Source organism: Bradyrhizobium sp. SBR1B (assembly GCF_014198205.1).
Taxonomy (GTDB): Bacteria; Pseudomonadota; Alphaproteobacteria; order Rhizobiales; family Xanthobacteraceae; genus Bradyrhizobium.
In genome coordinates, this window is sequence record NZ_JACIHC010000007.1 from 278,619 (window position 1) to 332,879 (window position 54,261).

Genomic DNA, 54,261 nt, shown 5'->3' on the forward strand with positions numbered 1-54,261 from the left:
AGTAGTTCGCATGGTAATGCGGGCGGATGCCGGGCGGGCCGTTGTCGCGGCCGCCGGCCGCGATGGCCGCCGTGTAGAACGCGTCGACGGTGGCGCGGTCCCTGGCTGCGATCGCGACATGCACCGGCTTGTTCATGGCGCCTTCGCCGCCGATCCAGAAATCCGGCTTGCCGTTGGCACCGAAGCCTGCGGCGGCAGCGTGGCCGGTCTGCTCCGCCGTGACCTCCATGATCAGGCCGTAGCCGAGCGGAGCCAGCGCCTTGGCGTAGAACGCCTTGGCGCGCTCATAGTCGGAGACGGAGAAACCCAGATGGTCGATCATCGTAACCTCCTTCGTCCTTGTCAGCGTGAGAGGAACGTATTGCTTCGCGTCTTGCGCATGATCGCGAATCCACGCGCGACCATGTCGGCAATACAATCCTGCTGCCATTCGTTTTGTGACAGATGCTCGATGACGACCGCGCGCGGCCATAGCGAGGGCGGCGCATCGCGGAAGAAGCCGATCAGCACGCGGTCCTCAAAACCCTCGACGTCGATCTTCAGCGAATCGACTTGGCGGACGCCGGCCTCGTCGAGAATGCGTGTCAGCCGCAGTGACGGCACCTTGATGGCCTCGGCGGTCGCCGTGCCGGTGACGACGTGCGTGGCGCCAAGATTGCCGCCGCCGCTCTCGATCATCAGCTCGCCGTCGCTGTCGCCGGCCGCGGCCTGCACCAGGCGCACTTGCGCCGTCTTCGACGCGGCGTGGTTGAAGGAAAGCCGTCCAAACGTCAGCGGATGTGGCTCGATCGCGACCACCTTGCCTGAGCTGCCGACCTGCTGCGCCATCACCAGCGCAAACGTGCCGACATTGGCGCCGACGTCGACGAAGGTGCCGCCCGCAGGGGTGTGCTGGCGCAGGAAGTCGAGCTCGTCGAGATTGTAATCGGGATTGAACAGCGCGCCGCGCTCGGTCGCGCTGCCCTGGTGATAGAAGCGGAACGATGCGCCCTGATATTGCACGTCGACCGGGCCGCCGCGCAGCAGGTTGACCAGCCGTGACATCCAGGGTCGGAATGCGCCGCGCTTCAGCCCCGACTGCTGTGCGAGGCGAATGATCGCAGCTTGCGCCGCATTGGGCGCGAACGCGCCGAACGGCGCGGACGAAGGGGTGTTGTCGGTCGTCAAGCAGGCGATCCTCGTTGCAAGCGGCGCATGCATAGCCGGTTTTGCGCGGGACTCCAACGCTCGATGCGAGCCACAATCTCGCTGTCGTCCCCGCGAACGCGGGGACCCATAACCCCAGTGAGGAGTCTGACGCGAGATGCCCACTCCGAGTCGTCGCCAAACTCCTCCCTGGGTATGGGTCCCGGATCTGCACGCAGCTCTAGGCAACGCTTCGCGTTACCTAGAGCTGCGCTTGTCCGGGACGACGGAGAGAATGCGTTTACAACGCTTTCCTCACGCCGCCTTCTTCGGTGCCTTGCGCTGCCGCAGGAAGCGGCCGAGCAGCCTGCGCTTGCCCTTGCGCGGGATCAGCTCGATGTCGCTGACGAGCTTGGCGCCGCCCTTGCGGCGCTCCAGCACGATCTTGCGGCTGTGGAAGGCTTCCAGCTCGGCGCGATGCGCGACGCTGACGATGGTCGCCTTCGGTAGCGCGTCGGTGACCGTCTTCATCATCTTGTCCTGGCTCTTCTCGTCGAGCGCCGAGGTCGCCTCATCCAGCACGACGATATCGGGGTTGTGCAGCAGCAGCCGCGCGAAGGCGAGACGCTGTTTCTCGCCGCCTGACAGCGTCTGGTCCCACGGGCCCTCTTCCTCGATCTTCTCCTTGAGATGATCGAGCCCGACCTTGTGCAAGGCTTCGCCGATCTCCTCCACGGTCCAGTGGTCGGCGGCGCCCGGATAGGCGACCGCGCGGCGCAAGGATCCGGAAGGCACGTAGGGCCGCTGCGGCAGCATGAACAGGCGCCGGTCGGGATGGAAATTCACGCTGCCGCCGCCCCAGGGCCACAGGCCCGCGATGGCGCGCACCAGCGTGCTCTTGCCGGTGCCGGATTCGCCGGCGACCAGCAGCCGTTCGCCGGGCTCGATCACCACCTCGGTCTCGCCGACCACGGCCGTGCCGTCGTCGAGCGTGACCGAGAGGTCGTTCAGCTCCAGCATGGCGTCGTTGCGGGTCTCGCCGCGCTTGATGCGGCCGAGGCCATCGCCTTGCTCGGCGCGTTCGAGGCCGTCGAGCGACATCATCAACGAGGCGATGCGGCGCGCGCAGGCATTCCAGTCGGCGAGCCGCGGATAATTGTCGACCAGCCAGCCGAACGCGCTCTGCACGATGGTGAAGGCGGAGGCCGCCTGCATCACTTGTCCCAGCGTCATGCTGCCGTCGAGGAATTTTGGTGCGCAAAGCAAAAGCGGCACGACGGGCGCAACCAGGCTCGATCCCTGCGACACCAGCGTGGTGCGCATGTGTTGGCCGGCGAGCCGCGCCCATTGCCTGAGCACGCTCGTGAAATTGCGGTCGATGCCGTCGCGCTCTTCCTCCTCGCCGCCGAGCAGCGCGATGCTCTCGCCGTTCTCGCGCACGCGTGTCAGCGTATAGCGGAAATCGGCCTCGGCCTGGTTCTTGCTCTCGGAGACCTGGACGAACTGATGGCCGATCACCAGGATCGAGCCGGACGCGATCGCGGCGTAGAGCATCGCGGCGATCACGAGGAAGCCGGGAATGGTGATGCTCGACCCGCCGAGCGTAACGGTGAGCGCGCCGCCGATGGTCCAGAGCACGACGATGAAGGTCGCGGCCGAGAGCAGCGCCGAGGTGACGCCCGCGAGGAAATCGACCGGCGAATCGGTCGCGATGCGCAGATCCTCCGCAATCCGGTATTCCGGATTCTCGTGGTCGCCGCGGACGAGGTTGAGCTGGTAATAGCGCCCGTTCTTGAGCCATCGTGTCAGCACGCTTGCAGTCAACCAGGCCCGCCAGCGCCGCTGGATGCCCATGCGCGCGAACACCTGGATGACGCCGAGCACGATGCTGCCGATCGCAAGCGGGAAGAACAAAGCGGTGAGATGGAAGACGGCGGTCGCATCGCGTTTCTCGATCGCGTCGAAGATCGCCCGGTTCCAGACATTGATGCCGTACTGGAAGCCGACGGTCAGGACGATCAGCGCGCCGAGGCCGAGCGAGAACGGCCAGGCGAGGCGATCGCCGTTGCGGCCCCAGAAGCCGCGCGCGCTGATCCAGAACCGCGTCAGCAGATAATCCTTGCGGGCCTGCTCGGCTTCCTCGGGCGTTAGCTCCGGGTCAGGCTCGAGCAATTCCGGCGGTGGCGCGGCGACCTCGTCGCCATTCTCCCCCTTGATCCCGACGATGGGCGGCTTTGGGTCTTGTTCGCGCTTCGCGGCCGGCTTGTGCATGAGCGGACAACGCGAAGGAAATCAATCGGTTCCCTCAGGTTCCGCGTGGAGCCTCACTCGGCCGCGCCGTCCCGGACGCGCCGGATCCGGGCCGCCCGGTGGAGAACGCGCGACAATTCCTCGATCGAATAAGGCTTCTGCACGAGTTCGAAACCGGTCACGCCCTCTTGCGACAGGGCCTGGCTGTAGCCCGTGGTCAGCACGACCGGCACGTCGATGCCGCGGTCGCGGATCGCCTGTGCCAGATCGAGCCCGGTCATCCCAGGCATCACCACGTCCGTGAACACGACGTCGAAGCGATCCGCGTCCATGACGAGCTCGGCGAGCGCATCGGTGGCGTTGTCGACCAGCGTGATGCTGTAGCCGAGCTCGGTGAGGCCGTCGGCGGCAAAATTGGCCAGCTCGATATTGTCCTCGACCAGCAGCACCGACATGCCGCTGCCGGCCACCGCCGGCGCTGTGTTCGGCGCCTGCCGCTGCGGCAGCAGGTCCGGCGGCACGCGCGGCAGGTAGAGCGAGAAGGTGCTGCCGCGACCGACCTCGCTCGCAACCGTCACCTCGCCGCCGGATTGCCGGGCGAAGCCGAACACCTGGGACAGGCCGAGGCCGGTGCCATGGCCGACCTGCTTGGTGGTGAAGAACGGTTCGAAGATGCGCTCCAGTCGTGCGGCAGGAATGCCGATGCCGGTGTCGCTGACGGTCACGCTGATGAAGCCGCGGTTTGCCAAGTTCTGGTTTGCCAAGCTCTGGCTTCCCAAATTCTGGCTTACCAAGTTCTGGCTGCCTGGGACATGGGCCAGCGTGTCCGGAACGGTCGTCGCGGTCTCGACCGTGAAAACGATCCTGCCCTTGCCCTGCATGGCATCGCGCGCGTTGGTCGCCATGTTGATCAGCGCCGTCTCGAACTGGCCGGCATCGGCGTGGACGAGACAGGGCTCGGTGGGCAGGCGCATGGTGATCTCGATGGCCGGCCCCAGCAGCGGCGCCAGCATGTCGTGCAGCGCCTGCATCCGCTCGCCGACGTCGAACACTTCCGGCTTCAGAGTTTGACGCCGCGCAAAGGCGAGCAGCTGCGAGGTCAGCTTGGCCGCGCGCGCCACCGCGTCCGCAATGGCCGTGATGTAGCGCTGCCGCCGCTCCTCCGTCAGTTGCGGCCGGTTCAACAGGTCGACAGAGGCGCGGATCACGGTCAGCAGATTGTTGAAATCATGCGCGACGCCGCCGGTGAGCTGTCCGAGCGCCTCCAGGCGCTGGCTGTGCTTGAGCGCCTCCTCGGCCTCACGCCGCTTGGCGGCTTCGGCCTGAAGGTGCTGGGTGCGCCGCAACGCCAGCGCCAACAGCAGAAACAGGAGTGCGGTGGCGGGAATGCCGAACACCAGATGCTGGCCCATGGTGGCGAGCCAGCGCGCGCGGATCGCCGAGGTCTCGAGCCCGGCGCTGACATAGATCGGATACTCGGCGACGCGCCGATAGCCAATGCGGCGCTCGATCCCGTCCGACGGCCAGGCGACGGTGATGAGGCCGTGCGCGGGCCGCGTCGCGATTTCCCGGCCGACCGGTCCAGTCGGATCGAGCCGAAGGTCGCGCTCGAGCCGCGGGAACTGCGCGAGCAGCACGCCGTCGGCGCGGCCCATCGCGAAGAAGCTGCCGGCATCGGAGCCGATCCGCGCATAGAAACTCTCGAAATATTCGGGCAGGACGGAGGCCTGGATCACCCCGATGAAGCTGCCGTCGTCGGAGTCGCGGCGGCGGCTCATCCCGAAGAAGCGTGCGCCCTGATAGGGCGGACGGGGTGTCAGGGCCGTGCCGATGAAGCTGCCGATGGTCTGGTCGACATGAGCGTAAAAATAGTCGCGGTCTGCAAAGCGGAGCTCCGGCGGCGGCGAGGCGAGGCTGTTGACCTGCGCTCTTCCGTCCGCGTCGAAGATCCAGGCCGATTTGAGCTGCGGCAGCGAATCGGTCAGCCGCTTCAGGCGGCGGTGCAGCGCCGGCTCGCGCGCGCGGATGACGTCGTCGGGAAGGCCGCGCACGACCTCGTTGAGCTCGGCCAGGCTGCGATCGATGGTCTCGAACACCTTGAGCGCGTGCTCATGCACGACATCAAGCGTGCGCTCGATTTCCCGGTCGGCGATGTCCCTGGTCGAGGTGTAGGAGATCGCGGAGGTGATGATGAACAGCGCAACCGGCAGCGCCAGGGATGCCGCCATCATCCACTGCAACAGCCTCAGCGAATTGCGTTGCGCCCTCTGCACAGTCGCTCCGTCCCTGACGGGAGCTTAACTGAATCTCGCGCGAGGAAGGAAGCAACTTGTGCCGGAACCGCTGGTTGTGCGCCTGGAACTTACGCCCACCGCGGGTCGGAGAAAATTCTACTCGAATTGACTGCGATCTCGGAATGTCCCGGCCGGACTGGCCGGGACAGGAAGCATGAAGCCGCCTTTAGATCTGGCGCTCGACCATCTTGAGCTTGAGCTCGGCAATGGCTTCCGCCGGGTTCAGTCCCTTCGGGCAGGCCTTGGCACAATTCATGATGGTGTGGCAGCGGTAGAGGCGGAATGGATCCTCGAGATTGTCGAGCCGCTCGCCGGTCGCCTCGTCGCGCGAATCGGACACCCAGCGGTTGGCCTGGAGCAGAGCGGCGGGGCCGAGATAACGTTCGCTATTCCACCAATAGCTCGGGCACGAGGTCGAGCAGCAGGCGCACAGGATGCACTCGTAGAGGCCGTCGAGCTTCTCGCGATCCTCGTGGGTCTGGCGCCATTCCTTCTGCGGCGTCGGCGAGGTGGTCTTCAGCCAGGGCTCGACCGATGCGTACTGGGCGTAGAAATTGGTGAGGTCGGGGACGAGGTCCTTCACCACCGGCTGGTGCGGCAGCGGATTGATCTTCACCGCGCCGTCCTTCACGTCGTGCATCGAGCGGGTGCAGGCGAGCGTATTCTGGCCGTCGATGTTCATGGCGCAGGAGCCGCAGACGCCTTCGCGGCAGGAGCGGCGGAAGGTCAGCGACGGGTCGATGTGGTTCTTGATCCAGATCAGGCCGTCCAGCACCATCGGACCGCAATCATTGGTGTCGACGTAATAGGTGTCGACGCTCGGATTCTTGCCGTCGTCCGGATTCCAGCGATAGACGCGAAACTCGCGTGTCTCGGTCGCGCCCGCGGGCTTCGGCCAGGTCTTGCCGCCAGTGATCTTGGAGTTCTTCGGAAGTGCGAATTCAACCATCTCGATAAGGCCTTCGCTGTTCGCTCAGTACACACGCGCTTTCGGCGGGATGTACTGCACGTCGTTGGTCATGGTGTAGTCGTGAACCGGGCGGTACTCGATCTTGACCTTGCCGGCATCGTCCAGCCAGGCCAGCGTGTGCTTCATCCAGTTCTTGTCGTCGCGTTCGGAGAAATCCTCGCGCGCATGCGCGCCACGGCTCTCGGTGCGGTTGGCGGCCGAATTCATCGTCACCACCGCCTGCGAGATCAGATTGTCGAACTCGAGCGTCTCGACGAGGTCCGAATTCCACACCAGCGAGCGGTCGGACACGGCGATGTCGGTGATGCCGCTGTGGACCTTCTCGATCAGGTTCTGGCCCTCGCTGAGGACTTCGCCGGTGCGGAACACCGCGCAATTGCTCTGCATCACGTGCTGCATGCCTTCGCGCAGTTTTGCGGTCGGCGTGCCGCCGGAGGCGTAGCGGTAATGGTCGAGCCGGCCGAGCGCGAGCTCGGACGAGTTCGCCGGCAGCTCCGGCTGCTTGGCATTGGGCGTCAGCTTCTCGGCGAGGCGGAGCGCTGCGGCGCGGCCGAACACGACGAGGTCGATCAGCGAGTTGGAGCCGAGGCGGTTGGCGCCGTGCACGGAGACGCAGGCGGCTTCGCCGATCGCCATCAGGCCGGGGATGATGGCGTTGTCGTCGCCGTCCTTCTTGGTCAGGACTTCGCCGTGATAGTTGGTGGGGATGCCGCCCATGTTGTAGTGCACCGTCGGCACGATCGGGATCGGCTCGCGCGTCACGTCGACATTGGCGAAGATCTTTGCGGATTCCGAGATGCCCGGCAGCCGCTCGGCCAGCACCGCGGGATCGAGATGGTCCAGATGCAGGAAGATGTGGTCCTTCTTCTTGCCGACGCCGCGACCTTCGCGGATCTCGATGGTCATCGCGCGCGAGACGACGTCGCGCGAGGCGAGGTCCTTGGCCGAGGGCGCATAGCGCTCCATGAAGCGCTCGCCTTCCGAGTTGACGAGATAGCCGCCTTCGCCGCGGGCGCCTTCGGTGACGAGACAGCCCGAGCCGTAGATGCCGGTCGGGTGGAACTGCACGAACTCCATGTCCTGCATCGGCAGGCCGGCGCGCAGCACCATGCCGCCGCCGTCACCGGTGCAGGTGTGCGCCGAGGTACAGGAGGCATAGGCACGGCCGTAGCCGCCGGTCGCGAGGATCACGGTCTGGGCGCGGAAGCGGTGCAGCGTGCCGTCGTCGAGCTTGAGCGCGATGACGCCGCGGCAGGTGCCCTGGTCGTCCATGATCAGGTCGATGGCGAAGAACTCGATGAAGAACTCGGCAGCGTGGCGCAGCGACTGGCCGTACATCGTGTGCAGCATGGCGTGGCCGGTGCGGTCGGCGGCGGCGCAGGTGCGCTGCGCCTGGCCCTTGCCGTAGTCCATGGTCATGCCGCCGAACGGACGCTGATAGATCTTGCCGTCCTCGGTGCGCGAGAACGGAACGCCCCAATGCTCGAGCTCGTAGACCGCGTCGGGCGCGTTGCGCACCATGTATTCGATCGCGTCCTGATCGCCGAGCCAGTCCGACCCCTTCACGGTGTCGTACATGTGCCAGCGCCAGTCGTCCTTGTGCATGTTGCCGAGCGAGGCGGAGATGCCGCCCTGCGCCGCCACCGTGTGCGAGCGGGTCGGAAACACCTTGGTGATGCAGGCCGTGCGCAGGCCGGCTTCGCTGCAGCCGACCACGGCGCGCAGGCCCGCGCCGCCAGCGCCGACCACGACGACGTCATAGGTGTGGTCTTCGATCGGATAGGCTTTGCCGTTGGTGGCGGGAGCGCCGTTGCCCGTGCCATTCGTTGTGGTGGCCATGGGTTACACTCCGGAGGACAGTTTCAGGATCGCGTAGGTCGAGGCGAGCGCCACGGCGACCGAGAAGAAATTGTTGAGCATGATCGAGACGAGCTTCAGCTTCTCGTTATGGACGTAGTCCTCGATCACCACCTGCATGCCGATCTTCATGTGCCAGGCGCTGGCGAAGATGAAGAGGAGCAGGATCACCGCGACGGGAATGGAGCTCAGGGTCTGCGCAGCGTAGACCTGATTGCGGCCGAGCAGCATCACGATGATCACCAGCGCCGGGATCATCAGCAGCGTCATGGCGACGCCGGTGATGCGCTGGCGCCAGAAATCGGACGTGCCGGAATGCGCGGCGCCGAGATTGCGGACGCGGCCGAGCGGGGTGCGCAGGCTGCGCTTCGGCGTATCGGATGCGCTCATCGTCCACCTCCGTTCGCATAGGCGATGATCCAGATCAGCACCGTCAGCGCGATGCCGCCGATCAGGGCGCCCCAGGTCAGCGCTTCCCGCTCATTGGCCTTGAAGCCGTAGCCGAGGTCCCACACGAAATGCCGGATGCCGCTGAGCATATGGTGCATCAGCGCCCAGGTGTAGCCGAACACGATCAGCCGCCCGATGATGCTGCCGGCGAAGGCCTGGACGTGCGCGTAAGCGGCCGGGCCGGAAGCCGCGGCAACCAGCCACCAGACCAGCAGCAGGGTTCCGAAATAGAGGGCAATACCGGTGGCGCGATGGATGATGGACAGAGCCATCGTCAGCGTCCAGCGGTAGACTTGCATGTGCGGCGAGAGGGGTCGTTCGATCCGTGCGGTCATGGGCTTTGATGTTTTATGGCGGCCCTGCAGGGGGCGCGCGGGGATCGGAAAGGTCGGCTCTATTTACGGAGTCGATTTGGCCTGCGCAATCTCCAAATTGCCATAAATCGAACCATGGTTCAGCTCTAGAGCCTTGATGAAACAAGGCCAATCAGGGGCTTGGTATACCAGGACATCGGTCCGCCAACCAAATTAAGAACCTAGATTCGCTACTTCGCAGCCTGTGCGAGGCGCATTGAAATCGCTATTGGAACGCCTCTAACCCACTGCCCCGCCGCTTGCCGCTCGCAGCAATCGGTCCGTGTCGGCCGTAGCCGCCCCGTCAGGGCCAGGGCGACTCGGCCCACCGTACGCTGGGCCCGTTTCGCTGGGACCGCGGATATGCGCAGCCCGCATTCCACCCCAGCCGGCACGTCCGGTGCGTCGACCACGCAACCCGGATCGCCTAAAGCTGGGACCGCAGCCGTCTGCGGCTGACGTCGGGAGAGGTTGCGACCAGTCGCCGGGGCAGGTCTGGGGTGATTGCAGGACTTGATATCAAGGACATCGTCGAGCTCGCGCTGCTGCTGATCGCAACCGGCGCGCTTTCGGGATTTTTGGCCGGCGTGCTCGGCATCGGCGGGGGCGCGATTCTCGTGCCGGTGTTCTACGAATGCTTTCGCATCGCCGGCGTGCCGCTGCAGGTGCGCATGCCGCTCTGCATCGGCACCTCGCTCGCGGTAATCATCCCGACCTCGATCCGTTCGTTCCAGGCGCATTACAAGCGCGGCGCCGTCGATATGGCCATCTTGCGGGTGTGGTGGCTGCCGATCGTGATCGGCGTGGTCGCCGGCAGCGTGGTCGCGCGCTATGCGCCGGAGCGGCTGTTCAAGATCGTGTTCGTCTGTGTCGCCTGGTCGGCGGCGGCACGCCTCATCTTCGCGCGTGAAGGCTGGAAGTTGGGCGAAGATCTGCCGAAGGGTCCCTTGATGCGCGTCTACGGCTTTTGCGTCGGTATTCTTTCGACGCTGATGGGCATCGGCGGCGGCCTGTTCTCGAACCTGCTGATGACTTTCTACAGCCGTCCGATCCATCAGGCGGTGGCGACGTCATCCGCACTCGCGGTGCTGATCTCGATCCCCGGCGCGCTCGGCTACATCTATGCGGGCTGGCCTGCGGCGGCGAACTATCCGGCCGTCGCAGCCCTGCAGATCCCGTTCGCGCTCGGTTACGTCTCGCTGATCGGCGCCGTGCTGGTGATGCCGATGAGCCTCGTCACCGCGCCGCTAGGCGTGAGAGCCGCGCATGCGATGTCGAAGCGGTCGCTGGAAGTCGCGTTCGGATGTTATCTGTTGATCGTCGGCAGCCGGTTCGTGATGAGTCTGGTCGGCGGACTGTGAGTGGCGTGCGCCATAACGCTTACCACACACTCCGCTGTCATCGCCCGACTTGATCGGGCGATCCAGTATTCCAGAGACGGCGGTGCTTGCCTCGAAAGGCTGCGGCGTACTGGATACCCCGGTCAAGCCGGGCATGATAGCGCGTTTTGTGGATGCTCCTCGTCGCAACCTGCGACGAGTCCCCTCACTTCTTCGCGTAGATATCCTTGTACGTATCCCGCAGGATATTCTTCTGCACCTTGCCCATGGTGTTTCGCGGCAGCTCGTCGACGACGAAGACGCGTTTGGGCATCTTGAACTTCGCAAGCCGCCCGTCGAGCGCCTTCAGTACCGAGGCCTCGCTCACGTCCGCGCCCTTGTTGCAGACCAGAACCGCCGTGACGCCCTCGCCGAAATCGGCGTGCGGCACGCCGATCACAGCGGATTCGATCACGCCCGGCATGGCGTCAATCTCGCTCTCGATCTCTTTCGGATAGACGTTGAAGCCGCCGGAGATCACGAGATCCTTGCCGCGGCCGAGGATGTGGACGTAGCCCTTGGTGTCGATCTTGCCGAGATCGCCGGTGATGAAGAAGCCGTCGTCGCGGAATTCGGACTTAGTCTTCTCCGGCATGCGCCAATAGCCCTTGAAGACGTTCGGGCCCTTGACCTCGATCATGCCGATCTCCTCGTGCGGCAGCTCCTTGCCCGTCTCGGGCTCGGTGACGCGCACGGAGACGCCGGGGAGGGGGAAGCCGACCGCGCCGGGCACGCGCTCGCCGTCATAGGGGTTCGACGTGTTCATGTTGGTCTCGGTCATTCCGTAGCGCTCGAGCACGGCGTGCCCCGTGCGCGCCGACCATTCGCGATGGGTCTCCGCCAGCAGCGGCGCCGAGCCCGAGATGAACAGCCGCATATGCTTGGTCGTCTCCTTCGACAGCGCAGGGTTCTGGAGCAAGCGCGTATAGAAGGTCGGCACGCCCATCAGCACCGTGGCGCGCGCCATCAGCTTGATCATCAAATCCGGATCGAGCTTCGGCAAGAAGATCATCGACGCCCGCGCGAACAGCGTCACGTTGGTCGCCACGAACAGGCCGTGGGTATGATAGATCGGCAGTGCGTGGATCAGCACGTCCTTGTCGGTGAAGCGCCAATAGCCGACGAGCGAGAGCGAGTTCGACGCCAGATTATCATGCGTTAGCATCGCGCCCTTGGAGCGCCCCGTGGTGCCCGAGGTGTAGAGGATGGCGGCGAGATCGTCGTTCGCCCGCGCGACGGTCGTGAATTCGCTGCCGGCCTTGTCGGCGGCTTCCGTCAGCGAGCCCTTGCCGTCAGCTCCGAGCGTCTCGATCTTGGCCTTTACCTTGGCGGCGATCGGGGCGAGGCCCTCCGCCTTGGAGGGATCGCAGACCACCAGCGACGGCTCGGCGTCGCCGATGAAGTAGTCAAGCTCGTTCAGCGTATAGGCGGTGTTGAGCGGAAGGTAGACCGCGCCGGCCCTGACAGTGCCGAGATACAGCACGATATTGGCGACGGATTTCTCGACCTGTACCGCAACGCGGTCGCCCGGCTTCACGCCGCGCGCGACCAGCACATTTGCCATCTGCCCGGCCCGCGCGATCAACTCGCCATAGCTGATATGGCCGCCGTCATGCGTCTCGATCGCGAGGCGCTTCGGATCGTCCAGGCCGTCGAACAGGCGGGAGAACAAATTGGCGTTGGCAGCTGGGTTCATGCAACATTCCTCGCCGGCGAAGGCCGGTCAAACCGAGGGCTGGATTAGCAAAAACCGCCCCAATGAAGCAACGGAGACAGTTTGCATGACAAAAGGTGGGAAACGCGTGGCCTGGGTCACGGGTGGAGGCAGCGGGATCGGCGAGGCCGGCGCCGAGGCGCTGGCGGCCGACGGCTGGACGGTGGTGGTGTCGGGCCGGCGGAAGGACGTCCTGGATACCGTGGTTGCCAAAATCGCCAAGACGGGCGGGGCGGCCGAGGCCATCGCGCTGGACGTGGCCAATGCTGCGGAAGCCCAGAAAGCCGCCGATCAGATCGTCGCCAGGCACGGCCGCATCGACCTCCTGGTCAACAATGCCGGCATCAATGTTCCCAAGCGCAGCTGGAAGGACATGGAACTGGAGGGCTGGGACAGACTGGTCCAGGTCAATCTCAACGGCGTGCTCTATTGCATGCGCGCGGTGCTGCCGACGATGCGCAAGCAGCAGGACGGCGCGATCATCAACGTCTCGTCCTGGGCCGGCCGCCACGTCTCGAAGATGCCGGGGCCGGCCTACACCACGACCAAGCATGCGGTGCTGGCGCTGACCCATTCCTTCAACATGGACGAATGCGTCAACGGCCTGCGCGCCTGCTGTCTGATGCCGGGCGAGGTAGCAACGCCGATCCTTAAGCTGCGCCCGGTGGTGCCGAGCGAGGACGAGCAGGCGAAGATGCTGCAATCCGAAGATCTCGGCCGCACCATCGCGTTCATCGCGAGCATGCCGCCGCGCGTCTGCATCAACGAGCTGCTGATCAGCCCGACGCATAATCGCGGATTCATTCAGACGCCGAACAACAGGGATTAGTGCGGGCACAACTACTGCAACGGGCGCACTGTCGTAGGGTGGGCAAAGGCGCAAAGCGCCGTGCCCACCACCTCTCTCCATTTGCGGTTGGTGGGCACGCTGCGCTTTGCCCACCCTACGGCACCGTCCGCTTGGCGTGCTCGCGCATCACACGGACACGCCGCTCCATAGTTTCACGCATCACAAAGAATTTTTCTCCGAAACCGCAACCCGAACCCTCCCGTAGTTCGGTCCAACGACGGCGCTGCTGCTTCACGCCAACAGGTCGCAGTCGCCGTTGTTGCCCCAACCCAACACCGGCCATCGCCGGGACCAATTCAATCGGGAGACTTTCCATGTCGAAGCGCATTGCCTATCTCGCCGCCGCCGCCTTCAGCGCCCTGGCCATCACCGCGACCGTCGTCGCGCCTGTCCGCGCCGAGGAGAAGACCGTCATGGTCGGCGGCGCCGCGATGTTCCCGTCCAAGAACATCGTCCAGAACGCGGTCAATTCGAAGGACCACACCACGCTGGTCGCGGCGGTGAAGGCGGCCGGCCTGGTGCCGACGCTGGAAGGCAAGGGTCCGTTCACGGTGTTCGCGCCGACCAACGCGGCCTTCGGCAAGCTGCCGGCCGGCACCGTCGACAATCTGGTCAAGCCCGAGAACAAGGCGACGCTGACCAAGATCCTCACCTACCACGTCGTGCCCGGCAAGCTCGAGGCCTCCGACCTCACCGAGGGCAAGAAGCTGAAGACCGCCGAAGGCGAGGAACTGACGGTCAAGAAGATGGACGGTAAGACCTGGATCGTCGATGCCAAGGGCGGCACCTCGATGGTCACGATCTCCAACGTCAACCAGTCCAACGGCGTGATCCATGTGGTCGACACCGTGCTGATGCCGGCGACGTAACACCGCGCGATCCTGTTTCATCCCCGAACAGGATGCGACGAAACGGCGAGCCGGGGGCACCCGGCTCGCTTTATTGTGACCGCTATAGCCCGACGCTATCGATTCGATGGCGGACAGGGCGTAACGAAAGCGGGCGCATCGGCGTATAATCGGTGTCACACGACATTCAGGACGGAACCATCATGTCGAGCCTCACAGTCACCGACGAGCAGGTCAGCGCCGCCCCGGCCAAAGTGATCCAGCCGGCCTGGGTCCGCGTCATGCACTGGGTCAATGCGCTGGCCATGATCCTGATGATCCTGTCGGGCTGGCAGATCTACAACGCCTCGCCGCTGTTCGGCTTCAGTTTTCCGCGCGAGTACACGCTCGGCGGCTGGCTCGGCGGCGGCCTGCTCTGGCACTTTGCCGCGATGTGGCTGTTGATGATCAACGGCCTCGCCTATCTCATCACGGGCTTTGCCACCGGCCGCTTCCGCAAGAAACTGTTGCCGATCACACCTTCGGGCGTGCTCCACGACGTCAGGGCTGCGCTGACCTTCAAGCTCGGCCATGACGACCTCACCGTCTACAATTACGTACAGCGCCTGCTCTATGCCGGCATCATCGTGGTCGGCGTGCTGATCGTGCTCACGGGCTTGGGGATGTGGAAGCCGGTGCAGCTCTACTATCTCGTCGCCCTGTTCGGCGACTACCCGACCGCGCGCTACATCCATTTCTTCTGCATGGCCGCGATCTGCGCGTTCCTCGTCGTTCACGTCCTGCTCGCGCTGCTCGTGCCGAAGAGCCTGCGCGCCATGATCATCGGTCGCTAGAGCATGATCCGGAAAAGTGTAAAGCGGTTTTCCGACAAGATCATGCTCAATATAGATATGTGAGGAGAGCATGGCCAAGCGTTCATTCCTGATCCCCGGCGTCGACAAGCGGCTCCTGATCAAGGACTCCATCAAGACGATGCCCGACGTCAGCCGCCGCCGCTTCATCGCGGGCGGCGCCAGCCTGGGCGCGCTGACGCTGCTCACCGGCTGCGATGTGATCGACTCGTCCTCGGCGGAGGAGATGCTGAAGCAGGTCTCGAAATTCAACGACGCGGTGCAGGCCTTCATCTTCAATCCCGACGCGCTGGCGCCGACTTTTCCCGAGAGCGCGATCACGAAGCCGTTTCCGTTCAATGCCTATTACGATCTCGACGACGCACCCGACGTCGCTGGCGCCGACTGGAAGCTCGAGGTTCGCGGTCTGGTCGACAATAAGAAGTCGTGGACACTGGACGAGCTCTACAAGCTGCCTGAGGTCACGCAGATCACGCGTCACATCTGCGTCGAGGGCTGGAGCGCGATCGGCAGCTGGACCGGCACGCCCTTGCGCGATTTCCTCAAGCTGATTGGCGCCGACACACGCGCCAAATACGTCTGGTTCCAGTGCGCCGACAAGGACGGCTACAATTCGCCGCTCGACATGCGCAGCGCGCTGCATCCGCAGACCCAGATGACGTTCAAATACGCGAACGAGATCCTGCCGCGCGCCTATGGTTTTCCCATGAAGATCCGCGTGCCGACAAAACTCGGCTTCAAGAACCCGAAATACGTGGTCTCGATGGAAGTCACCAACGACTACAAGGGCGGCTATTGGGAAGACCAGGGGTACAATTCGTTTAGCGGGAGCTGATCGCCGTTCCGGCGAAGCTGCCGTAGGGTGGGCAAAGCGAAGCGTGCCCACCATTCCATCCATCATGAATAAAACCGTGGGCACGGCGCTACGCGCCTTTGCCCACCCTACGGCGCCGATTCCTTGGCTGGCCCCACCTTCCGCTGACATAGCGACGCGACCGCCCCCAGCGCCAGCAGCGCCGCCGACACGTTGAGCGCGTAGCTCAAGCTCCCCAGCGCGTCCGTGATGGCGCCGACCACGATCGGCCCCAGCGTTTGCCCGACGCCGAACGAAATCGTCATCGCCGCGATCGCGGTCGGCCACATCGCCGGCGGATAGTTGAAGCGCACGAAGGCAGTGGTCGAGCCGACCACGGCGAAGAAGGCGACGCCGAACACCACGGCGGAGACCGCGAGCCACGCCGGCGAATGCCCGAGCATCGGCAGGGCCGCACCGAGTGCATTGGTGCCGAGGATGATGGCGGTCGCCAATCCGCCGCGGTCGAGCGCCAGCACGCCGCGCCAGGCCCAGGGTGTGACGAAGGCGGACAGGCCGATCAGGCCCCAGAACGCCGCTTGTGCTGCGGCCCCGCCGCCGCCGTCGCGTACATAGGCGATCATGAAGGTCATGTAGGCGATGTAGCCCGCGCCGAACAGGAAGTAGCCGGCGAGGTAGATCAGCACGGGACGAATCGCGAAGGCGGCGTGGCTGCCTTCGGAGAAACGGGCGCCGCTCTCGATGCGGATCAGGAACAGCGGCACGGTCATCGCGGCCGAGAGCAGTGTCAGCGCCCACCACACCATCCACCACGAGCCCGGCCCGAAATATTGCAGCGTGAACGGCGCGATCAGCCCCGAGGACAGAATGCCGATGCCGGGCCCGGCATAGAACAGGCTGAGCAGGAAATTGGCCCGCTCCGGGCGCGACTGGGCGATGGTCGCAGCGAGCGCGCCGCCGGCGACGAAGCCCGCCGCGGCTCCGAGACCGAGTACGAGGCGCGCCAGGCTCAGCGCGACGAAATTCCCCGTCAGCGCGCAAATGGCGAGCGCGGCGACGCAGGCCACAGTTCCGCCGCGGATCGCGGCTGCCCAGCCGACGCGCTGGATCAGGCGCGAGGCCACAAGCGCGCCGACGAGATAGCCGACGGCGTTGATGGTGTTCATGAATCCGGCCGCCGAGTAAGACCAGCCGAGGGCCTCCCGCATGTCGGGCAGCACCAGCGCATAGGCAAAGCGGCCGATGCCGAGCCCGACCGTCGCCGCCAGCGACAGGGTCAGGATCAGCCGCGCGGGATGCGCGTAGGGCGGGTGGCGGTCTTTAGTAAAGCAGTCTTGGGCGTGCAAGGGGTTCTCCGGCCCACCCAGTGTGGCAGGCCCCGTCCGCCTTGCACAGCCGCACCCCGGCAATGGTGTCTTGCCAAGCGCGCAACGCCGCTCTAGCACTCCGGCCGAAATCGATCTCAGAGGAAACGACCATGGCGACCCACAAATTGCTGCTGCTTCCCGGCGACGGTATCGGCCCCGAGGTGATGGGCGAGGTGAAGCGGCTGATCGACTGGCTCAATTCGGCCGGGATCGCCAAGTTCGAGACGGATACCGGCCTCGTCGGCGGCTCCGCCTATGACGCGCACAAGGTGTCGATCTCCGAGGGCGACATGGCCAAGGCGCTTGCGGCCGACGCCATCATCTTCGGCGCGGTCGGCGGTCCGAAGTGGGACGCGGTGCCCTATGAGGTGCGCCCCGAAGCCGGTCTGCTGCGTCTGCGCAAGGATCTGGCCTTGTTCGCCAACCTCCGTCCCGCGGTGTGCTACCCGGCGCTGGCCGATGCATCGAGCCTGAAGCGCGAGGCCGTCGAAGGCCTCGACATCGTCATCGTGCGCGAGCTCACCGGCGGCGTCTATTTCGGCGAGCCCAAGACCATCACCGACCTCGGCAATGGCCAGAAGCGCGCCGTCGATACCCAGGTCTACGACACCTATGAGATCGAGCGCATCGGCCGCGTCGCCTTCGAGCTTGCCAGGAAGCGCAAGAACAAAGTGACGTCGATGGAAAAGCGCAACGTCATGAAATCGGGCGTGCTCTGGAACGAGGTCATGACCCAGGTCCACAAGCGCGAATACCCTGATGTCACGCTCGAGCACCAGCTCGCCGATTCCGGCGGCATGATGCTGGTGAAATGGCCGAAGCAGTTCGACGTCATCGTCACCGACAATCTGTTCGGCGACATGCTGTCCGACATCGCGGCGATGCTGACGGGATCGCTCGGCATGCTGCCCTCGGCCTCGCTCGGCGAGGTCGACGTCAAGACCAAGAAGCGCAAGGCGCTGTACGAGCCCGTGCACGGCTCGGCGCCTGATATCGCAGGCCAGGGCCTCGCCAATCCCATCGCGATGATCTCGTCGTTCGGCATGGCGCTGCGCTATTCCTTCGACATGGGCGCGCTCGCCGACAAGGTCGACGCCGCGATCGCCGCGGTGCTCGCCAGCGGCCTGCGCACCGCCGACATCAAGTCGGAAGGCACCACGGCCGCCTCGACCACGCAGATGGGCGAAGCGATCCTGAAGGAACTGCAGAAGCTGCACGCGTAAGCGGGCGCAGCTCTGGTAGGGTGGGCAAAGCGAAGCGTGCCCACGTTCTGAGTGCGCTTAGAAAGATGGTGGGCACGGCGCTTTCAGCGCCGTTGCCCACCCTACGGCACCTGCTCTCGGAGCTGATTCATGGATGCTTCACCCCGCCCCAAGATCGCGGAAACCATCATCCATGACACGGTGCGCCAGCGCGAGGCGCAGATTGGCCGCCGCTGCGAGGTCCTTTCCAACACCCGCATCGAATATGCCTCGCTCGGCGACTACTCCTATCTCGGCGAGAACTGCGAGGTCGCCGACGCCGCCATCGGAAAGTTCACGGCCATCGCCAATTCGGTGCGGATCGGTGCGCCCAATCATCCGATGGGCCGGCCGTCGCAGCATCGCTTCACCTATTGCCCTGAATATTACGAGGCGGGCGTGACGCGCGACCTCGACTTCTTCGCGGACCGCCGCGGCGACCGGGTGATTGTCGGCAATGATGTCTGGATCGGGCACGCCGCCATCCTGCTGCCCGGCGTGAACGTTGGTGACGGCGCGGTGATCGCTGCGGGCGCGGTGGTCAGCCGCGATGTCGAGCCCTACACGATCGTCGGCGGCGTTCCCGCGCGTCCGATCCGCAAGCGCTTTCCTGATTCCGTTGCGGACAGCCTGCGCCGCATCGCCTGGTGGGATTGGCCGGATGAGCTCATCTTCGAGCGCCTCGCCGATTTCCGCTCCGAAGCGATCGAGGAGTTTTGCAGGCGCTATGATCCGGCTGCGAACGCGTGAGGCGCACGCATCTCACCCAAGCAACAGGAATCGTAGGGTGGGCAAAGCGAAGCGTGCCCACGCATTTTTCGTGACCGAGAGAGATCGTGGGCACGGCGCTTTCAGCGCCTTTGCCCACCCTACGCACCTTCCAAAACAAAAAGGCCGGGCGAAAGCCCGGCCTTTTGATTCGGATCGCCGTCCGCTCAGTACAGCGGGAAATTCTGCGGATAGCCGCCGACGTCCTGCGGCGGCGAAAGCGGCTGGCGGTCGATCGGGCGGTTGAGATTCTCGCGGGCGAAGGACGGATATCCGACCGCCGGCGGGAAGGCGTAGTCGGAGAACTTGCGGTCGCCCGGATTGACCTCGGTGCCGCCGTCGAGCCAGGAGCGCTTGCTCACATAGATGCGGGTGCGGCCCTGCTGGTAGACGGCGTTGGGTCCGCTCGGGCCGTAATAGTGCCGGCCACGCTCGTCATAGCGCTTGGTCTTGGTGTCGGCCGAGGCCGGCGTCGCCACAATGGCAGACGACATGGCAATCACGGCGCCCGCTGCAAGCAAGGTCGCCAATTTGGCAGAGAATTTCGAGCTCATCACGTCCCCTTCAGGCGGCAGGCCGCCAGTCGATTTCACCCCCATACTAGCCCGGCCGGGGTGAGTGCAACTAGGTCTATTGGGTCACACCAGCTCGGAATAATCGTGCGCGCCGGCAAAAGTTGCATCAATACCAGCCACTTGACCTTGATGCCGGTCAAAGCGCCCCGCGCAATTGCGCGTTGGCCGCGCCCAGCAGCCAGTCCGGCGAGCCCGCGAGGTCGCAACCACGGCGCTTCAGCTCGGCATGGGCGAACAATTCCGCCAGCTTCGGCTCGTTGCCGGAGGTCAACAGCGTCAGCCGGTTCAGCGTGCAGGCGATCGCCGCGCGCCGGGCGGGCAGGGTATCGCCCTGGCAGGAGAAGCCGGAGATCTGCAAGGCCGGCTCCTCGTTGCGCTTGAGGTAGCCGAGGCAGGCCGGCGTCCCCTTGTCCGTGCCGATCGGCCGGAACAGTGCGACGGGGCCGAATTTCGTCTCGATCAGGCCGGCTTGCTCGAGCGGGGTCGCCGCCCCGAGGCCCATCTGGACGGCGAGGTCCATCGCGACAGGACGGGTCACATCGAATTCGCCACCTTCCCGATAGATTTCGAGCTCGGCCACCGGCTGGTCCGCCGCGCTCGCCCAGCGCATCACGTCTTTGCGGCCGCCTTCGGGATGCCGAAGGATGGTGTAAGAGGCTGTTTTCTCTGATGAATCGATCCGGCTCAGGGCGAAGGCCGGGTGCGAGCGATCGGCCGTGCTCCAGCCCGGCTTGTCTGCGGGATCATCGCCGCGTAGCTCGGGGAGCTGGCCGAGCGCCGCGAGGGCGAGGATGGCAAACAGCGCGAGCGCCCCCACATAGGCGACCAGATGCGCCAGCGTGCCGACGACCTCGTCGGCGATAGCCAAGAGAGTCAGGTGGATCTGGGTAGGGCTAACGGCCGTGCTGGCCTCAGGCGAGTGCATCCACGTCCCTAAGGCATGGTCCAACGTTGTCTTGAGGCCGGTTCTCGCATAGAAGCGCTGCTCTTCCCGTTTAAGCGTCAGCTTCGGGAACGGGCTTTTTCATCGGAGAGTGAACGATGGGTTACAAAGTCGCAGTCGTCGGCGCGACCGGCAATGTCGGACGGGAAATGCTCAACATTCTCGACGAGCGCAAATTCCCCGCGGACGAGGTCGTGGCGCTGGCGTCACGCCGCAGCGTCGGCGTCGAGGTCTCCTATGGCGACCGCACCCTGAAGTGCAAGGCGCTCGAGCATTACGACTTCTCCGACGTCGACATCTGCCTGATGTCGGCCGGCGGCGAGGTATCGAAGGAATGGTCGCCGAAGATCGGCGCCGCCGGCGCCGTCGTGATCGACAACTCGTCGGCCTGGCGCATGGATCCGGACGTGCCGCTGATCGTGCCGGAGGTGAACGCAGGCGCGACCGAAGGCTTCAAGAAGAAGAACATCATCGCCAACCCGAACTGCTCGACCGCGCAGCTCGTGGTCGCGCTCAAGCCCTTGCACGAGAAGGCGACCATCAAGCGCGTCGTGGTCTCGACCTATCAATCGGTGTCGGGCGCCGGCAAGGACGGGATGGACGAGCTGTTCTCGCAGACCAAGGCCGTCTACACCAATGACAAGCTGGTCGCGAAGAAATTCCCCAAGCGCATCGCCTTCAACGTCATCCCCCACATCGACGTCTTCATGGAGGACGGCTACACCAAGGAAGAGTGGAAGATGATGGCGGAGACCAAGAAGATTCTTGATCCCAAGATCAAGCTCTCCGCCACCTGCGTGCGCGTGCCGGTGTTCGTCGGCCACTCCGAGGCCGTCAACATCGAGTTCGAGAATCCGATCAGTGCGGATGAGGCGCGCGACATCCTGCGCAGGGCGCCCGGCTGTCTCGTCATCGACAAGCAGGAGCCCGGCGGCTACGCGACGCCCTATGAAGCGGCCGGCGAGGACGCGACTTACATCAGCCGCATCCGCGAGGACGCGACGGTTGAGAACGGCCTCGTGCTGTGGTGCGTGTCCGACAACCTCCGCAAGGGCGCCGCGCTCAACGCGATCCAGATCGCGGAAGTGCTGATCAACCGCAAGCTGATCAGCGCGAAGAAGCAGGCGGCGTAAGGCACGTCAACGCTGCCGTAGGGTGGGCAAAGGCGCAAAGCGCCGTGCCCACCATTCTTTCCGATTGCGACAGATGGTGGGCACGCTTCGCTTTGCCCACCCTACGAGAGCGGTGGCCTACGCCACGCCCCGCGCGTTCTTGAATTCCTTCGCAACCTTGTCCAGCACGAACAGCGATCCCTCCGCGACGCCGAAATAGGCGCCGTGGGTCTGCATCTGGCCGCTGTCGACTGCCTTCTGCACGAATGGGAACGTCATCAGGTTTTCCAGGCTGCGGAACACCGCGGCCTTCTCGATGCGCTCGACGAATTGCGCCATGCTCTCATGGTCGCGTTGCTCGACCACTTCACCCGGCTTGATGAACATCTGCATCCATTTGCCGATGAAGTCGCCGGGCGTGAGCGGCTCGATCTTGTCGACGAAGGCGCGGATGCCGCCGCATTGGGCGTGGCCGAGCACCACGATGTGCTTCACCTTCAGCACCGTCACCGCATATTCCAGCGCGGCCGAGACGCCATGCGCGTTGCCGTCGGGCTGATACACGGGCACCAGATTGGCGATGTTGCGGACCACGAACAATTCGCCCGGGCCGACGTCGAAGATCACTTCCGGCGAGACGCGGCTGTCGCAGCAGCCAATCACCATCACTTCCGGCGATTGCCCCTTCACCGACAGGTCGCGGTAGCGGGTCTGCTCGGTCGGCAGCCGCTGGGTGGCGAAGGCCCTGTAGCCTTCCAGCAAATGCTCTGGGAATGTCATCATACCTATGCCTAATCATAGACCGCAGGGGCGAACAAGCCTTTCGAATAGGCAGGCCAGGTGCTATCGGCTTCGATCAAGAGCCCGCTTGAGGAAACCGGAAGGAACGCTCGCATGACCCGCCCGCGCCGCAGCCATCTGTTCATGCCCGGCTCCAACCCCCGTGCGCTGGAAAAGGCGCGCAATCTCGCCGCCGACGGCCTGATCCTGGATCTGGAAGATTCCGTCGCGCCGGATGCCAAAGCGGTGGCCCGTGATGGGATCGCCGCCGCGATCGCAGCCAAGGGCTTTGGCAAGCGCGAGATCCTGATCCGGACCAACGGTCTCGACACGCCCTGGTGGGCCGACGATCTCGCCATGGCCGCCAAGGCCTCGCCCGACGGCATCCTGGTTCCAAAAGTTTCAAGTGTCGAAGATCTGGATACGATCGGCCTCCGTCTTACCGAGCTTGGCGCGGCGCCGACGGTGAAGGTCTGGGCCATGATCGAGACCGCGCGCGCCGTGCTGCACGCGGAGGAGCTGGCCGAGGCGGGGCGCGATCGATCGCGGCGTCTCTCCGGCTTTGTGTTCGGCCCGAACGACATCTCACGCGAAACGCGCATCAAGATGCTGCCCGGCCGCGCCGCGATGATCCCGATGATCACGCACTGCATCCTCGCGACGCGCGCCCACGGCCTCGAAATCCTCGACGGCCCCTACAGCGACATCGCCAATTCCGATGGATTCGCCACCGAATGCGCGCAGGGCCGCGATCTCGGCTTCGACGGCAAGACGCTGATCCATCCCTCGCAGATCGATGCCTGCAACGCGATCTTCACGCCGCCCGAGGAGGAGGTCGCGCGCGCGCGAAAAATCATCGCGGCGTTCGAGCTGCCGGAGAACGTCTCGCGCGGCGCGATCCGGTTGGATGGTGCGATGGTGGAGCGGCTGCACGCCGACATGGCACAGCGCACGATCGCAATCGCGGATGCTATTGCCGCGATGAGCAAGGGCTGAAGCGTCAACTCGAATAAGCGATACCCGCTTTTCCGCGACAAACCGCCATCTTCTGTTCGCCAAGAGCAGAGGACGGCGCGGCCAATTCCTCGCAATACATCCGATCGATGTTGCGCTGCATGAGCCTATAACAATCGCATGCGACCTTCTCGAGCCGCGCCCGATCGATCTCTACAAACCCGCGCCCGTCGGACGGGACCGCGCCGGCCTCGCGTAGCTTGCTCATCGTCAGGGTTACTGTCGTCCGTCGCACCCCAAGCAGTTGCGCAAGCGCCTCTTGCGTCACCGGAAGCCGGTCGTCGGGCACGCGGTCGTGAAGCTGCAGGAGCCACCGCGCCATGCGGCCATCCACCCGGTGCAGCGCGTTGCAAGCGGCTACGTGCTGGAGCTGCAATAACACCGCGCGGGCGTGGACCTGCACGACGTTCCTGATGGCTGTGCTTTGCGCAAAGGCGGCGCGAAATTTGGCGGCGGAAATCAGCGATGCTGTGCCGGCTATGCGAGTAACCGCGGTCACGGATGAAAGCGACGGGCCGAGCACGGAGAACGAGGCCAAAGCGCCTTCCCGTCCCATCAAGGTGGTTGCGACAGTTTGCCCGTCCGGCATATCGAGCATGAAGGCGATTGCGCCGCTATGGGGAAAATAAACCGGGTCGAGCTCATCGCCCGACCGCACCAGGACGGCATCGGGTTCGAACGAGACCTTCTGGAAGTAGGGCGTGAGCAAGCCGAGATCCGCCGGCGGCAACGCCGCCAGCAGCCGATTCCCGATGCCCGCGCGGTGGACGGTCACGATGCTTTCTTGTGAACGAGCACCCAATGAACGACGGGATCGATCTACTTCATTTGCCATGATTATCCGAAATACGAATTGCCCGAAGCGAAACTATCCAAACAGAGCCATTCGTCGAGATCAAGCACGGATAATTGCGGTGGCCTCGCCGGCATCCTCCTCGCGAAAACGGAATCTTGCATACATCATACTATTCGCGATCTTTTGCCGCTCGGCGAGGTGCACCACGTGCTGATCGACCAGTGATGGTTGCGCGCGAGTTTAACCCTGACCCGGCGCGGATCTCTGGGGAGATCTGCCATACCCCGCTATCAGCGGCACAGCAGACATCCTTCCGCCGATCCAAGGTAGGGATTGATGAGTGTGCGGCGAGCGAATCTCCTGCGCCGCTCACCGCGGCGCGACATCGGCGCGATCGAGCGATTCCAGCGTCGCGGCGTTGCCGCAGTAGCCGTGATAGTTCTCCGCGGCAGTGCCGTCGGCCAGATCGCGGTCGCATTGTCCCTTGTTATTGCAGAGCGAGCAGACCCGCTCCATGTCGCGGAGAAGGAGTGGCTGTGCGCGGCCGAGGCCTTCGGCGCTGATGCCGAGTTGCTGCAGCATCATTGGCAGCTCGTCGGCAGAATGCTTGCCGTGGCGGACCAGTTCCTCGAGATCGTCAGGCGCGATCCTCAAGTCGCTCGCGATCCGGTCGAAATCGGCGCGATCGAGCTGCCGCATCTCGTTCAACTCGCGGCGATGCTTCAGCCAGCTCGCAAAGGAGTCGATGAGGTCCTGGACGATGGGATATGGCCTGCTTGCGGTGCTCATGGAAAGCTCCCTTCGGACAGCGGAATTGGAGCGAATTAAGCACAATGATGCAGAGGCGCGTTGCGCTGGATCAAACTGGATCGAGCGGGGAAAATTGCTCTCGTGCCCGGACGCGGCGCAGCGCTTCTTCAGCGGTGCGTTGCAGAGCCGGGGCCCACAGGTAGCTGGGTCCCGGCTCTGCGGGGCAGCGTTGCACGCTGCACCGCGTCCGGGACACGCGAGAGGGCTACGAAAACCGCTCCGCCGCCCAGGCGTACAGGCTGCCCGGAATCGGCTTTTCGCCGCCGCGCCCCTTGGGCGAGATGTGCAGGCCGATGATCTCGGGGTTGGTGACGAGGCCGAGATAGCTCGAGGGATCGAAGAACAGTTTTGGTTCCGCATGCACGGCATAGAACGATTGCTTCGGCAGCGCGTTTTGCAACTCACCGGTGCGGCGCGCGAGCGCGGTGAGTGCCGCGGGGCCGAAGATCGCGACGCGGATATCGGAGAGGCGGTTCGAGCCGCCGCGCAGGCGGCGCATCATGAAGGTGATTCGATGGCGGACCGACAGCCAGTTCGGCGTCAGCTCCTCCTGCTCCATCAGTTCCTCGAAGGCGGCAACGATGCCGTGCCCGGGCGGCAGGTAGATCACGGAATTGCCGAGCTGGCGTGGCCGCTCCCAGGCGAAGTAGGGCTTTGCCGGATCGATCTCGACCGGCTTCAAGAGCAGCACATCGGCATCGAGCCAGAGGCCGAGATTCTTCGCCATCAGCTTCATGCGGAAGAAATCGCTGAACTGCAGCGTGGTCCAGTCGCGCCAGCTTCCATCCGGTTGCGGTGGCCGCAAGCGTTCGGAGAACGCATGCGGCAGGATCGCTTCGGCATCCGCGTTGGCGACGCCGGCGGGCAGGCCGGGAATGGTGTCGAAGCTGTAGACCGTGACCTTGTGGCCGGCCGCCAGCTGCGAGCGCAGACAGGTCTGGCGCAGGGCGTCCATCGGGCCGTGCCAGAAGGTGACGATGTCGGGCAGCATGCGCGGAAGCTATAATATTCAGGACAAAGAAAAAGCCCCGGCGCTGACAGCACCGGGGCTCGAATGAAATCCTACGATCAGGCCCAGGCGCGTTCGCGCTTGAGCTTGTCCTCATAGGTGTCGATCGAGGACTTCTTCTCCATCGTCAGGCCGATGTCGTCGAGGCCGTTGATCAGGCAGTGCTTGCGGAACGGATCGATCTCGAACTTGACCTTGCCGCCGTCGGGGCCGCGGATCTCCTGGTTCGGCAGGTCGATCGTCAGCGTCGCGTTGGCGCCGCGCTCGGCATCGTCGAACAGCTTGTCGAGGTCTTCCTGGCTGACGCGGATCGGCAGAATGCCGTTCTTGAAGCAGTTGTTGTAGAAGATGTCGCCGAACGAGGTCGAGATCACGCAGCGGATGCCGAAGTCGAGCAGCGCCCAGGGCGCATGCTCGCGGCTCGATCCGCAGCCGAAATTGTCGCCGGCGACCAGCACCTTGGCATTGCGATAGGCGGACTGGTTGAGGACGAAGTCCGGATTCTCGCTGCCGTCATCCTTGTAGCGCTGCTCGGAGAAGAGTCCCTTGCCAAGGCCGGTGCGCTTGATGGTCTTGAGGTACTGCTTCGGAATGATCATGTCGGTGTCGACATTGATGATCTTCAGCGGCGCCGCGACGCCTTCCAGCGTGGTGAACTTGTCCATGGTTGCGCTTTCCCGGGGTGGTTCAGGGAAGGCGTGTTTATCGTGTCCGGGGCCTGAATCCTAGGCCGAATTCGGCAGGTCTCGTCTGCTTGGCTGGTTTGAGGCAGAGCTGGTGCGGCGTCGGGACTTCACCTCTCCCGCTTGCGGGGAGGTCGACGCGCGAAGCGCGGCGGGTGGGGGCTCTCGCCTCTAGGGGACTGTCCCGCTGCGGAGAGACCCTCTCCCCAGCCCTCTCAGCGCGAGGGAAGCTCGTCGCGGCCCGCAAGCGGGGGAGGGGGCTCATCTCACGCCGGCGCCTCCTACTCCGCCTTAGCCTCAATCGCCGCCATATCGTCGTCCGACAGGCCAAAATGGTGGCCAATCTCGTGGATCAGGACGTGGCGGACGATATGGCCAAGGCTCTCGTCGTGCTCGGCCCAGTAATCCAGGATCGGCCGGCGGTAGAGCCAGACCATGTTGGGCAGCCGCGCCACGTCGCCAAGGCTCTGCTGCGGTAGGCCGACGCCCTGGAACAGGCCGAGCAGGTCGAACTCGCTCTCGCATTCCATCTCGTCCAGGACCTCCTCGGTCGGGAAGTCGTCGACGCGGAGGATCACGCCCTCGCACAGGCTACGAAATTCCGCCGGCAGGCGCTCGAAGATGTCGTGTGCCGTCGCTTCCATCTCGGCCAGCGAGGGCGCTTTCAATTCCGTCCACATGGGGTTGTTCTAAAGCGTTTTCGAGCGAAGTGGATACCGGTTCGCGTGAAGAAAACGCGTCAAAGTAAGAATCTGGAGCCGGTTTCAATTCCATTGAAACGGGCTCCAGCGCGGGTTTCCCGCTGATGCATCCCGCTTTATAAAGCGCGGCGAGGTTGACGGGCGCCGCCAAAACAGGGAGCGTGGGCCTCGAACGGGACGTTTCAGGTGGGCGGAAAAATGCGAGCGAAAACAGCGCTGACGCTACTGTGCATGGGGTTGTTTTCGCCATTTTGCGTTGGCGCCGAGGCCCAGACCGCCGGCTCCGAGATTCGCCTCGCCCAGGCAGCCCCGCCTGATGCCCCGCCGCCACGCAAGCGACCGCCGCGTTTGCGAGTCACGCCCTATTACAGCCCTGACGGCGTCTATCCGCGCTACAATCCGGGTCCCAATGCGGTCCGCGAATGCAACGCGACCTATGTGCAGGAATTCCGGCCCAGCGGCACGGTGATCGTGCCGCGCATGAGCTGCTACTGGCGCCCCGGCTGATGCCCCAAGGGATCGTCATGGCGAGATGGTTTGCATTGGCCGTCGCCATCGCGCTTGCCGTCGGCCTGCCCGGCGCGTCCGCGGCGCCAAGGACGACGGTGCCGGAGGCCTCGGCCGGGATCGCGGTTTTCGATGTGCGGCGACCCGCGCGGACCCAACATATTGCGCGCCCCGTCGTGCGCCATGATCCCCGCTATTACGCGCGGCCGGTCCACTACCGTCCTTATCCCTACGGCGTGCCCGCGCCCTTCGTGTTCGGCTACGGGCCGTTCTGGTGACGTCCTAGCCGGCGGGCGCAAATCCCTTGACCAGTAACACGGTCGCCTGCGCGCCCGCCTTGCGGTCGCGCGAAATCTCCTCGTAGTCGGGTGAGTTCGAGAAGGCGAGGAAGGCGGCCTCGTCCGGAAACGACATCATGACCAGCTTGTCGTGCGGCCACGCCCCTTCGAGCACGCGCGGTCGCTCATCGGCAGCGAGCAGGCGCCCATTGTACTTCTTGAACACATCGAAGAACCGCGCCTGATAGCGATCGTAGGCTGCGCGGTCGGTCATCTTCAATTGTGCAATCGCGTAGACGGTCATCTCAAGACTTCCTTCCCGTAGCGGCACAGCGCCGCAGCGAGGCGCCCGCCTCGTTCATTCATGGCGCGTTCACATCGCTGTTAGCAATTTAACCCCGCGAGCGACTGCAATTGAACAGGGATGACGCGGGCCGGGAACGAGCAACGCTGCTCCGCTGTCCAGATTCAGGGAGAAGTCCATGCTGAGGAGTTTGGGTCTCCGGGCAGGCCCGATGCGCCTGCTCGGGATTGCGGCTGCGGCGACGCTGATGCTGTCGGCCGGGAGCGCGCATCGTGCTGAAGCGCTCACCTTGATCAATCCGGCGACGTCACCTGCGACGAAAGCTGCGGCCGACGACCTCGTCACGCAGGTCCGGCACGGCGGCGGTGGGCATGGTGGTGGCGGACATTTTCACGGCGGCGGTGGCTTCCGCGGTGGCGGCGGACATTTCGGCGGTTTCCGCGGCGGCGGCTTTCATGGCGGCGGCTTCCGCGCCGGGCCGGCCTTCCACGGCGGCGGCATTCGCTACGGCGGATTCCGTCATTATGGCGGCTATCACCGCCACTGGGGCTATCGTCCCCATTTCGGCCATCGCCACTTCCACCGGCGCTATTATGTCGGCGGCTATTATCCCTATTACCATTATCCGCGCCGCTGCCGGGTCATCTGGACCTATTACGGCCCGCGCCGGATCTGCCGTTGGCATCGCTGGCACCATCCGTACAGGTACTATTGGTAAGCACGATCGACGTGAAAAGGGCGCCTCAGTGGCGCCCTTTGCTCGTCCGGGGGCTACAGCCAATCCTTCAGCTTCCACGACGAAGCTTTCCACCGCATCAGATTATCGAGCTTCCACTGCTTGAACATCGCAGGCGGCCAGCGGCTGAGCTTCGAGGTCTCCTTGACCTCGGGCTTGGCGACGATGTGCAAGCGCGGCGCGCGCCGGCGGTGCTGGCGCGTGGCGTCGCTGATCAGGTCGACATATTCGGGCTTGTTGGCCATGGCGCGCGTCCTCGCGAAAACCTCGCGAGGACGAGAGTGTCAGGCGATCGTTTAACGGCTGTTTGCCGCGATAGCTACAATTGCAGGCAGTGGCTTAGCGCCAGTCCCTGACGTCGACGAAGTGACCCGCGATCGCCGCCGCTGCCGCCATCGCCGGCGACACCAGATGGGTGCGGCCCTTGAAGCCCTGGCGGCCCTCGAAATTGCGGTTCGAGGTCGAGGCGCAGCGCTCTTCCGGAGCCAGCTTGTCCGGGTTCATCGCAAGGCACATCGAGCAGCCCGGCTCGCGCCATTCGAAGCCGGCCTTGATGAAGATCTTGTCGAGACCCTCGGCTTCCGCCTGCTCCTTGACGATGCCGGAGCCCGGCACGACCATGGCGTTGACATGCGCCGAAACGGTCTTGCCTTCGGCGATCTTCGCAGCAGCGCGCAGATCTTCGATGCGGCCGTTGGTGCAGGAGCCGATGAAGATGCGGTCGACCTTGATGTCGGTGATCTTCGTACCCGCGGTCAGGCCCATGTACTTCAGCGCGCGATGCTTGGAGAGGCGCTTGGCCTCGTCCGCGATCTGGTCGGGATCTGGCACGATGCCGGTCACCGAGATGACGTCCTCAGGCGAAGTGCCCCATGTCACGATCGGCGGCAGCTTGGCCGCATCGAGGCGCAGCTCGTTGTCGAAATGCGCGCCCTCGTCGGAGCGCAGTTTTTCCCAGTAGCGCATCGCCGCGTCCCAGTCGGCGCCCTTCGGGGCTTTGGGGCGGCCGCGCAGGAAGTCGAACGCCTTCTGGTCGGGTGCAACGAGGCCGGCGCGCGCGCCGCCTTCGATCGACATGTTGCAGACCGTCATGCGGCCTTCCATGCTGAGCGCGCTGATGGCGTCGCCGGCGTATTCCAGCACGTAGCCGGTGCCGCCCGCGGTGCCGATCTCGCCGATGATGGCGAGGATGATGTCCTTGCCCGTCACGCCGTCAGGCAATTTGCCGTCGACGGTGACGCGCATGTTCTTGGCCTTCTTCTGGATCAGCGTCTGCGTCGCCAGAACATGCTCGACCTCGCTCGTGCCGATGCCGTGCGCGAGCGCGCCGAACGCGCCATGCGTCGAGGTGTGGCTGTCACCGCAGACGATGGTGGTGCCGGGCAGGGTAAAGCCCTGCTCGGGGCCGATGACGTGGACGACGCCCTGGCGCTTGTCGAACTCGTTGTAATATTCGATGCCGAATTCCTTGGCGTTCTCGGCCAGCGCCTTGATCTGCTCGATGCTTTCAGGATCGGGATTCGGCTTGGTGCGATCGGTGGTCGGCACGTTGTGGTCGACGACGGCGAGCGTCTTTTCCGGCGCGTGAACCTTGCGCCCCGTCGCGCGCAGGCCTTCGAACGCCTGCGGCGAGGTCACCTCGTGCACCAGATGGCGATCGATATAGAGCAGGCAGGTGCCGTCCTCGGCCTCGTGCACCAGGTGGTCGTTCCAGATCTTGTCGTACAATGTGGTCGGCTTGGACATGAGCTTGAGCTCCGAAAGAATGTTGTGTCAGCGGATAGGCGCGCGCGGCGCGCCGGCAACAAAATCGTCAGCGCAGCTTTTAGGCTGCGCGCGTAAGCTCTGACGTTGCCGAGGTCGCGAAGCGTCCGAAGAACCGGCCAGGCAGCCGCGAGCGATCGTCGATGACGATGCGCTTGACGGGGGCGAGGCTGGTCGGATCTGGAAACATTCCAAGAATATATAGCAGGCCGAATTGGAAGCGCGAGTGGTTTGACGCGCACGGCTGACGCAACAAAAAAGCGCGGAGCCGAGCTCCGCGCTTTTGAAAACTTGCCCGGTGGGGCGGAGCTTACTCGCCGACCGCGGTCTGGCGATCCTGCTTCTCGACGATGCGGGCCGACTTGCCGCGAAGGTTGCGGAGGTAATAGAGCTTGGCGCGACGCACCTTGCCGCGACGCACCACCTTGATCGAGTCGATCATCGGCGACATCACCGGGAACACGCGCTCCACGCCCTCGCCATAGGAGATCTTGCGGACGGTGAAGCTCTCGTTGAGGCCACCGCCGGAACGGCCGATGCAGACGCCTTCATAAGCCTGCACGCGGGTACGGTCACCTTCGACCACCTTCACGTTGACGATCACGGTGTCGCCGGGACCGAATTCCGGAATGTCCTTGCCGGCGGACAGCTTGTCGAATTGCTCTTGCTCGAGCTGCTTGATCAGGTTCATGGGTAAATCTCCATCGGCGCGCCCAGCCCTGGAAACGGGGGGCTGCGCAAAATTCGTCTATCCAGCCATTGCGGATTTGGCCGCTCCTATAAGGCAAGCCGGAGCGTTTGTCACCCGTCTGTCTTGTTTTTTGGCGTTTTTTGGCGACCGGCCCGATTCGCCGGCTTGGGTGGGATCTGGGCCCATAAATCGGGCCGCCGGGCCGCCGTCAGGGCCTCGGATTGGGCCCGCCGCCAGCTTGCAACCTTGGCATGGTCGCCGGAGGTCAGGATCTCCGGGATCGGGGCCCCCTCGAACAGCTGCGGACGGGTGTATTGGGGGTACTCTAAAAGGCCATCGGAGAAGCTTTCCTCGGTTCCCGAGGCCTCCTTGCCCATCACGCCCGGCAGCAGCCGGACGCAGGCATCGATCAGGGCTAAAGCTGCGATTTCGCCCCCGGACAGCACGTAATCCCCGATGGAGACCTCCTCCAGGCCCCGCCCGTCGATCACCCGCTGGTCGATCCCCTCGAACCGCCCGCAGACGATCAGGGGGCCGGGGCCCCCGGCGAGTTCGGCAACCCGGGCCTGGGTCAATGGTCGACCGCGCGGGCTCATCAGCAGGCGCGGCCGCTCGGGGGCGATCTCGGCGGCATCGATGGCTGCCGCCAGAACATCCGCCCGCAGTACCATGCCCGGCCCACCACCGGCCGGGGTGTCGTCGACGCTGCGATGGCGGTCGGTGGCGGACGCCCTTATGTCCCGCGCCTCAATCTCCCAGAGCCCCGAGGCCAGCGCCCGGCCGGCAAGGCTCACGCCGAGCGGCCCCGGAAACATCTCCGGAAACAGCGTCAGCACCGTCGCGCGCCAGGGTGAGGGGTTTGCCATCGCAATCAGCTTAGCCAAAAACCACGGCCCGTGGTTATGGGTCCCCGCGTTCGCGGGGACCCGCCGAGGGAGCGTCGTCGCCCTCGATCTCCTGTGGCAGCGCGATCACGACGCGGCCGCCTTCGAGATCGACCTCCGGCACCACGGCGTTCGTGAACGGCAGCAGCATCGTCGTGCCTTTTGGGGGCGCGATTTCGATGATGTCGCCGGCGCCGAAATTGTGGATCGCGAGCACGCGGCCGAGCGCGTCGCCGTCCGTGGTGACGGCGGCGAGCCCGATCAGATCGGTGTGGTAATATTCGTCCGCATCTGTCGCGGGCAGTTTTTCGCGCGCGACGTAGAGCTCGATGCCGTTGAGGCGCTCGGCCTCATCGCGGGTCGTGACGCCCTTGAACGTTGCGACCAGATGATCTTTGGCCTCGCGCGCCGTTGCGACCTCGAACTGGCGCTTGCCGTCCTTGGACAGCAGCGGACCGTAGCGCCTGACGGCAAAGGGATCCTCGGTGAAGGTCCACAGTTTGACCGCACCGCGCACACCATGCGCGGCGCCGATCCGCGCGACGCAGACCAGCGCCGACATGTTCTAGCCTTAGCCCTTCGCGGCGGCTTCGGCCTGCGCCTTGCGCTCCTTGCGCGGCACGGCCTTCTCGGGGTTGTTGCGCGCTTCGCGCTTCTTGACGCCGGCAGCGTCGAGGAAACGCGCCACGCGATCGGACGGCTGCGCGCCCTTGGCGAGCCAGGCCTTCACCTTGTCCATGTCGAGCTTCAGACGGGTCTCGTTGTCCTTCGGCAGCAGCGGGTTGAAATAGCCGAGACGCTCGATGAAGCGACCATCGCGCGGGAAGCGCGAGTCGGCGACGACGACGTGATAGACGGGACGCTTCTTGGTGCCTGCGCGAGCGAGGCGGATAACGACGGACATTCAGTTCTCCTTCAAAATACGGTTTGTTCGGTTGATTGGTATTCCGCGTTGCGCGGGACGCTTATCGATCCCGTGCGACGAATTCCTCATTTCTTCTTGCCGGGGAAACCGCCGAGGCCCGGCAGCATCGGCTTGCCGCTGAGGCCCGTGAGGCCGGGCACATTCGGCAGGCCCTGCCGCAAGCCGGCCGGCAGATCCTTCGGCAAATTGGGCAAGCCCTGTCCGCCGCCGCTCTGCATCTTCTCCTGCAGCGCCTTCATCTCTTCCGGCGAGGGCGGCTTCATGCCGCCGCCAAAGCCCATGGCCTGCGCGATGCCGGCGAGCGGGCCGCGCTTGCCCGAGCCCATGGCCTTCATCACGTCGGCCATGTTCCGGTGCATCTTGAGCAGCTTGTTGACCTGCTCGACGCTCTGGCCGGACCCTGCAGCGATGCGCTTCTTGCGGCTGGCCTTGAGCAAATCGGGATGACGGCGCTCGTCGCGCGTCATGGAATCGATCACCGCGACCTGGCGCTTCAGGATCTTGTCGTCGATCCCCGCGGCCGCGATCTGGTTCTTCATCTTGGCGATACCGGGCATCATGCCCATCAGGCCGCTGATGCCGCCCATATTGGCCATCTGCAGCAGTTGCTCGCGCATGTCGTTGAGGTCGAACTGACCCTTGCGCATGCGCTCGGCGGTGCGCGCGGCCTTCTCGGCGTCGATATTGGCGGCAGCGCGCTCGACCAGCGACACCACGTCGCCCATGCCGAGGATGCGGCCGGCGATACGGTCGGGATGGAAGTCTTCCAGCGCGTCGGTCTTTTCACCGGTGCCGATCAGCTTGATCGGCTTGCCGGTGACCGCGCGCATCGACAGCGCAGCACCGCCGCGGCCGTCGCCGTCAACTCGTGTCAGCACGATGCCGGTGAGGCCGACGCGCTGATCGAACGCGCGCGCGAGATTTACGGCGTCCTGACCGGTGAGGCTGTCGGCGACCAGCAGCACTTCGTGCGGATTGGCCGCGGCTTTGATCGCGGCTGCTTCCGCCATCATATCTTCGTCGAGCGTGGTGCGGCCGGCGGTGTCGAGCAGCACGATGTCGTAGCCGCCGAGCTTGCCGGCTTCCAGCGCGCGCTTGGCAATCTGCGGCGGCTGCTGTCCCCCCACGATCGGCAGGGTCGGAATGTCGAGGTCGCGGCCGAGCACGGCCAGCTGCTCCATCGCCGCCGGACGATAGACGTCGAGCGAGGCCATCAGCACCTTGCGCTTGTCGCGCTGGACCAGGCGGCGGGCGAGCTTTGCGGTGGTGGTCGTCTTACCCGAGCCCTGCAGACCGACCATCATGATCGGCACCGGCGGCACGGAGTTGACGTCGATGGTCTGGCTTTCGGCGCCGAGCGTGTTGATCAGCTCGTCATGGACGATCTTGACCACCATCTGGCCGGGCGTGACCGACTTGACGACGGTGGCGCCGATCGCCTGCTCGCGCACGCGTTCGGTGAAGCTGCGCACCACTTCCAGCGCGACGTCGGCCTCCAGCAGCGCGCGGCGCACCTCGCGCATCGCGGCATCGACGTCCTTTTCGGTCAGCGCACCGCGCCCCGTCAGACGATCGAGAATTCCGCCAAGCCGTTCCGACAGATTGTCGAACAATGCCGTTGTCCTGTTGCTGTCTTCCCGACGGGAAGAGCGCTCCGTTACTCACTGCTGTCATGCCCCGGCTTGACCGGGGCATCCAGTACGCCGCGGCACCTCGGTTCCAGCCGAGCCGCCTCTGGGATACTGGATCGCCCGATCAAGTCGGGCGATGATCACCTCCTTGGGCAAGCGATCTTCCAAACACCTTTACGCCCGAGGGCGCACAGCGCTGTCGGGCGTTGACCTCTGGCCTCGAGGACCAGTCGGCGGGTCGAAAAGAAAGCCTTTCCGAGAAAGTGGCGGGGTTAAACGCCGCTCCCGCCCAAAAGTCAAGGAAAGTTGGGGTGCCGGAATGTCTCTGCCAAGGTAACATCCTGAAAATATGTCGCTTTCGACTGCCGGTTCCTTTTCCTTTTGCCCCGCCCATATAGAAGGTGATGACTTACCTCCGCCACCACTCCTGAAGCCCGCCGTGCCGATCACCCGCCGCCGCCTGTTCGGACTGCTTGCCGGGGCCGGCGCCCTGGTCGGTGTCCCGTCCCTCTGGATGTCCCGCATGAAAACCTACGACGGTCCCGCCTCCGACCATTTCGACGGTCTGAACTTCTTCGATCCGGACGGCGCGCCGCCGAAATCGCTTCGGGAGGTGCTGCGCTGGCAGCTCGGCGGCAAGCGGCAGCGCGCCACCTGGCCCGACTGGGCGCCCAGCCCCCATGCCGACACGCCGCCAGCCCGCGTCGACGGCGACAAGGTGCGGCTCTCCTTCGTCGGGCATGCCAGCTGGCTGATCCAGACCGGCGGCCTCAACATCCTGGTCGACCCCGTCTGGTCGACGCGGGTTTCGCCGGTCGCCTGGGCCGGGCCGAAGCGGCACAACGATCCCGGCATCGCCTTCGAGAAGCTGCCGAAGATCGACGTCGTGCTGGTCTCGCACGGCCATTACGATCATCTCGACATCGCGACGCTGTCGCGGCTCACCAAGAATTTTGCCCCGCGCGTGGTCACCCCGCTCGGCAACGACGTGACGATGCGCAGCTGGGATTCCACGATCAAGGTGGAAGCCTTCGACTGGCACGACCGCGTCGAGCTCGGCGGCGGCATCGCCGTGCATTTGGTGCCGACCCGGCATTGGACGGCGCGCGGCATGTTCGATCGCAACAAGGCGCTATGGGCGAGTTTTGTGCTGGAGACGCCTGCGGGGAAAATCTACGTCGTCTGCGATTCCGGCTATGGCGATGGCCGGCATTTCCGCCGCGTCGCCGAGAAGCACGGCAAGCTGCGTCTGGCGATCCTCCCCATCGGCGCCTACGAGCCGCGCTGGTTCATGCGCGACCAGCATATGAATCCGGAGGACGCGGTGAAGGCGCTACGCGATTGCGGCGCCGAGGCCGCGCTCGGGCATCATCACGGTACGTTCCAGCTCACGGATGAGGCGATCGACGCGCCGGCCAAGGCGCTGGTCGAGGCGCTGGATGCTGCGAAGCTTCCGCAGGAGCGCTTCGTGGCGATGCAGCCGGGGCAGGTGGTGGAGATTTAGGTCGTGTACCCATAAACCCGGCGGCGTGATGCGACGAAAGCAATGTCCGCTTTGCTCCTATAGCGACAAGTGCCTACGGCTCTGCGCGGTTGAACCAGAAAGCCCATGACGCAACAAAACACCATGGATTTCTTTTGGTCGGAAGACCTTGATTGATCGATGGATGGAACTGGCCTGTGGGATTTTTGCTGAGAATTGTGCTCGCAACCGCTCTTGTGAACCTTGCTCCAGCCGTCGCCCGGGCGAAGAACGCCGTCGCTTCTCCTGCCTTGCAGAAGGAATTCGATGGCTTCATCGAGAAGTTTCGCGCGGCGCTGAAGGCAAACGATTCCGTCGCCGTCGCCGGTATGACACGATTGCCGTTCATGAACGACAACGCAATTCGCGACGCCGCGCAATTTGGCGCCAAGACCTATCGGACCTCGTTCACGGCGAAAAATCGCGCGTGTATCCAGCGCGGCAAGGCCGTCTACGATCGCGACGATTATAAGAACGACAGTTACTTCGTCTTCTGCGGCGAGCTCATCTTCGTCTTTACCAAGACGCCGGCGGGTTTCCTTTTTACTGATATCAGCGCGAATGATTGATCAGGCAACAATGCTATCCACTGCCGCCGGACGCGTGATCGGTCGCCTCGCTCAGCGACATACTGGATACAGCAACTTGGGCGATGGGCCGATTCATCAACGGAAAGACTCGCCGCGAACCTCCCTTAACGGGCATGCATGATAAGTCCCTGCGAACGCGTTCGCAGGGACTGCACCATTGGTGTTGCGGCGACGTGCCTCTTAGGAACGGGACTACTGCCCCTGCTTGATCGCCCAGCTCACATTCACCGTCACCGACAGCGTTTCCTCACCGGGCGCAACCGCGGCTTGCGGGGATGCGGCCATTGGTGCTGCCATCCGCCCCTTGAACAGCGGCACCGGGCCGCCGCCCTCGGTGACGCTGAGCGGAGCGCCCAGCGTCACGCCGGTGGCCTTGGCGTAGATCTCCGCCTTGCGGCGGGCGTCCACGATCGCCTGCTCGCGCGCGTCGTCGAGCAGTTTTGACGCCTGCGTCACTTCGAAGGAGATGTTGCCGATGTCGTTGGCGCCGGCGCTGACCAGCGTGTCGATGATGCCGGCGACCTTGGTCACGTCGCGAATTTTCACGGTGACGCGGTTCGAAGCGCGGAAGCCGACCACCGGGGATGCGCCGGTGGATTTGTTCTGGCCGTATTGCGGCTGCAGCGACAGCCGCGAGGTCTGGTAATCCTTCTCGGCAATGCCGGCGCCCTTCAACGCCAGCAGCACCTTGCCCATCGCGGCGTTGTTGGCATCGGACGCTTCCTTCGCCGTCTTGGCGTCGTTGGCGACGCCGGCGTCGATCTGCGCCAGATCGGGCGCCGCGGAAATGTTGGCTTCGCCGCTCACCGTAATGGCGGATGGAAAATCATCGGCAAGCGCGGGCGTTGTCAGCAGCGTGGCGGCGAAAACGGCGGCAAGGGACGTAGCAAGTATGGCAGTCTTTTTCATTGGTCTCACTTCAGCGGCACGAAAACGTTGATCACGAGCTTGTCCTCTGTCGTCTTCAGCGGATCGGTGAGGTATTCCTCGATGAAGGTATCCTTGGCTTCCAGCCTCTTGTCGTCGAGGTGGTTGGTGATCGCCTCATAGGTGTTGTCCATGTTGTCGTAGGAGCCGCGATGGACGAATTTCAGCACCTTGCCTTCCGGCGACTTGCCGATGCTCATGTCCTTGGCGAGGTTCTTGGGATCCTGCTCGACCGGGATCTCGGCAAGGAAGGTGAAGCCGGTATCGTCCGTCGAGGTGTAGACGATCATCGCATTGCCTGATGGCTTGATGCCCTGCTTGTCCAGGAGCGTGTTCAGTGCCTTGAAGGCGTCGATCAGCGTGTCGAAGGCCGAGTCCCAATTGGCAGTGCCCTTAACCATTACGACCTTCTTGGCCTCGAGCGTGGTCTCCAGGCCGAACGGATCGGCGGTCTGCACCGGGGCAGGTGTTGCGGCCGCCGCCGGTGGCGGGGCCGTTGGGCTGGGTGAGGCACTGGCTGCGGGCGAGGGCGACGTTGTCGGGGCCGGCGACGCGCTGGCGGCAGGCGACGGCGCGGGTGAGGCCGTCGCCACAGGGGCCGGCGAGGCGCTCGCGGCCGGGGTGGGAGAAGCCGATGGGGCCGGCGAGGGACTTGCCGAGGCCGCCGGTGCCGGGCTCGGGGTTTGCGCCAGAACCTCAGGCAGGCCAAGCGACAAGGCCGCTGCCGGGATCAGCGCGGCCAGAGCAAGACGACGAAACCTGATCATTTTTATTCTCCCCAAGGCCTTAACCAAGGCCCTTCATCAGCAAGACCTTGCCCACCAAGGCCTAATCCGGCTTGAGCCCGGCCGCGCATCCCGGTTCGCGGCGAGCTGCGCCGTTCTAACACGCGGGCGCGGAATTCGTCCCATGACAGATGCGTCATGGCAGACCGCTCGGCCGCCGACCGCAAATCACTGGCCAAGCCGGCAAGGATCGCCATATAAGACAGGCGAAATTCGGGATTTTTCATGAGCGCGCTCGCCAATCACGCATTTGCCAAGATGAACGGCATCGGCAACGAGATCGTCGTTGTCGACATGCGCGATTCTGCGGGCCCGGTGACGCCGGACGACGCCCGCGCGGTGGCGTCTGCGAACGGCGGTGTGGCCTACGACCAGCTCATGGTGCTGCAGAAGCCGCGGCTCGACGGCACCGAAGCCTTCATCCGCATCTACAACAATGACGGCTCGGAGGCAGGCGCCTGCGGCAACGGCATGCGCTGTGTGGTACGGCGCATCTTCGAGAAGAACGGGCAGACCGCCGCGACGTTCGAGACGGCGGCCGGCTTGCTCAATGCCTGGCAAGGCCCGGCGCCCGATCTCTACACCGTCGATATGGGCGCGCCGAAGTTCGGCTGGCAGGACATTCCGCTGGCGGAAGAGTTCCGCGATACCCGCTACATCGAATTGCAGATCGGGCCGATCGACAATCCGATCCTGCATTCGCCCTCCGTGGTGAGCATGGGCAATCCGCATGCGATCTTCTGGGTCGATGACGTCAACGCCTACGATCTCGAGCGCTTCGGTCCGCTGCTCGAAAACCATCCGATCTTCCCGGAGCGCGCCAACATCACGCTCGCCCATATCGTCGATGACAAGCACATCACGATCCGCACCTGGGAACGCGGTGCCGGCCTGACCCAAGCCTGCGGCTCGGCGGCCTGCGCCACGGCAGTGGCCGCGGCCCGCCTGAAGCGCGTCGAGCGCAATGTCGAGATCACGCTGCCCGGCGGCAAGCTCGGCATCGAATGGCGCGAGCGCGACGACCACGTGCTGATGACGGGCACTGCGACCTTCGAATATGAGGGCAGGTTCGATCCGGCGCTGTTTGCGCCGGTCGCCTGATGGCCGTCGACGTCGTCACCTTTGGCTGCCGCCTCAACGCCTTCGAGGCCGAGGTGATCCGCCGCGAGGCCGAGGGCGCTGGACTCTCCGACACTATTGTCATCAACAGTTGCGCCGTCACCAATGAGGCGGTGGCGCAGGCGCGGCAATCGATCCGCAAGCTGAAGCGCGAACGGCCCGACGCGCGCATCGTCGTCACCGGTTGCGCGGCGCAGACGCAAGCTGCGATGTTCGCCGACATGACCGAGGTCGATCGCGTCGTCGGCAATGACGACAAGATGCGGTCATCCGTGTGGCGCGATGCCCGCGATGCCTTCGATCTCGGCGCCGGCGAGAAGATCGCCGTCAGCGACATCATGGCCGTCAGGGAGATGGCGCCGCATCTCATCGACGGCTATGCCAGCGGCCTGCCGCGCGTGTTCGTGCAGGTGCAGAACGGCTGTGACCATCGCTGCACCTTCTGCATCATCCCCTATGGCCGCGGCAATTCGCGCTCGGTACCGATGGGTGCGGTGGTCGAGCAGGTGCGGACGCTGGCCGAGCGTGGCCATGCCGAGATCGTGCTGACCGGCGTCGATCTCACCAGCTACGGCGCTGACCTTCCGGGCACGCCGAAGCTCGGCATGCTGACGAAGCAGATCTTGCGGCACGTGCCGGAGCTGAAGCGCCTGCGCATTTCCTCGATCGATTCGATCGAGGCGGATGACGACCTGCTTGACGCCATCGCCGGCGATGCGCGGCTGATGCCGCATCTGCATCTGTCGTTGCAGTCCGGCGACGACATGATCTTGAAGCGCATGAAGCGGCGCCATTCGCGGCAGGACGCGATCGCGTTCTGCGAGCAGGTCCGCCGCCTGCGCCCGGACATCGCCTTCGGCGCCGACATCATCGCGGGTTTCCCGACCGAGACGGAGGAGATGTTCTCGCGCTCGCTCGATCTGGTCGAGGAATGCGGCCTGGCATTCCTGCACGTCTTCCCCTATTCGCCCCGCCCCGGCACGCCGGCCGCGCGGATGCCGCAGGTGGCGGGGCCGGCGATCAAGGAGCGCGCGAAGCGGCTGCGTGCGGCGGGCGAGATGGCGCTACGCAAGCGGCTGCAAGCCGAGATCGGTGCCACGCGCGAGGTGCTGATCGAGAGCGAGGGCCAGGGGCGTACGGAGCACTATCTGCCGGTGGCGATCGCGGGCGGGCGGGTGGGAAGCGTGGTGCCGCGCAGGATCGTTGGTAGCGATGGCGAGCATCTCACCACATAGACGGTGTCGGAGTTGCGACGCATTGCATCCCCAATGTCGTCCCTGCGAAAGCAGGGACCCATACCGCGTGATTTTTCGGTCGCCAACGGTGCTCGTCCCAGACAGCCGTCGCCAAACGTCTCCCAGTGGTTATGGGTCCCTGCTTTCGCAGGGACGACACCGGGGGTGTGGATATGCCTGCCCAAATAGCGCCCCCTACGACGCCCTGACCTGCCAGAACCGCAGCGTCCGCTTGGCATTCTCCGGCGTCATCCGCGCGTAGTGCCCTTGCGCCCGTGCAAGATCGGCCGGCTTCATGGCGCCTGTGGCAAAACGGCTTTCGAGCACGGCCACCGCGGTTTCCCAGCTGAGCTGCGCCGCCTTGCACGGCACCAGCAAGCCGTCGTCGCGCAGGCTCTGCATCAGCGGGCGGATTACCTCGACGGTCGATCCGGACAATGCGGCCAGCGCCGCGGCGGTCTCTTCATAGCGCCGCTGCGTAGCGAAACCGAACAGCGTCGCTTCGCTGAGCTGGCTGGTCGCCTTGAGCATTGCAATCGCCCGCTTGGCGCCTTCGAAATCGCGGACGCCAGACATCTGGCGATCGACGCCGACGGTGACGGCGGCGATCGCACTCTGGATTTCCTCGAACAGATGCGGCGGCGCGCGCGACAACAGGCGGGCGCGCACGGCGTCGCTCGCCGAGCGCAGCAACCGGCGGCGCAGCTCCGACGGCAGGTCGACGCGGACGCCGACGCTGACGGCAAGTTCGGGATCGGCTTCGGCCTGCCCGATCATGACGGCGAATCCGTTTCCGGAGACGCGCGCGCCGGGATTGGCGGCGAGCCGCCGGCTGACGCTGGGATAGCGCCGCGCCAGAAGTGCGTCGGTGACGATTTCCTTCAGCCACCAGCGGCCGGCGACCGCCAGCAGATGCGGCTCGCCCTTGCTGGAGGCGATCTTCACCAGCTCGCCGTCGTCGAGGCGGGCCGATTCCTGCAGCACGGGACCGGCGATGCGGATCTCGTCATTGCTGGCGAGGCGGCGGATTACCGAGGGCGGCGCCTGCGCGATCGGCGCCAGCTGCGCGCTGATCTCGGCGAGCGCGATGCGTGCGCCCATGTCGGCAAGCGCCCGCAGCTCGATGGTGCCGATCAGGCGCTCGAGCACCTCGTCGAACAACGCGATCTGCTCGTCGTCGAATTTGCCGGCAGAGGAGAGGAACAGATCGGTGACGCGCCGGGCCGTTTCCAGGCCCTTTTCCGCCGAGCCTGTGCGAATCGCGGATTCGACCTCTTCGATGATCGATAGTTCGGCCTTGGACATCACGCCCTGCTCATCCTGAGCGGTTACAGAAGCTTGTTCTAAGCAACCGTCATCATTAGCGGCGAGCGCTGAACGTTTCGTAAACCATGGGCCGGTAGCCCGGCACTGCTAAGCTCCTCACTATGAGGATCTGAAAGGCTATTCCCCGTTCCAGCCGCAGGCGCGGAGTTTTTCGTGCATGTGGGGTGGGGCCGGCGCCACGACGCGGACGGGCTCCTTGTTCCGGGAGATCGGCACCACGATCTCGCGGGAATGCAGGTGCAGCTTCGGCTCGCCGAAGCGCGGGCCGTTGCCGTAAATGTTATCGCCGAAGATCGGCCAGCCGGTCGCGGCCGAATGCACCCGCAATTGATGGGTCCGCCCGGTCACCGGTTCCATGGCCAGCCAGGTAAAACCGTCGCCCCGCCCCATCACTTTCCAGTTGGTGATCGCCTTCTGTCCCTCCGGATCAGGCTTCTGCCACCAGCCGCGTTCGGCATTGAGCCGGCCGAGCGGCATGTCGACGGTGCCCTCGTCCTCGGCTGGCCCGCCCTCGACCACGGTCCAATAGGTTTTGCCGATCTTGCCGTGCTTGAACAGGAGGCCGAGCGAGGCGGTTGCCTTGCGGTGGCGGCCGAGCACGAGGCAGCCGGAGGTGTCCTTGTCCAGCCGGTGGGCCAGCACCGGCGGTCGCGGCAGGCCGAAGCACAGCGCGTGGAAGGAATCCTCCAGATTGGCGCCGCCCTTGGGACCGCGATGCACGGGAAGGCCGGCCGGCTTGTCGATGACCAGCATCAGCCCGTCGCGATGGAGCACGCGGGCCAGAATTTCATCGGCCGTCAATTGGGGAACATCGAGCAATTGCAAGACTTTCGGTCAAGACTTTCGTTTGGCAGCCGGAACGGCTAACACACCCCCGCCATGAACGATACCACGTCAGATCCCCCCAAGCTGAGCTGGTGGCGCCGCCTGTCCAACGGGCTGAAGCGCACCTCGTCCTCGCTCGGGACCGCGGTCGCCGACCTCGTCACCAAGCGCAAGCTCGACCGCGCCATGCTCGACGACATCGAGGACGTGCTGCTGCGCGCCGACCTCGGCACGTCAGTCGCGGTGCGGATCGCGGACGCCGTCGGCACCGGCCGTTACGACAAGGCGATCTCGGCGGACGAGGTCAAGGACGTCGTCGCCACCGAGGTCGAGAAGGTGCTGTCGCCCGTGGCAAAACCGCTCGTGATCGATGCGGCCAAAAAGCCGTTCGTGATCCTCGTGGTCGGCGTCAACGGCTCGGGCAAGACCACCACGATCGGAAAGCTCTCGCAGAAATTCGCCTCCGAAGGCCGCAAGGTGATGCTGGCTGCCGGCGACACGTTTCGCGCAGCAGCCATCGAGCAGCTCAAGGTGTGGGGCGAGCGGACGAAGACGCCGGTGATCGCGGGCGCGCAGGGCTCGGATTCGGCGAGCCTCGCCTTCAACGCGCTGACGGCGGCCAAGGAGCAGAATATCGACGTGCTCCTGATCGACACCGCCGGCCGGCTGCAGAACAAGGCCGAGCTGATGAACGAGCTCGAAAAGGTGGTGCGTGTGATCCGCAAGGTGGATGACACTGCGCCGCATGCCGTGCTGCTTGTGCTCGATGCCACCGTCGGCCAGAACGCGCTGTCGCAGGTCGAGGCTTTCCATCGCACCGCCGGGGTCACCGGCCTCGTGATGACCAAGCTCGACGGCACCGCCCGCGGCGGCATTCTGGTGGCGCTCGCGGAAAAGTTCAAACTGCCGGTGCACTTCATCGGCGTCGGCGAAGGTGTCGACGATCTCGCGCCGTTCACCGCGCGCGATTTCGCCCGCGCCATTGCCGGAATCGAAAGCTGAAGAATGGACAAGACCCAGCCGCATCCGCTGTTCAAGCTCGCGACCGAGCTCGGGCCGCTGCTCGTGTTCTTCTTCGTGAACGCGAAGTTCAACCTGTTCGCCGCGACCGGCGCCTTCATGGTCGCGATCGTGGCGGCAATGGTCGCCTCCTACGTGGTGACGCGCCACATCCCGATCATGGCGATCGTGACGGGCGTGATCGTGCTGGTATTCGGCACGCTGACGCTGGTGCTGCACGACGAGACCTTCATCAAGCTCAAGCCGACCATCATCTACGGCCTGTTCGCTGCGATCCTCGGCGGCGGCTTGTTGTTCGGCCGCTCCTTCATCGCCGTGATGTTCGACCAGATGTTCAATCTGACGCCGCAGGGCTGGCGTATCCTCACGCTGCGCTGGGCGCTGTTCTTCGCCGGCATGGCGGTGCTGAACGAGATCGTCTGGCGCACCCAGAGCACGGACTTCTGGGTGAACTTCAAGGTGTTCGGCGTCACCCCGATCACGATGATCTTCGCCATCGCCCAGATGCCGCTGACCAAGCGCTACGGGATCGAGCCCGCGTCGCTCGAGGCGAGCGAGGCGGAAGCGGGGGATGTGCGGAAGGGGTAGGCCGAAGCGTCGCTCCACATACCGCTGTCATGCCCCGGCTTGACCGGGGCATCCAGTACGCCGCAGCTTTTCCGTATACGACTGACGTCTCTGGAATACTGGATCGCCCGATCAAGTCGGGCGATGACAGTTGAGCGTGTGGCATGAGCGCGGCGCTCAGCTCCCCGCTGCCTTCAGCGCCTTCTCCATCTGCGGCAACAGCACCGTCCGCAGATTGTCCGGCGTGATCGGGCCGACCAGCTTGTAGACGATGGTGCCTTCGCGACCGACGACGAAGGTTTCGGGCACGCCATAGACGCCCCATTCGATCGAGGCACGGCCGTTGGCGTCGACGCCGACCCGGCTGAACGGGTTGCCGTAGCGCCCGAGGAAGCGGCGCGCGTTGTCGGCCGCGTCCTTGTAGTTGATGCCGACGAGCTGGAAGCGCTTGTCCTTGGCGAACTCGGTCAAAAGCGGCGCCTCGTCGTGGCACGGCACGCACCAGGACGCCCAGACATTGACCAGGCTGACCTTGCCCTTGAACGCGGCGGGGTCGAGGCCCGGCACCTGCGCGTTGTCGATCTGCAATCCCTCGAGCGGTGGCAGCGCCGTCTGCGGCGCCGGACGGCCGATCAGCGCGGAGGGAATTCGCGAGGGATCGCCGCTGCCGAGCCGGAACCAGAACAGCAGCGCGAGGCCGATGAACGCGATCAGCGGCAGCACCATCAGGAAAGTGCGGCGCTGCGGCGGTGCGGAGGTCGATCGTTCGCTCATGATGCGTCCATGGCGCTACGGCCGGAGCGGCGGGTGATGCCGCTGCGGTCGAGCTCGCGCAGGCGCTGCGTCTGGTTGCGATAGTCGAGCACGATCCAGCCGATCAGGATCGCGACCACGAGGGCCGCTGCGGCATAGGATGTCACGATGAAGGATGCATAAGGGCCGAGCGACATCATCCTGCGGCCCCAATTTCTTTCGACGCGTTTTGTCCGCGCGCACCGGCGCCCATTTCGTTCGAGAACGCCACACGGCTTGCCTGCATCATTTGCAGGGAGCGGACACGGCGGCGCAGGATCTCGTTGCGCATCGCCGCCAGATGCAGCGTGACGAACAGCAGCGTGAAGGCGATCGCCATCACCAGCAGCGGAATCAGGAACGATTTGTCGAGGGCCGAGCCGCCCATGCGCATCACCGAGGCCGGCTGGTGCAGCGTGTTCCACCAGTCGACCGAGAATTTGATGATCGGCAGGTTGAGCGCGCCGACGAGGGTCAGCACCGCGGCGGCGCGTGCGGCGCGTGAGGGATCGTCGACCGCGCGCCACAGCGCCATCAGGCCGAGATACATCAGGAACAGGATCAGCACCGAAGTCAGCCGCGCATCCCATTCCCAATAGGTGCCCCACATCGGCCGGCCCCACAGCGAGCCCGTCAGCAGTGCGAGAAAGGTGAAGGCGGCGCCGATCGGAGCTGCGGCCTTGGCGGCGACGTCGGCCAGCGGATGCCGCCACACCAGCGTGCCCAGCGAGGCGATGCTCATCACGCCCCAGACGAACATCGACAGCCAGGCATTGGGCACGTGGATGAACATGATCTTCACGGTCGCGCCCTGCTGATAGTCATCGGGCGCAAGCGCGGCTTGATAGAGACCGATTGCAAGCAGCAGGACGGTCGCGGCCGCAAGCCACGGCAAGACCCGCGCTGTCAGCGCGAGGAACCGCGTGGGGTTGGCGAGGTCGATCAGCGTCATGGTACCCTGATAATCATCGGTGGCCGCTCAGGCAATCAGCACGAAAGCGAGGGACGAAAGTTGATCGGGGTCAAGGTCAATCGCGCGCATCTCAATCGAGCCCGTGCCGCAGGCTCGCTGCGGCTGCGAAGGGGCCGATCACGAGGCTGACCAGGGACAGCGCGCACAGGATCGAGAATGGTGCGCCGAACGTCATCGGGCCAACGATCACGGCCTGCGAGGCCGCCACCCCGAAGATCAGCACGGGAATCGACAGCGGCAGCACCAGCACCGCCATCAGCAGCCCGCCGCGGTGCAGCGTCACCGCCAGCGCCGCACCGATCATGCCGGTAAACGTCAGCGCCGGGGTGCCGGCCAGCAGCGTCAGCGCCACCGCGCCAGTCGCGACCATGTCGAGGTTGAGCAAGAGGCCGAGCACGGGGGTTGCGACAATCAGCGGCAGGCCGGCAGCCAGCCAATGCGCCAGCGCCTTGGCGGCGCAGGCGAGTTCCAGCGGCGTCCGGCTCATCGTGATCAGGTCGAGCGAGCCGTCCTCGTGGTCGGCCATGAACAGCCGGTCGAGGGTGAGCAGGCTCGCCAGCAGCGCGCCGAGCCAGAGGATGGCCGGCCCCAGCCGCGACAGCAGCGCCAAATCCGGCCCCACCGCGAACGGCATCAGCACCACCACGGTCAGGAAGAACAGCACGCCAATCAGCGCCCCGCCGCCGACGCGGAGCGCGATCCTGACGTCCCGGCGGACGAGGGCTGAGAGGGCGGCGGTCATGGGGTGCCTCCCGCGGCGGAGTCGCTTGGTTTGATGGCATCGAGCCGCAGGCGCAGTGCGCTCCCTCCCCCCTTGTGGGGGAGGGCGGGGGAGAGGGGTAGCCCCGGGAGAGATGCTCGGTGGAGACGGATCGCCAGCAACAGAGCGCCCGCCTCTTGAAGGCCAGAACCGAGACGTCTTGCCGTGTGGCACCCTCCTCCCTGCCCGCGAGAGCGAGCTTCGCTCGTCTCGGACCCCACAAGGGGGGAGGGAACGAAGAGAGCGGGGCCCAGCCGCTCGGAAAGCTGAGGGTCGTGTCGCCTCACGCCACACCCCCGATCCGCAGCTGCCGCGACTCGATCCCCAACGGTGCATGGGTTGCCGCGACGATCAGGCCGCCGCGCGAAAGATGCTCGCGCATCAGGCCGCCGAACATGTCCTGTCCCGTCACGTCCAGCGCATTGGTCGGCTCATCCAGCAGCCAGATCGGGCGCCGCACGGTCAAAAGGCGCGCCAGCGACAGCCGGCGGCGCTGGCCGGCGGACAAAAAGCCGGCGGGCAGGTGGGTGGCATGCTCGAGCCCCACCGTGGCGAGGCTCTCGGCGAAGTCAGAACGCTCCCCCCCAAGGAAATCGGCCCAGAAAGTCAGGTTTTCCGCCACGCTGAGCGCCGGCTTCAGGGCATCGCGATGGCCGAGATAGTGGCACTGCTCGGGCAGCGTCAGCTCGGCATCGCCGCCCTCCAGCGCGATCTTACCGCCTGCCGGAACGAGCAGACCCGCGATCAGCCGAAGCAGCGAGGTCTTGCCCGACCCGTTGCGGCCGACGACCGCGACCGCTTCGCCGGCGACAGCCTCGAAATCGAGCCCGGCAAACACCTCGCGGCCGCCGCGCACGCAAACGACCCCGCGCCCGGACAGCTGCATCTTGCCTTGGTCCACCCCGCTCAAGCCGGGCCTCAGGAAAACTTGGGGTAGCGCATGGGAATTTTTGGCTCGCGAATGCTGCGGTACGATTGTGGCTGTGGCGGCGCGGTTAGAAAGCTTCTATAAGCCCGGAACTACTTGATGCAGCAACTCAACCTGCCCCTGCAAGCGGCCCAGCCTGATACGCTAACGGTGTTAAAATACCCTGCCGGGTATAACTAACAATTGGGATTCCTACATGACCTCGCTCGACAGCTTCAAATGCAAAAAGACCCTCAAGGTCGGCGCCAAGACCTATGTCTATTACAGCCTGCCCACGGCCGAGAAGAATGGTCTGAAGGGAATCTCGAAACTTCCCTATTCGATGAAGGTCCTGCTCGAGAACCTCCTGCGCAACGAGGACGGCCGCTCGGTCAAGAAAGAGGACATCGTCGCGGTCTCGAAATGGCTGCGCAAGAAGTCGCTGGAGCATGAGATCGCCTTCCGCCCGGCGCGCGTGCTGATGCAGGACTTCACCGGCGTGCCCGCGGTGGTCGACCTCGCCGCGATGCGCAACGCGATGCAGAAGCTCGGTGGCGATGCCGAGAAGATCAACCCGCTGGTGCCGGTCGATCTCGTCATCGACCATTCCGTGATCGTGAACTTCTTCGGTGACAACAAGGCTTTCGGCAAGAACGTCACCGAGGAGTACAAGCAGAACCAGGAGCGCTACGAGTTCCTGAAGTGGGGCCAGAAGGCGTTCTCGAACTTCTCCGTCGTGCCGCCCGGCACCGGCATCTGCCACCAGGTCAATCTCGAATATCTCTCCCAGACGGTCTGGACCAAGAAGGAGAAGATGACGGTCGGCAAGAAGACCGGCACCTTCGAGGTCGCCTATCCCGATTCGCTGGTCGGCACCGACTCCCACACCACCATGGTCAACGGTCTCGCCGTTCTCGGCTGGGGCGTCGGCGGCATCGAGGCGGAAGCCTGCATGCTCGGCCAGCCGCTGTCGATGCTGCTGCCCAACGTCGTCGGCTTCAAGCTGAAGGGCGCGATGAAGGAAGGCGTCACCGCGACCGACCTCGTGCTCACCGTGACGCAGATGCTGCGCAAGCTCGGCGTGGTCGGCAAGTTCGTCGAGTTCTTCGGTCCCGGCCTCGACAATCTCTCGGTGGCCGACAAGGCGACCATCGCCAACATGGCGCCCGAATATGGCGCGACCTGCGGCTTCTTCCCGGTTGACGCCGCCGCGATCGACTATCTCAAGACCTCCGGCCGTGCGGCGCCGCGCGTCGCGCTGGTGCAGGCCTATGCCAAGGCGCAGGGGCTGTTCCGCACCGCCAAGTCGGCCGATCCGGTGTTCACGGAGACGCTGACGCTCGATCTCGCCGACGTCGTGCCGTCGATGGCCGGTCCGAAGCGTCCCGAAGGCCGCATCGCGCTGCCGTCGGTCGCCGAAGGCTTCTCGCTCGCTCTCGGCACCGAGTACAAGAAGGCCGAAGAGCCCAGCAAGCGCTTCGCCGTCGAAGGCAAGGACTTCGAGATCGGCCATGGCGACGTCGTGATCGCCGCCATCACGTCCTGCACCAACACCTCGAACCCGAGCGTGCTGATCGGCGCCGGCCTGCTGGCCCGTAACGCCGCCGCGAAGGGCCTGAAAGCAAAACCGTGGGTGAAGACCTCGCTCGCGCCGGGCAGCCAGGTCGTCGCCGGCTATCTCGCCGATTCCGGTCTGCAGAAGGATCTCGACAAGGTCGGCTTCAACCTGGTCGGCTTCGGCTGCACCACCTGCATCGGCAATTCCGGTCCGCTGCCCGAGGAGATCTCGAAGTCGATCAACGACAACGGCATCGTCGCCGCGGCCGTGCTCTCGGGTAACCGCAACTTCGAAGGCCGCGTCTCGCCCGACGTGCAGGCGAACTATCTGGCCTCGCCGCCGCTGGTGGTCGCGCACGCGCTCGCGGGCAGCGTCACCAAGAACCTCGCCGTCGAGCCGCTCGGCGAGGGCAAGGACGGCAAGCCGGTGTACCTCAAGGACATCTGGCCGACGACCAAGGAGATCAACGCCTTCATGAAGAAGTTCGTGACCGCGTCGATCTTCAAGAAGAAGTATGCCGACGTGTTCAAGGGCGACACCAACTGGCGCAAGATCAAGACCGTCGAGAGCGAGACCTATCGCTGGAACATGTCTTCGACCTATGTGCAGAACCCGCCTTATTTCGACGGCATGAAGAAGGAGCCGGAGCCGGTCACCGACATCGTCGAGGCGCGCATCCTCGCCATGTTCGGCGACAAGATCACCACCGACCACATCTCGCCGGCCGGTTCGATCAAGCTTACCTCTCCGGCTGGAAAATATCTCAGCGAACACCAGGTGCGTCCCGCCGACTTCAACCAGTACGGCACGCGCCGCGGCAACCATGAAGTGATGATGCGCGGCACCTTCGCCAACATCCGCATCAAGAACTTCATGTTGAAGGGCGCGGATGGAAATATCCCTGAGGGCGGTTTGACAAAACACTGGCCCGACGGTGAGCAGATGTCGATCTACGACGCCGCGATGAAGTACCAGCAGGAGCAGGTGCCGCTGGTGGTGTTCGCCGGCGCCGAATACGGCAACGGCTCCTCGCGCGACTGGGCCGCCAAGGGCACGCGCCTGCTCGGCGTGCGCGCCGTGATCTGCCAGAGCTTCGAGCGCATCCATCGCTCCAACCTGGTCGGCATGGGCGTGCTGCCGCTGACCTTCGAGGAGGGCACCTCCTGGTCGTCGCTCGGCCTGATGGGCGACGAGAAGGTCACGCTGCGTGGCCTCGTCGGCGACCTCAAGCCGCGCCAGAAGCTGACCGCGGAGATCGTCTCCGGCGACGGTTCGCTGCAGCGCGTTTCGCTGCTCTGCCGCATCGATACGCTGGACGAGCTCGACTACTACCGGAACGGCGGTATCCTGCACTACGTGCTGCGCAAGCTCGCGGCCTAAGCGCGAATTTGTGAACGGTGGCTCACCGCGACGTGAGTAGAAGGTTAAACGAAGGCGGCCTATCACAAGGCCGCCTTCGTGCGTTTGCGGCATGCTCCAGATGGGCCCGCCCGGCGGAAAACCTCCTTTCGGACGGTTGGCCTGGGCGGTCGGGTGTGTCGCGCCCCGTAAGACTACGGTGACCATCCGGCGATAAGTTCTCCTTCTCACGAGCAATGGTGTGCGGCGTTCGACATGACAACAATGACGGCTTCTCATCTGGTTTCACGTTGGTCCGGTGCTTTCTGGTCGGGAGCTCTCGGCATCTGTGCGATCGTCGCCGTCATCCGTCCTGCCGAAGCCGATCCCCGCGCCGTTGTCGAATTGTTTACCTCGCAGGGCTGCTCCTCCTGCCCGCCCGCCGACCAGATCATCGGCGATCTCTCCAAAGACCCGTCGATCATCGCGCTGAGCATGCCGATCGACTATTGGGACTATCTGGGTTGGAAGGACACGCTGGCGGATTCGCGCTTCTCTGCACGGCAGCGTGCTTATTCGCGCATGCGCGGTGATCGCGAGGTCTACACGCCGCAGGTCGTGGTCAACGGCTCCACCCATGTCATCGGCAGCGATCGTGCCGGCATCGAGAGCGCGATCGGCAAGACCGACAAGGGCACGGGCGTGATGAGCGTGCCGGTGACGATGTCGCTCGCGGGCAAGCAGATCAACGTATCGGTGGCGGCGAGCAACGAGCCGGCCGTCTCGCATGGCGAGGTCTGGATCTGTTCGATCGCCAAGTCAGTCCCGATCGCAATCACCCGAGGCGAGAATCGCGGACAGCAGGTCACCTATCACAACGTGGTGCGCAACCTGCTCAAGGTCGGTGACTGGACCGGGCGTTCGGAAAGCTGGACGGTGCCGATCGAGAACCTCACGCGCGACGGCGTCGACGGCGCGGTGGTCTATGTCCAGGACGGCAGCCGCGAGAAGCCCGGCACGATGCTGGGTGCGGCCTACACGTCGCTGCACTGATTTCAATTCTCTAGCGTCGTACTCACTGCCCACCCTCATGGTGAGGAGCGCGCTCTTGCGCGCGTCTACCGGACGATGTTTCGCATCGCCGTGAGAACCATGCCGGCCCCGCTCATGCGGTTGGGCCTCGATCCTTCGATACGCCACGCGAAGGGAGCGCGGCTCCTCAGGATGAGGGGAGAGACTGTTGGCGCTGATGAGAGGAGAATTTCGCCGGGGCAGAAACATCCCGACACAAACAAAAAAGGACCAACTTGCGTTGGCCCTCCTTGTCGCGCGTACAGACCCGATCCTGTTCGACCCCGGGGGGCTGGGGGCTGAGGAATCCGGAACCGAAAGGACCGGGTCAACGCACCTGAGTCTTTTCGCAATGCAGGGCGGCAGTCGCTAGGCGGAAAAGCGGCGAGAGTATGATTCCTGCTAACGATCCCGTGACGGTTTGCCGCGAGGGAGTTCCACCATAGCGTGTGCCCCGATTCGTAACCGATTCGACCGGTTGAATCAGGAGCCCCTTGCGGCGGTGGCCGGTTGGCGCAATCATGCAGCTGTCATGATCCAGGTTCCGGGGACGGTCTTCGCGGATTCGGGTCATGCCGTGCGATGAGGAAGCGCTCCATGAGTCTGTCGGAGGATGCCGATCCGAGCGAGCAGCGCGCGGCGGCCCGCCCCGCCGCGGCGGCGACGCAACTGAGCCGGGTGACGTTCAACCGGCTCGAGCTGCATCGTATTCTCAATCTCTACGGCCGCATGGTCGCGGACGGCGAATGGCGCGATTATGCCATCGACTTCCTGAGGGATCGCGCCGTGTTCTCGGTCTATCGCCGTGCCTCGGAAGTGCCGATCTATCGCATCGAGAAGGATCCGCGGCTGGCGCGCAAGCAGGGCATGTACAGCGTGATCTCGGCGACGGGGCTGATCCTGCGCCGCGGCCACGAGCTGGAGCGCGTGCTGCTGGTGATCGATCGGAAATTGGCGGTGGTGTAGCCGCACGACCGGTGCCGTAGGGTGGGCAATAGCGCATTGCGCCGTGCCCACGTCCTTTCTCTATCGCCACGAATCGTGGGCACGCTTCGCTTTGCCCACCCTACGACAGCAGTGATGTGGCGAATTCTTCGTAGCCCGGATGAGCGCAGCGACATCCGGGTTTTGTCTCGCGGTGGTCCCGGGTATCGCTTTGCCCACCCTACGAGATCTATTTTGTCGGCACCGTCTTCGCGCCCTCGCCGAGGTCGCGCTGCATCATCACCGTATCAAGCCAGCGGCCGAATTTCAGCCCGACATTGGGATGCGTGCCGATCATCTTGAAGCCGCCCTTGGTGTGCACGCCGATCGAGCCGGCATTGGCGGAATCGCCGATCACCGCGATCATCTGGCGGAAGCCGCGCGCCTCGCATTCGGCGACCAGCCGCTCCAGCAGCTTTGATCCGACACCGCGGCGGTGGAAGGAGGGATCGAGATAGATCGAGTTCTCGACCGTGAAGCGGTAGGCTGGGCGCGGGCGGTAGGCGCCGGCATAGGCATAGCCGGCCACGCGGCCGTCGAGGATAGCGACGAAATAGGGATAGCCGCCGTCGACCAGCGCGCGATAACGGCGCGTCATCTCCACGAGGTCGGGCGGCTCCAGCTCGAACGTCGCGGTGCCCTCGCGGACGGCCTGCTGGTAGATGGCGGTGATGGCGGGAAGGTCGGC

59 protein-coding genes (2 of these 59 running past the window's edge) are annotated in these 54,261 nt (G+C 64.7%); 21 read left to right on the plus strand and 38 right to left on the minus strand.

The genetic code is table 11. The features are described from left to right. The 8 genes from GGD61_RS20595 to sdhC form a co-directional block, all read right to left on the minus strand. On the minus strand, positions 1-322 hold the 5' portion of the coding sequence (locus tag GGD61_RS20595) for a VOC family protein (protein ID WP_092261470.1). 65 nt of this gene lie to the left of the window's left edge; the window shows 322 of its 387 coding nt (coding positions 1-322); the start codon lies at positions 320-322; the stop codon falls past the left edge of the window. 20 nt (positions 323-342) lie between these two features. Further along, a complete protein-coding gene (locus GGD61_RS20600; RefSeq protein WP_177237396.1) occupies positions 343-1,167 on the minus strand; it encodes an FkbM family methyltransferase in 825 nt (274 codons plus the stop codon). 273 nt (positions 1,168-1,440) lie between these two features. Continuing rightward, positions 1,441-3,396, minus strand: a complete 1,956-nt coding sequence (locus GGD61_RS20605) for an ABC transporter ATP-binding protein/permease (RefSeq protein ID WP_092261468.1) — start codon at positions 3,394-3,396, stop codon at positions 1,441-1,443. Between the two features lie 53 nt (positions 3,397-3,449). After that, complete coding sequence (locus GGD61_RS20610) at positions 3,450-5,648, minus strand: hybrid sensor histidine kinase/response regulator (protein WP_092261467.1); 2,199 nt, start codon at positions 5,646-5,648, stop codon at positions 3,450-3,452. A gap of 187 nt (positions 5,649-5,835) precedes the next feature. Further along, the gene (locus GGD61_RS20615; RefSeq protein ID WP_038972643.1) at positions 5,836-6,618 is read right to left on the minus strand and encodes a succinate dehydrogenase iron-sulfur subunit; all 783 of its coding nucleotides are present in this window, start codon (positions 6,616-6,618) and stop codon (positions 5,836-5,838) included. 24 nt (positions 6,619-6,642) lie between these two features. Continuing rightward, on the minus strand, positions 6,643-8,478 hold the full coding sequence (sdhA, locus tag GGD61_RS20620) for a succinate dehydrogenase flavoprotein subunit (RefSeq protein WP_018318930.1): 1,836 nt from the start codon (positions 8,476-8,478) through the stop codon (positions 6,643-6,645). 3 nt (positions 8,479-8,481) lie between these two features. Beyond that, on the minus strand, positions 8,482-8,886 hold the full coding sequence (sdhD, locus tag GGD61_RS20625; protein ID WP_018318929.1) for a succinate dehydrogenase, hydrophobic membrane anchor protein: 405 nt from the start codon (positions 8,884-8,886) through the stop codon (positions 8,482-8,484). Then, positions 8,883-9,281 (minus strand): succinate dehydrogenase, cytochrome b556 subunit, encoded by a 399-nt coding sequence (gene sdhC, locus GGD61_RS20630; RefSeq protein WP_018318928.1) that lies wholly within the window; start codon positions 9,279-9,281, stop codon positions 8,883-8,885. The genes sdhD and sdhC overlap by 4 nt, the downstream gene beginning before the upstream one ends. A 518-nt stretch (positions 9,282-9,799) precedes the next feature. On the opposite strand from sdhC, the gene GGD61_RS20635 reads away from it, so the two are divergent. Then, a complete protein-coding gene (locus GGD61_RS20635; protein WP_183231061.1) occupies positions 9,800-10,660 on the plus strand; it encodes a sulfite exporter TauE/SafE family protein in 861 nt (286 codons plus the stop codon). Positions 10,661-10,844: 184 nt separating this feature from the next. Here the strand turns inward: GGD61_RS20635 and GGD61_RS20640 are convergent, their stop codons facing one another. Then, positions 10,845-12,374, minus strand: coding sequence for a malonyl-CoA synthase (locus GGD61_RS20640; RefSeq protein WP_092261465.1), 1,530 nt, complete (start codon positions 12,372-12,374; stop codon positions 10,845-10,847). A gap of 85 nt (positions 12,375-12,459) precedes the next feature. Here GGD61_RS20640 and GGD61_RS20645 point away from each other — a divergent pair, with 85 nt between their 5' ends. Continuing rightward, the gene (locus tag GGD61_RS20645; RefSeq protein WP_183231062.1) at positions 12,460-13,221 is read left to right on the plus strand and encodes an SDR family oxidoreductase; all 762 of its coding nucleotides are present in this window, start codon (positions 12,460-12,462) and stop codon (positions 13,219-13,221) included. A gap of 115 nt (positions 13,222-13,336) precedes the next feature. Here the strand turns inward: GGD61_RS20645 and GGD61_RS20650 are convergent, their stop codons facing one another. After that, positions 13,337-13,570: a hypothetical protein gene (locus GGD61_RS20650; protein ID WP_183231063.1), complete on the minus strand. Its 234-nt coding sequence runs from the start codon at positions 13,568-13,570 to the stop codon at positions 13,337-13,339. On the opposite strand from GGD61_RS20650, the gene GGD61_RS20655 reads away from it, so the two are divergent. From GGD61_RS20655 to GGD61_RS20665, 3 genes are all read left to right on the plus strand, one after another. Continuing rightward, a complete protein-coding gene (locus GGD61_RS20655) occupies positions 13,557-14,111 on the plus strand; it encodes a fasciclin domain-containing protein (RefSeq protein ID WP_028139268.1) in 555 nt (184 codons plus the stop codon). The genes GGD61_RS20650 and GGD61_RS20655 overlap by 14 nt on opposite strands. Positions 14,112-14,293: 182 nt before the next feature. Further along, positions 14,294-14,923 (plus strand): cytochrome b/b6 domain-containing protein, encoded by a 630-nt coding sequence (locus tag GGD61_RS20660; protein WP_183231064.1) that lies wholly within the window; start codon positions 14,294-14,296, stop codon positions 14,921-14,923. Between the two features lie 70 nt (positions 14,924-14,993). Beyond that, the gene (locus GGD61_RS20665) at positions 14,994-15,776 is read left to right on the plus strand and encodes a molybdopterin-dependent oxidoreductase (protein ID WP_183231065.1); all 783 of its coding nucleotides are present in this window, start codon (positions 14,994-14,996) and stop codon (positions 15,774-15,776) included. Between the two features lie 107 nt (positions 15,777-15,883). Here GGD61_RS20665 and GGD61_RS20670 read toward each other — a convergent pair whose 3' ends face one another. Continuing rightward, the gene (locus GGD61_RS20670) at positions 15,884-17,101 is read right to left on the minus strand and encodes a YbfB/YjiJ family MFS transporter (protein WP_092261462.1); all 1,218 of its coding nucleotides are present in this window, start codon (positions 17,099-17,101) and stop codon (positions 15,884-15,886) included. Between the two features lie 131 nt (positions 17,102-17,232). Here GGD61_RS20670 and leuB point away from each other — a divergent pair, with 131 nt between their 5' ends. Next, on the plus strand, positions 17,233-18,345 hold the full coding sequence (gene leuB, locus GGD61_RS20675) for a 3-isopropylmalate dehydrogenase (RefSeq protein WP_018318921.1): 1,113 nt from the start codon (positions 17,233-17,235) through the stop codon (positions 18,343-18,345). Between the two features lie 129 nt (positions 18,346-18,474). After that, positions 18,475-19,113 carry a DapH/DapD/GlmU-related protein gene (locus tag GGD61_RS20680; RefSeq protein WP_092261461.1) on the plus strand — a complete coding sequence of 213 codons (639 nt, stop codon included), beginning with the start codon at positions 18,475-18,477 and terminating at the stop codon, positions 19,111-19,113. A 185-nt stretch (positions 19,114-19,298) separates the two neighbouring features. Here the strand turns inward: GGD61_RS20680 and GGD61_RS20685 are convergent, their stop codons facing one another. Together GGD61_RS20685 and GGD61_RS20690 are read right to left on the minus strand one after the other, a co-directional pair. Next, positions 19,299-19,685: a hypothetical protein gene (locus GGD61_RS20685; RefSeq protein ID WP_177237395.1), complete on the minus strand. Its 387-nt coding sequence runs from the start codon at positions 19,683-19,685 to the stop codon at positions 19,299-19,301. Positions 19,686-19,842: 157 nt separating this feature from the next. Next, positions 19,843-20,631: a hypothetical protein gene (locus GGD61_RS20690; protein ID WP_092261459.1), complete on the minus strand. Its 789-nt coding sequence runs from the start codon at positions 20,629-20,631 to the stop codon at positions 19,843-19,845. A 116-nt stretch (positions 20,632-20,747) separates the two neighbouring features. On the opposite strand from GGD61_RS20690, the gene GGD61_RS20695 reads away from it, so the two are divergent. Beyond that, positions 20,748-21,782 carry an aspartate-semialdehyde dehydrogenase gene (locus GGD61_RS20695; protein WP_183231066.1) on the plus strand — a complete coding sequence of 345 codons (1,035 nt, stop codon included), beginning with the start codon at positions 20,748-20,750 and terminating at the stop codon, positions 21,780-21,782. A 117-nt stretch (positions 21,783-21,899) separates the two neighbouring features. Here GGD61_RS20695 and GGD61_RS20700 read toward each other — a convergent pair whose 3' ends face one another. Beyond that, complete coding sequence (locus GGD61_RS20700; protein ID WP_018318917.1) at positions 21,900-22,544, minus strand: carbonic anhydrase; 645 nt, start codon at positions 22,542-22,544, stop codon at positions 21,900-21,902. A gap of 111 nt (positions 22,545-22,655) precedes the next feature. Here GGD61_RS20700 and GGD61_RS20705 point away from each other — a divergent pair, with 111 nt between their 5' ends. After that, a complete protein-coding gene (locus GGD61_RS20705) occupies positions 22,656-23,537 on the plus strand; it encodes a CoA ester lyase (protein ID WP_092261457.1) in 882 nt (293 codons plus the stop codon). A 4-nt stretch (positions 23,538-23,541) separates the two neighbouring features. On the opposite strand, the gene GGD61_RS20710 is transcribed toward GGD61_RS20705, so the two are convergent. The 5 genes from GGD61_RS20710 to GGD61_RS20730 form a co-directional block, all read right to left on the minus strand. Further along, complete coding sequence (locus tag GGD61_RS20710) at positions 23,542-24,390, minus strand: Crp/Fnr family transcriptional regulator (RefSeq protein WP_244550776.1); 849 nt, start codon at positions 24,388-24,390, stop codon at positions 23,542-23,544. Between the two features lie 330 nt (positions 24,391-24,720). Beyond that, positions 24,721-25,140 (minus strand): hypothetical protein, encoded by a 420-nt coding sequence (locus GGD61_RS20715; RefSeq protein ID WP_091965007.1) that lies wholly within the window; start codon positions 25,138-25,140, stop codon positions 24,721-24,723. Positions 25,141-25,366: 226 nt separating this feature from the next. Continuing rightward, a complete protein-coding gene (locus GGD61_RS20720; protein WP_092261455.1) occupies positions 25,367-26,152 on the minus strand; it encodes a hypothetical protein in 786 nt (261 codons plus the stop codon). A 77-nt stretch (positions 26,153-26,229) separates the two neighbouring features. After that, positions 26,230-26,835 (minus strand): 3-isopropylmalate dehydratase small subunit, encoded by a 606-nt coding sequence (gene leuD, locus GGD61_RS20725; RefSeq protein WP_092261454.1) that lies wholly within the window; start codon positions 26,833-26,835, stop codon positions 26,230-26,232. 299 nt (positions 26,836-27,134) lie between these two features. After that, positions 27,135-27,533 carry a metallopeptidase family protein gene (locus GGD61_RS20730; RefSeq protein WP_092261453.1) on the minus strand — a complete coding sequence of 133 codons (399 nt, stop codon included), beginning with the start codon at positions 27,531-27,533 and terminating at the stop codon, positions 27,135-27,137. A gap of 252 nt (positions 27,534-27,785) precedes the next feature. Between GGD61_RS20730 and GGD61_RS20735 the strand changes: the two genes are divergently transcribed. Beyond that, the gene (locus tag GGD61_RS20735) at positions 27,786-28,061 is read left to right on the plus strand and encodes a hypothetical protein (RefSeq protein WP_177237400.1); all 276 of its coding nucleotides are present in this window, start codon (positions 27,786-27,788) and stop codon (positions 28,059-28,061) included. Between the two features lie 17 nt (positions 28,062-28,078). Next, positions 28,079-28,339, plus strand: coding sequence for a hypothetical protein (locus tag GGD61_RS20740; RefSeq protein WP_177237394.1), 261 nt, complete (start codon positions 28,079-28,081; stop codon positions 28,337-28,339). 4 nt (positions 28,340-28,343) lie between these two features. On the opposite strand, the gene GGD61_RS20745 is transcribed toward GGD61_RS20740, so the two are convergent. Then, complete coding sequence (locus GGD61_RS20745; RefSeq protein WP_018318908.1) at positions 28,344-28,643, minus strand: DUF1330 domain-containing protein; 300 nt, start codon at positions 28,641-28,643, stop codon at positions 28,344-28,346. Between the two features lie 178 nt (positions 28,644-28,821). Here GGD61_RS20745 and GGD61_RS20750 point away from each other — a divergent pair, with 178 nt between their 5' ends. After that, a complete protein-coding gene (locus GGD61_RS20750; RefSeq protein ID WP_092261450.1) occupies positions 28,822-29,361 on the plus strand; it encodes a hypothetical protein in 540 nt (179 codons plus the stop codon). Positions 29,362-29,414: 53 nt separating this feature from the next. Here the strand turns inward: GGD61_RS20750 and GGD61_RS20755 are convergent, their stop codons facing one another. The 7 genes from GGD61_RS20755 to ffh form a co-directional block, all read right to left on the minus strand. Continuing rightward, entirely contained in the window at positions 29,415-29,624 is a 210-nt protein-coding gene (locus GGD61_RS20755) for a hypothetical protein (RefSeq protein WP_092261449.1), read from the minus strand. Between the two features lie 94 nt (positions 29,625-29,718). Continuing rightward, entirely contained in the window at positions 29,719-31,125 is a 1,407-nt protein-coding gene (gene leuC, locus GGD61_RS20760; protein WP_092261448.1) for a 3-isopropylmalate dehydratase large subunit, read from the minus strand. A gap of 328 nt (positions 31,126-31,453) precedes the next feature. Further along, entirely contained in the window at positions 31,454-31,834 is a 381-nt protein-coding gene (gene rplS / locus GGD61_RS20765) for a 50S ribosomal protein L19 (protein WP_018318903.1), read from the minus strand. Between the two features lie 110 nt (positions 31,835-31,944). Next, the gene (gene trmD, locus GGD61_RS20770) at positions 31,945-32,700 is read right to left on the minus strand and encodes a tRNA (guanosine(37)-N1)-methyltransferase TrmD (RefSeq protein ID WP_092261447.1); all 756 of its coding nucleotides are present in this window, start codon (positions 32,698-32,700) and stop codon (positions 31,945-31,947) included. A 34-nt stretch (positions 32,701-32,734) separates the two neighbouring features. Next, positions 32,735-33,280 carry a ribosome maturation factor RimM gene (gene rimM, locus GGD61_RS20775; RefSeq protein ID WP_092261446.1) on the minus strand — a complete coding sequence of 182 codons (546 nt, stop codon included), beginning with the start codon at positions 33,278-33,280 and terminating at the stop codon, positions 32,735-32,737. A gap of 9 nt (positions 33,281-33,289) precedes the next feature. Continuing rightward, positions 33,290-33,622: a 30S ribosomal protein S16 gene (rpsP, locus tag GGD61_RS20780; RefSeq protein WP_008133080.1), complete on the minus strand. Its 333-nt coding sequence runs from the start codon at positions 33,620-33,622 to the stop codon at positions 33,290-33,292. Between the two features lie 86 nt (positions 33,623-33,708). Then, positions 33,709-35,256 (minus strand): signal recognition particle protein, encoded by a 1,548-nt coding sequence (ffh, locus tag GGD61_RS20785; RefSeq protein ID WP_092261445.1) that lies wholly within the window; start codon positions 35,254-35,256, stop codon positions 33,709-33,711. A gap of 457 nt (positions 35,257-35,713) precedes the next feature. Between ffh and GGD61_RS20790 the strand changes: the two genes are divergently transcribed. Further along, positions 35,714-36,778 carry an MBL fold metallo-hydrolase gene (locus tag GGD61_RS20790; RefSeq protein ID WP_177237393.1) on the plus strand — a complete coding sequence of 355 codons (1,065 nt, stop codon included), beginning with the start codon at positions 35,714-35,716 and terminating at the stop codon, positions 36,776-36,778. A 152-nt stretch (positions 36,779-36,930) separates the two neighbouring features. Beyond that, on the plus strand, positions 36,931-37,365 hold the full coding sequence (locus GGD61_RS20795) for a hypothetical protein (RefSeq protein ID WP_244550775.1): 435 nt from the start codon (positions 36,931-36,933) through the stop codon (positions 37,363-37,365). Positions 37,366-37,578: 213 nt separating this feature from the next. Here GGD61_RS20795 and GGD61_RS20800 read toward each other — a convergent pair whose 3' ends face one another. From GGD61_RS20800 to GGD61_RS20810, 3 genes are read right to left on the minus strand one after another with little or no spacing between them, the layout of a single operon-like run. After that, positions 37,579-38,295: an SIMPL domain-containing protein gene (locus GGD61_RS20800; RefSeq protein WP_177237392.1), complete on the minus strand. Its 717-nt coding sequence runs from the start codon at positions 38,293-38,295 to the stop codon at positions 37,579-37,581. A gap of 5 nt (positions 38,296-38,300) precedes the next feature. Next, positions 38,301-39,080: a GyrI-like domain-containing protein gene (locus GGD61_RS20805; RefSeq protein ID WP_092261442.1), complete on the minus strand. Its 780-nt coding sequence runs from the start codon at positions 39,078-39,080 to the stop codon at positions 38,301-38,303. Positions 39,081-39,082: 2 nt separating this feature from the next. Then, entirely contained in the window at positions 39,083-39,325 is a 243-nt protein-coding gene (locus tag GGD61_RS20810) for a hypothetical protein (RefSeq protein WP_143109107.1), read from the minus strand. On the opposite strand from GGD61_RS20810, the gene dapF reads away from it, so the two are divergent. Next, positions 39,324-40,199, plus strand: coding sequence for a diaminopimelate epimerase (gene dapF, locus GGD61_RS20815; RefSeq protein ID WP_092261441.1), 876 nt, complete (start codon positions 39,324-39,326; stop codon positions 40,197-40,199). The two genes, GGD61_RS20810 and dapF, sit on opposite strands and share 2 nt — an antisense overlap. Further along, entirely contained in the window at positions 40,199-41,452 is a 1,254-nt protein-coding gene (gene mtaB, locus GGD61_RS20820; protein WP_092261440.1) for a tRNA (N(6)-L-threonylcarbamoyladenosine(37)-C(2))-methylthiotransferase MtaB, read from the plus strand. The genes dapF and mtaB overlap by 1 nt, the downstream gene beginning before the upstream one ends. Before the next feature lie 195 nt (positions 41,453-41,647). On the opposite strand, the gene GGD61_RS20825 is transcribed toward mtaB, so the two are convergent. Beyond that, positions 41,648-42,757 (minus strand): DUF2336 domain-containing protein, encoded by a 1,110-nt coding sequence (locus GGD61_RS20825; protein WP_092261439.1) that lies wholly within the window; start codon positions 42,755-42,757, stop codon positions 41,648-41,650. Positions 42,758-42,895: 138 nt separating this feature from the next. Beyond that, positions 42,896-43,597: an RluA family pseudouridine synthase gene (locus tag GGD61_RS20830; protein ID WP_026202090.1), complete on the minus strand. Its 702-nt coding sequence runs from the start codon at positions 43,595-43,597 to the stop codon at positions 42,896-42,898. Between the two features lie 60 nt (positions 43,598-43,657). Between GGD61_RS20830 and ftsY the strand changes: the two genes are divergently transcribed. Beyond that, complete coding sequence (ftsY, locus tag GGD61_RS20835) at positions 43,658-44,605, plus strand: signal recognition particle-docking protein FtsY (protein ID WP_018318891.1); 948 nt, start codon at positions 43,658-43,660, stop codon at positions 44,603-44,605. A 3-nt stretch (positions 44,606-44,608) separates the two neighbouring features. After that, a complete protein-coding gene (locus GGD61_RS20840) occupies positions 44,609-45,211 on the plus strand; it encodes a septation protein A (RefSeq protein WP_018318890.1) in 603 nt (200 codons plus the stop codon). Positions 45,212-45,367: 156 nt separating this feature from the next. Here GGD61_RS20840 and GGD61_RS20845 read toward each other — a convergent pair whose 3' ends face one another. The 5 genes from GGD61_RS20845 to ccmA all read right to left on the minus strand — a co-directional run bounded on the left by GGD61_RS20845 (position 45,368) and on the right by ccmA (position 48,601). Then, positions 45,368-45,964: a DsbE family thiol:disulfide interchange protein gene (locus GGD61_RS20845; protein WP_092261438.1), complete on the minus strand. Its 597-nt coding sequence runs from the start codon at positions 45,962-45,964 to the stop codon at positions 45,368-45,370. After that, on the minus strand, positions 45,961-46,143 hold the full coding sequence (gene ccmD, locus GGD61_RS20850) for a heme exporter protein CcmD (protein WP_018318888.1): 183 nt from the start codon (positions 46,141-46,143) through the stop codon (positions 45,961-45,963). Before ccmD ends, GGD61_RS20845 begins: the two co-directional genes overlap by 4 nt. After that, a complete protein-coding gene (locus GGD61_RS20855) occupies positions 46,140-46,934 on the minus strand; it encodes a heme ABC transporter permease (RefSeq protein ID WP_092261437.1) in 795 nt (264 codons plus the stop codon). The genes ccmD and GGD61_RS20855 overlap by 4 nt, the downstream gene beginning before the upstream one ends. A gap of 91 nt (positions 46,935-47,025) precedes the next feature. After that, a complete protein-coding gene (ccmB, locus tag GGD61_RS20860) occupies positions 47,026-47,697 on the minus strand; it encodes a heme exporter protein CcmB (RefSeq protein WP_092261436.1) in 672 nt (223 codons plus the stop codon). A 301-nt stretch (positions 47,698-47,998) separates the two neighbouring features. Further along, a complete protein-coding gene (gene ccmA, locus GGD61_RS20865; RefSeq protein ID WP_026202088.1) occupies positions 47,999-48,601 on the minus strand; it encodes a heme ABC exporter ATP-binding protein CcmA in 603 nt (200 codons plus the stop codon). A gap of 238 nt (positions 48,602-48,839) precedes the next feature. On the opposite strand from ccmA, the gene acnA reads away from it, so the two are divergent. The 3 genes from acnA to GGD61_RS20880 all read left to right on the plus strand — a co-directional run bounded on the left by acnA (position 48,840) and on the right by GGD61_RS20880 (position 53,555). Next, complete coding sequence (gene acnA, locus GGD61_RS20870; RefSeq protein WP_092261435.1) at positions 48,840-51,560, plus strand: aconitate hydratase AcnA; 2,721 nt, start codon at positions 48,840-48,842, stop codon at positions 51,558-51,560. 234 nt (positions 51,561-51,794) lie between these two features. Further along, positions 51,795-52,571: a thioredoxin family protein gene (locus GGD61_RS20875; RefSeq protein WP_092261434.1), complete on the plus strand. Its 777-nt coding sequence runs from the start codon at positions 51,795-51,797 to the stop codon at positions 52,569-52,571. 615 nt (positions 52,572-53,186) lie between these two features. Then, positions 53,187-53,555 (plus strand): DUF2794 domain-containing protein, encoded by a 369-nt coding sequence (locus GGD61_RS20880; protein WP_018318882.1) that lies wholly within the window; start codon positions 53,187-53,189, stop codon positions 53,553-53,555. A 208-nt stretch (positions 53,556-53,763) separates the two neighbouring features. On the opposite strand, the gene GGD61_RS20885 is transcribed toward GGD61_RS20880, so the two are convergent. Then, on the minus strand, positions 53,764-54,261 hold the 3' portion of the coding sequence (locus GGD61_RS20885) for a GNAT family N-acetyltransferase (protein WP_018318881.1). The gene runs 33 nt beyond the window's last position; 498 of the gene's 531 nt are visible here — the last part of the coding sequence; its start codon lies beyond the right edge, outside the window; the stop codon is at positions 53,764-53,766.

What these genes read in the sequence shown, in the direction of transcription:
- GGD61_RS20710 (WP_244550776.1), bottom strand. Translation starts at nt 24,390, where the DNA reads ATGGCAAATGAAGTAGATCGATCCCGTCGTTCATTGGGTGCTCGTTCA.
- sdhA (WP_018318930.1), bottom strand. Translation starts at nt 8,478, where the DNA reads ATGGCCACCACAACGAATGGCACGGGCAACGGCGCTCCCGCCACCAAC.
- trmD (WP_092261447.1), bottom strand. Translation starts at nt 32,700, where the DNA reads ATGGCAAACCCCTCACCCTGGCGCGCGACGGTGCTGACGCTGTTTCCG.
- leuB (WP_018318921.1), top strand. Translation starts at nt 17,233, where the DNA reads ATGGCGACCCACAAATTGCTGCTGCTTCCCGGCGACGGTATCGGCCCC.
- ccmA (WP_026202088.1), bottom strand. Translation starts at nt 48,601, where the DNA reads ATGCAGCTGTCCGGGCGCGGGGTCGTTTGCGTGCGCGGCGGCCGCGAG.
- rplS (WP_018318903.1), bottom strand. Translation starts at nt 31,834, where the DNA reads ATGAACCTGATCAAGCAGCTCGAGCAAGAGCAATTCGACAAGCTGTCC.
- GGD61_RS20810 (WP_143109107.1), bottom strand. Translation starts at nt 39,325, where the DNA reads ATGAAAAATCCCGAATTTCGCCTGTCTTATATGGCGATCCTTGCCGGC.
- GGD61_RS20755 (WP_092261449.1), bottom strand. Translation starts at nt 29,624, where the DNA reads ATGGCCAACAAGCCCGAATATGTCGACCTGATCAGCGACGCCACGCGC.
- mtaB (WP_092261440.1), top strand. Translation starts at nt 40,199, where the DNA reads ATGGCCGTCGACGTCGTCACCTTTGGCTGCCGCCTCAACGCCTTCGAG.
- rpsP (WP_008133080.1), bottom strand. Translation starts at nt 33,622, where the DNA reads ATGTCCGTCGTTATCCGCCTCGCTCGCGCAGGCACCAAGAAGCGTCCC.
- ccmD (WP_018318888.1), bottom strand. Translation starts at nt 46,143, where the DNA reads ATGATGTCGCTCGGCCCTTATGCATCCTTCATCGTGACATCCTATGCC.
- GGD61_RS20875 (WP_092261434.1), top strand. Translation starts at nt 51,795, where the DNA reads ATGACAACAATGACGGCTTCTCATCTGGTTTCACGTTGGTCCGGTGCT.
- GGD61_RS20805 (WP_092261442.1), bottom strand. Translation starts at nt 39,080, where the DNA reads ATGATCAGGTTTCGTCGTCTTGCTCTGGCCGCGCTGATCCCGGCAGCG.
- GGD61_RS20745 (WP_018318908.1), bottom strand. Translation starts at nt 28,643, where the DNA reads ATGACCGTCTACGCGATTGCACAATTGAAGATGACCGACCGCGCAGCC.
- GGD61_RS20840 (WP_018318890.1), top strand. Translation starts at nt 44,609, where the DNA reads ATGGACAAGACCCAGCCGCATCCGCTGTTCAAGCTCGCGACCGAGCTC.
- GGD61_RS20715 (WP_091965007.1), bottom strand. Translation starts at nt 25,140, where the DNA reads ATGAGCACCGCAAGCAGGCCATATCCCATCGTCCAGGACCTCATCGAC.
- GGD61_RS20690 (WP_092261459.1), bottom strand. Translation starts at nt 20,631, where the DNA reads ATGCACTCGCCTGAGGCCAGCACGGCCGTTAGCCCTACCCAGATCCAC.
- GGD61_RS20640 (WP_092261465.1), bottom strand. Translation starts at nt 12,374, where the DNA reads ATGAACCCAGCTGCCAACGCCAATTTGTTCTCCCGCCTGTTCGACGGC.
- GGD61_RS20740 (WP_177237394.1), top strand. Translation starts at nt 28,079, where the DNA reads ATGGCGAGATGGTTTGCATTGGCCGTCGCCATCGCGCTTGCCGTCGGC.
- sdhD (WP_018318929.1), bottom strand. Translation starts at nt 8,886, where the DNA reads ATGAGCGCATCCGATACGCCGAAGCGCAGCCTGCGCACCCCGCTCGGC.
- GGD61_RS20680 (WP_092261461.1), top strand. Translation starts at nt 18,475, where the DNA reads ATGGATGCTTCACCCCGCCCCAAGATCGCGGAAACCATCATCCATGAC.
- GGD61_RS20800 (WP_177237392.1), bottom strand. Translation starts at nt 38,295, where the DNA reads ATGAAAAAGACTGCCATACTTGCTACGTCCCTTGCCGCCGTTTTCGCC.
- GGD61_RS20720 (WP_092261455.1), bottom strand. Translation starts at nt 26,152, where the DNA reads ATGCTGCCCGACATCGTCACCTTCTGGCACGGCCCGATGGACGCCCTG.
- leuC (WP_092261448.1), bottom strand. Translation starts at nt 31,125, where the DNA reads ATGTCCAAGCCGACCACATTGTACGACAAGATCTGGAACGACCACCTG.
- GGD61_RS20730 (WP_092261453.1), bottom strand. Translation starts at nt 27,533, where the DNA reads ATGTGGACGGAATTGAAAGCGCCCTCGCTGGCCGAGATGGAAGCGACG.
- GGD61_RS20685 (WP_177237395.1), bottom strand. Translation starts at nt 19,685, where the DNA reads ATGAGCTCGAAATTCTCTGCCAAATTGGCGACCTTGCTTGCAGCGGGC.
- GGD61_RS20665 (WP_183231065.1), top strand. Translation starts at nt 14,994, where the DNA reads ATGGCCAAGCGTTCATTCCTGATCCCCGGCGTCGACAAGCGGCTCCTG.
- GGD61_RS20735 (WP_177237400.1), top strand. Translation starts at nt 27,786, where the DNA reads ATGGGGTTGTTTTCGCCATTTTGCGTTGGCGCCGAGGCCCAGACCGCC.
- leuD (WP_092261454.1), bottom strand. Translation starts at nt 26,835, where the DNA reads ATGGACAAGTTCACCACGCTGGAAGGCGTCGCGGCGCCGCTGAAGATC.
- GGD61_RS20660 (WP_183231064.1), top strand. Translation starts at nt 14,294, where the DNA reads ATGTCGAGCCTCACAGTCACCGACGAGCAGGTCAGCGCCGCCCCGGCC.
- GGD61_RS20855 (WP_092261437.1), bottom strand. Translation starts at nt 46,934, where the DNA reads ATGACGCTGATCGACCTCGCCAACCCCACGCGGTTCCTCGCGCTGACA.
- GGD61_RS20605 (WP_092261468.1), bottom strand. Translation starts at nt 3,396, where the DNA reads ATGCACAAGCCGGCCGCGAAGCGCGAACAAGACCCAAAGCCGCCCATC.
- GGD61_RS20655 (WP_028139268.1), top strand. Translation starts at nt 13,557, where the DNA reads ATGTCGAAGCGCATTGCCTATCTCGCCGCCGCCGCCTTCAGCGCCCTG.
- GGD61_RS20845 (WP_092261438.1), bottom strand. Translation starts at nt 45,964, where the DNA reads ATGAGCGAACGATCGACCTCCGCACCGCCGCAGCGCCGCACTTTCCTG.
- dapF (WP_092261441.1), top strand. Translation starts at nt 39,324, where the DNA reads ATGAGCGCGCTCGCCAATCACGCATTTGCCAAGATGAACGGCATCGGC.
- acnA (WP_092261435.1), top strand. Translation starts at nt 48,840, where the DNA reads ATGACCTCGCTCGACAGCTTCAAATGCAAAAAGACCCTCAAGGTCGGC.
- GGD61_RS20750 (WP_092261450.1), top strand. Translation starts at nt 28,822, where the DNA reads ATGCTGAGGAGTTTGGGTCTCCGGGCAGGCCCGATGCGCCTGCTCGGG.
- GGD61_RS20700 (WP_018318917.1), bottom strand. Translation starts at nt 22,544, where the DNA reads ATGATGACATTCCCAGAGCATTTGCTGGAAGGCTACAGGGCCTTCGCC.
- GGD61_RS20695 (WP_183231066.1), top strand. Translation starts at nt 20,748, where the DNA reads ATGGGTTACAAAGTCGCAGTCGTCGGCGCGACCGGCAATGTCGGACGG.
- GGD61_RS20705 (WP_092261457.1), top strand. Translation starts at nt 22,656, where the DNA reads ATGACCCGCCCGCGCCGCAGCCATCTGTTCATGCCCGGCTCCAACCCC.
- GGD61_RS20825 (WP_092261439.1), bottom strand. Translation starts at nt 42,757, where the DNA reads ATGTCCAAGGCCGAACTATCGATCATCGAAGAGGTCGAATCCGCGATT.
- ftsY (WP_018318891.1), top strand. Translation starts at nt 43,658, where the DNA reads ATGAACGATACCACGTCAGATCCCCCCAAGCTGAGCTGGTGGCGCCGC.
- GGD61_RS20645 (WP_183231062.1), top strand. Translation starts at nt 12,460, where the DNA reads ATGACAAAAGGTGGGAAACGCGTGGCCTGGGTCACGGGTGGAGGCAGC.
- GGD61_RS20650 (WP_183231063.1), bottom strand. Translation starts at nt 13,570, where the DNA reads ATGCGCTTCGACATGGAAAGTCTCCCGATTGAATTGGTCCCGGCGATG.
- GGD61_RS20615 (WP_038972643.1), bottom strand. Translation starts at nt 6,618, where the DNA reads ATGGTTGAATTCGCACTTCCGAAGAACTCCAAGATCACTGGCGGCAAG.
- rimM (WP_092261446.1), bottom strand. Translation starts at nt 33,280, where the DNA reads ATGTCGGCGCTGGTCTGCGTCGCGCGGATCGGCGCCGCGCATGGTGTG.
- sdhC (WP_018318928.1), bottom strand. Translation starts at nt 9,281, where the DNA reads ATGACCGCACGGATCGAACGACCCCTCTCGCCGCACATGCAAGTCTAC.
- ccmB (WP_092261436.1), bottom strand. Translation starts at nt 47,697, where the DNA reads ATGACCGCCGCCCTCTCAGCCCTCGTCCGCCGGGACGTCAGGATCGCG.
- GGD61_RS20880 (WP_018318882.1), top strand. Translation starts at nt 53,187, where the DNA reads ATGAGTCTGTCGGAGGATGCCGATCCGAGCGAGCAGCGCGCGGCGGCC.